This is a genomic window from Streptomyces sp. NPDC051364, from assembly GCF_040682115.1.
Lineage (GTDB): Bacteria > Actinomycetota > Actinomycetes > Streptomycetales > Streptomycetaceae > Streptomyces.
Genome location: NZ_JBFBAH010000007.1, coordinates 167,649 through 222,692, shown reverse-complemented (window position 1 = coordinate 222,692; position 55,044 = coordinate 167,649). Strand labels below are relative to the sequence as shown.

Sequence of the window (55,044 nt, the reverse complement as noted above, 5' to 3'; positions counted from 1 at the left end):
CTTCGAGGACCAGTTCCAGGCGGGTCAGCTCGCGGGCGGCGGCCAGGACCTTGGTCGAGTCGGTGCGCTGCCGGCCGCGCTCGGTGACCAGCCCGGCGGCCCGTATCCGTTCCAGGGCCAGGGAGAGAAGCTCATCGGCACGGTCGTCCTCACACAGGCGGTCGCGGAAGTCCGTCAGCACGCTGTGGTGGAAGCCGGGGTCGTCCAGCTCCATGGCCAAGGCGTACTTGAAGTCGATGCGGCAACGCACCGCTTCGGCGGCCTGCCGGTCGGAAAGGTTGAGCAGAAACTGCAGCACGCACACGGTGGCCAGCTGAGCGGGCGAGAGACCGGGACGGCCATTACGGGGGTACCAGGAGGCGAAGTCCTCATCACGCCATAGCCCGTCGAGGTGGTCGCGGACCCACATCGCCGTGGTGCCACGCGGGTTGCTGGAACGGGCCATACGCACGGTGAGCTCCGGGACCTCAGCACCAGGTCGAGGACGTACGGACAATGACCACCTCGGGAGAGAGAAGCGGGACGAGCCCAACTCCCACAGTGTCCCGAGCGATCGATGGCGGTGTCCCTCGAACCCCAAGATCCCCGACAGAGTCGCTCAATGTGTCCTTCTCGGCGAAGCAGGGCGTTCGGCTTCTGATTCGCCCACGGCAGACTTGGAACTGGCCCAAAAGACTGGAACATTCTGCCAGTGGATGTCAATCTACAACACCCGCCAAGAGATCGGCGATTCCGGGCGGTCTGGGAGCCTAGCTCCGGCCACTCTCTGCCTCTTATGTCCACCTTTGGAGTCTCAGCTGTCTAGCTTTGTTCACTTTGCATTTCGCCTAACGGCTCCAGCCCTGTTCGTCATCGGTGCGGGCTGTGCCGTATCTGGGAGTCTCTGCGATGAGTATGCGGTCGTTGCTCTATCGCTTTGTCTCTGCGTGTGCGCGGCCGCACTGTTTGCCGAGGGCCATATTCGGGAGGCGTACCGACGAGACCGAGCGCTCCTGATCTTCGTGGCGGCGCATCCCGGCTCTACCCCGTATCAGTCGGCCCAGGTTCTCGGGGGCGCAGTGCGGCGCGCGACTCAGGACTTCGGCCGGCTCTCCCGGGATGAACTGCTGGTTCCGGTCGTGGTGGGCGCGGACCCCGCTCATCGATCCTATCGGTTGGCGTCGTACGAGCAAGGCCGGGATGCCTGAGCGGCGGCAAACTGGCCACCCCTTCTCTACATAGCAGACGATCCCCGGTCAGCCAAACCGGGGATTCTCCAGATCATTGAAGGAGCTCGCACCGACTACTTGGCGGTGGGTGGTGTGGGCGTGTCAGCAACCTTCTCGATGTTCGTACGCGACTGCGCTTGGCGGTGGGGTTATGGCGAACGGGGTTGCGCGCGACCCGCACGCCCTTGCAGCCCCTGCAGAGAGAACTCCATGTCCATACCCACTCCTACGCATTCGCTACATTCAGCATTGGCTGCATCGGCCTCGGCAGGCGCAGTAGATGCATCATTCCTGAACGTAAGGGCCGCCGCTGCATACCTCGGCCTCTCGCCGCACACACTTTATGTCTGGCGCCACCGAAGGCACGGTCCGCCTAGTTTCCGTATGGGGCCCCGTGGGCGCGTCATGTACCGGCGGCAATCTCTGGACGCTTGGATCAATGAGCAGGAATGCGCGGACTCCCGTTCCAACCCTGCTCTGGACCCGTTGAACTCGCAGCCGCAGCGACGCGCTGGCTCCAGGGCGTGACGACTCGGACTGTTCGACACCCACATCTCAATTGAAAGAGGGCTGGATTGGCCGGCTATATCGAGGACCGTTGGATCAGGAAGACGAAGGATCCCGTCACTGGAAGGCGGGAAAAGACCGCACGCTATGGCAAGGGCAAGCGCTACAAGGTCGCTGGCATACCGGGGGTGCGGGACCGTTCCTTCGATGTGCTTGAGGACGCAAAGGCGTGGCTCCGGCGTACAGCCACAGACGAGGAGCGCGGCGAGTTCGTAGATCCGCGTGACGGGTCCATCACGCTGGCCGACTACATTGCGACGCATTGGGCGCCGGGGCGAGGTGGTGCTCCGAAGACCCAGGACGGCCAAGAGCGTAGAACTCGTCTCCATATCGTCCCGCACCTGGGCCAGATCCCGCTCCGGAACATCGCCGCAACGGATCTACGGGCGTTCATAACCACGCTGGGGTCTACAGTCTCGTCGATCGACTACCAGCGTGGCATCCTTTCGGAGCTTTCCTCCATTCTGGAGGCAGCTGTCGACGACAAGCGTCTCGTGCGCAACCCTATGCGCGCGAAATCTGTCCGGTGGCCCAAGTCGCCACGGGAGCGACGCGACGCGTGGCCGATGGCTACGGCACTTCGAGTCCGCGATGCCATCAACTCGCGGAACAGGATCGCCGTCGTAGTCGGCCTGGGTTGCGGCCTTCGCCAGGGCGAGGTGTTCGGACTGAGCCCGGAGGATATCGACTATGAACGCGGGGTTCTCCACGTTCGGCGGCAGGTACAGGCCATTCATGGAAGGCTGTACCTCGCCCTGCCGAAGGGGAAGAAGGTCCGCAGCGTCGACATGCCCCGTGCTGTCGCCGAGGAGTTGAAGCGTCACATGGAGGCGTGTCCGCCAGTCGTCGTGGAGCTTCCGTGGGGGAAGCCGGATGGGGCGAGGAGGAAGATCTCCTTGCTGCTTACTACGCGCTTTGGGAATGCCGTCGCGGTGAACACCTGGAACACCTATACCTGGAAGCCTGCTTTGGCCAAGGCTGGCGTCATCCCGCCACGTGCCGAGGGGGCGAAATCCTGGCAGTGGGCGGCGGCCCCGAAGGACGGTTTCCACGTGCTTCGGCACACCTACGCTTCGATCATGTTGGAAGCGGGGGAGTCCGTCGTGACCCTGGCTCGGTGGCTCGGACACTCCTCGCCGGCGATCACCCTCGGTTACTATGCTCACTTCATGCCGGAAGCGGGCAGTAAGGGCCGAGGCACGCTCGACGGGCTCCTTGGGGAGCGGGGAGACCGGCCCGCCAGCCGAAACTCCCCAGATTCTCCCCAGCCCCGTTGACTGGTGATTCCTGCCCACGCGCTCCAGAGATGTAGTCCGTTGATTGCAAGGCTGAAAAGATGGGTGGCCTGGGAAAGTGTTGGAAGAGGTCCTAGCAACCCGCTATGTCACGCCCCTGCGTGAAGGCGGCTCGCTACCGGGGATCGTCGAGGCCGACGATCTCGGTACCTACGTCATGAAATTCACCGGAGCCGGCCAGGGCCGCAAGACCCTGGTTGCCGAAGTCGTCTGCGGGCGCCTGGCGCAGCGGCTGGGCCTGCGCGTCCCGCGGCTGGTGCAGATGCAGCTCGACCCCGTGATCGGGCTCGGCGAACCCGACCAGGAGGTCCAGGAGCTGCTGAAGGCCAGCGGCGGACTCAACCTCGGGATGGACTACCTGCCCGGGTCGATCGGCTTCGACCCGCTCGCATACCAGGTGGACCCCGCCGAGGCGGGGCGCATGGTCTGGTTCGACGCGCTGATCAACAACGTCGACCGGTCCTGGCGCAACCCGAACATGCTGGTCTGGCACGGGGACCTGTGGCTCATCGACCACGGCGCCACCATGATCTGGCACCACAACTGGCCCACCGCCGAGAGCGCCGCCGCCAAGCCGTACAACGCCTCCGACCACGTCCTGGCCCCCGTCGGCCCGGACATCGCGGCGGCCGCCGCCGCGCTCGCGCCCCTGGTGACCCGGGACCTGCTCGAGGAGGTCGTCGCCGACGTGCCCGACGAGTGGCTGGTCGACGAGCCGGGCTTCGACTCCACCGACGCGGTGCGCCGCGCCTACGTGGAGGTGCTGCTGCCGCGCGCGGCCACGATCCACGAGAGGATCTCGATGGAGGCCGAGGTGAAGGCCCCCTCCAAGCCGCCCGGGTGGCTGACCGACCATCTGACCGAATGGCCCCACAAGACCAAGAAGAAGAGCGACAGCGAGTGACCAAGCGGGACGTGTTCGAGTACGCGCTGGTGCGCGTGGTGCCCCGGATGGAGCGCGGCGAGTGCTTCAACGCCGGCGTGATCGTCTACTGCCGGGCGCGCTCGTACGTGGCCGCGCGCACCCACCTGGACGAGGCCAAGCTCCTCGTCCTGGACCCGGAGGCCGACGTGGCCGGCGTACGCGCCGCCCTGCACGGGGTCGAGGGCGTGTGCGCCGGCGGCGAGTGGGCCGGCCAGGCGGCGGGCGACGACGCGGGCCGCCGGTTCCGCTGGCTGATCGCCCCGCGCAGCACGGTGGTGCAGCCCGGGCCGGTGCACACCGGTCTGACGACCGACCCGGAGGCCGAGGTGGAACGGCTCCTGGATCTGTTGGTGCGCTGATCCGCGAGGCGGCCGTACGACGATCCGTGCGGCGGTCTTCGTGACGTGAGGAGCCCTGGGGCCGGGTGCCGTTGACACCGGGTGCCAGGGCTCCTAGCGTCTCCTCAACTGAAGCTACTAAGCGGTTGCTCACCAGCGAGGAGCCGCTGCTGAGGATTCCGAGCGCGAGGAGATCCACCATGTCCACCACCGAGCAGCGCGTCGCGATCGTGACCGGGGCGGCCCGGGGCATCGGCGCGGCCACCGCCGTGCGTCTGGCCGCCGAAGGCCGGGCGGTCGCCGTGCTCGATCTCGACGAGGCGGCCTGCAAGGACACCGTCGAGGCGATCACCGCGGCCGGCGGCAAGGCCCTGGCGGTCGGCTGCGACGTCTCCGACGCGGCCCAGGTGGAGGCGGCCGTCGCGCGCGTCGCGGGCGCCCTGGGCGCCCCGACCATCCTGGTCAACAACGCGGGTGTGCTGCGCGACAACCTGCTCTTCAAGATGAGCGAGAACGACTGGGACACCGTCATGAACGTCCACCTGCGCGGTGCGTTCCTGATGTCGAAGGCCTGTCAGAAGTACATGGTGGAGGCCAAGTTCGGCCGCATCGTCAACCTCTCCAGCAGCTCGGCGCTGGGCAACCGGGGCCAGGTCAACTACTCCGCGGCCAAGGCCGGCCTGCAGGGCTTCACCAAGACCCTGGCCATCGAGCTCGGCAAGTTCGGCGTCACCGCCAACGCCGTCGCCCCCGGTTTCATCGTCACGGAGATGACCGCCCAGACGGCCGCGCGCATGGGCGTGGGCTTCGAGGACTTCCAGGCCGGCGCGGCCTCGCAGATCCCGGTCCAGCGCGTCGGCCGCCCGGACGACATCGCCAACGCGATCGCCTTCTTCACGGGCGAGGCCGCCGGCTTCGTCTCCGGCCAGGTCATGTACGTGGCCGGCGGCCCGCTCAACTGACGAGAGGCAGGGTGCAGGATCATGACGAACAGCAGCACGAACGCAGCGGACAGCGGCAAGGTCGCACTGATCACCGGTGCGAGCCGGGGCATCGGCTACGGCATCGCCGAGGCACTCGTCGCCCGCGGCGACCGGGTGTGCATCACCGGGCGCAACGAGGACGCCCTCAAGGAGGCCGTCGAGGCGCTCGGTGCGGACCGGGTGATCGGGGTCGCCGGCAAGGCGCACGACGAGGCCCACCAGGCCGTCGCGGTCGAGCGGACGATGGAGGCCTTCGGGCGGGTCGACTTCCTGATCAACAACGCGGGCACCAACCCGGTCTTCGGTCCGATCGCGGACCTGGACCTCGGCGTCGCGCGCAAGGTCTTCGAGACCAATGTGATCTCGGCGCTCGGCTTCGCCCAGCGGACCTGGCACGCCTGGCAGAAGGACAACGGCGGTGCGATCGTGAACATCGCCTCCATCGCCGGCGTCTCCGCCTCGCCCTTCATCGGCGCGTACGGGATGAGCAAGGCCGCCATGGTCAACCTCACCCTCCAGCTCGCCCACGAGATGGCGCCCGGGGTCCGCGTGAACGCGATCGCCCCCGCGGTGGTCAAGACGAAGTTCGCCCAGGCGCTGTACGAGGGCCGGGAGCAGGAGGCCGCGGCGGCCTACCCGCTCGGCCGGCTCGGGCTCCCCGAGGACATCGGCGGGGCTGCGGCTTTTCTTACATCTGCACAAGCGGAATGGATCACGGGCCAAACTCTCGTCGTTGACGGAGGAATGTTCCTCAATGCCGGAGTCCACTGATCGATAATCGGACGCATTTGCCTCCCCAGGGGAGGTAAATGCGTACCTAATATGCACGAAATCGGTCAAGTGTCACATGAAACCTGCCCATTGGATTTGTGAGGCACTGCGGTAGGGTCTGCCGCACCCCTGGCTGATCGAGGAGCGTGCACGTGTTCATCCGGACCAGATGCCTGCAGATCACTGCGGCCCTTGCGTCCATATCCCTGCTCGCCGGATGCGGTCTGCTTTCGGACGACAGCAGTGACGCCGCGAAGAGAATCGTCGTCGGCACGACGAGCTCCCCGAGCACCCTCGATCCCGCCGCCGCCTGGGACGGCTCCTGGGAGCTGTACCGGAACGTCTACCAGACCCTGCTGGCGTTCCCCACGGGCTCCACCAAGCCCCAGCCCGACGCCGCCCAGAACTGCGAGTTCACCGACGCGGCGAACGAGTCGTACCGGTGCACCCTGAAGAAGGGCCTGAAGTTCTCCGATGGCGAGGCGCTCGATGCCAAGGCCGTCAAGCACTCGCTCGACCGGATCCGGACGATCAACTCCCAGACCGGTCCGCAGGGCCTGTTCGGCAGCCTGGACAAGATCGAGACCCCGGACGCGCTGACGGTCGTCTTCCACCTGAAGACCCCGGACGCCACCTTCCCCTTCGTCCTCGGCTCGCCGGCCGCCTCGCTGGTCGCCCCCAAGGACTACCCGGCCGACAAGGTGCGGGAGGACGGCAAGGTCACCGGCTCCGGCCCGTTCGTGCTCGACTCGTACAAGGAAGGCAGCGAGGCGGTCCTCGGCAAGAACGGGACCTACAACGGCTTCGCGAACCGGCGTAACGACGGGGTGACCATCCGCTACTTCGCGGACTCCACCAAGATGGTCGCCGCGCTCAAGGACAAGGAGATCGACGCCACCTACCGCGGTCTGTCGGCCCCGGAGATCAAGGACCTGCAGACCCCCGCGTCGCACGGGCTGGGCGTCCAGGTCGTCGAGAACGTCGGCGCCGAGATCCGCTACCTGGTCTTCAACCCCAAGGACCCGCAGGTCGCCAAGCCGGCGGTGCGCCAGGCCATCGCCCAGCTCATCGACCGCGGCGCGATCGTCTCCAAGGTGTACCAGGGCACCGCCGAGCCGCTGTACTCGATGGTCCCCAAGGGGGTCGTGGGCCACAAGACGCCCTTCTACGACAAGTACGGCCAAGGGGACGTCAAGAAGGCCCAGAAGATCCTCAAGGACGCCGGGATCACCCAGCCGGTGGAGCTGACCTTCTGGTACACCACCGACCGCTACGGCGCCTCCACGGCCGACGAGTTCACCGAGCTCAAGCGCCAGCTGGACGAGAGCAACCTCTTCAAGGTCACCCTGCGGGGCCAGCCCTGGAAGGTGTTCCAGGTCGGCTACAAGAACGGCGAGTACCCGGTCTTCGGCCGCGGCTGGTTCCCCGACTTCCCGGACCCGGACAACTTCATCGCGCCGTTCGTCGGCAAGGAGAACGCGGTCGGCACCCCGTACGAGCCCGCCGAGATCCTCACCGACCTGCTGCCCAAGTCCCGCCGCGAGAGCGACCGCGCGGCCGGCGTCCGCGAGTTCGAGCAGGCCCAGCAGATCTTCGCCGAGGACGTCCGGCTGCTGCCGCTGTGGCAGGGCAAGCTGTACGTCGCCGCCCGTGAGGACATCGCCGGCGCCGAGCGGGCGCTCGACCCGCAGACCGTCTTCCAGATGTGGGAGCTGTACCGCAAGACCAGCTGGTAGCCCCTGCCGCGGGCGCCCTCGGGCGCCCGCGGATGAGGCGTTGTCAGTGGCCCCCGGTAGGTTCTGAGCTGTTGCACCACGCAGTTGCGAGAACTTGTACCGGAGGTTGTAGACGTGACCCAGATGCTGCCCGAGTCCTGGCTCCCCGTCCTCGGCGACGAGCTGGACCAGCCCTACTTCAAAGAGCTCACCGAGTTCGTCGAGAAGGAGCGGGCGAACGGGCCGGTCTACCCGCCCCGGGAGCAGGTCTTCGCGGCCCTGGAGGCCACTCCCTTCGACAAGGTGAAGGTCCTCGTCCTCGGCCAGGACCCCTACCACGGCGCCGGCCAGGGCCACGGCCTGTGCTTCTCCGTGCAGCCCGGGGTCAAGACCCCGCCCTCGCTGCGCAACATCTACAAGGAGATGCACGCGGAGCTGGGCACGCCCGTCCCGGACAACGGGTACCTGATGCCGTGGGCCGAGCAGGGCGTCCTGCTGCTCAACGCGGTGCTCACCGTCCGTGAGGCCGATCCCAACTCCCACAAGGGCAAGGGCTGGGAGAAGTTCACCGACGCGGTGATCCGCGCAGTGGCCGACCGCCCCGACCCGGCCGTCTTCGTGCTGTGGGGCGCCTACGCCCAGAAGAAGCTCCCGCTCATCGACGAGGAGCGGCACGCGGTCGTCAAGGGCGCCCACCCCTCCCCGCTGTCGGCCAAGAAGTTCTTCGGCTCCCGGCCCTTCACGCAGATCAACGAGGCCGTCGCCGCGCAGGGCCATGAGCCGATCGACTGGCGGATCCCGGACCTGGGCTGACGCCCCACCGCGCCTCGGCGCCATTGCCGGTGCCTGCCGTTAGCGTCGTGACGAACCAGGCCGGAGCAGGTCTGGCAGAGCAAGACGGAGGCCGCCGTGACGGAGCAGCAGGAGGCGTCGGAGGACGCCGTCATGACCAGGATCGGCCAGGCCGTCATCCTGCTGCACGCCGGTGACCGCGAGGAGGCCCGCAACCGGCTCGGCGAGATCTGGAACGAGATCGGCGAGGACGGCGACTGCCTCCACCGGTGCACGCTCGCGCACTACATGGCCGACGCCCAGGACGACCCCGCCGACGAACTGGCCTGGGACCTGCGGGCCCTGACCGCCGCCGACGGGCTGGGGCGGGGGCTGCGGGAGGGGCTGCCCGCGCACCAGGAGCCGCATCCCGCCGTGCGCGTGTTCTACCCGTCGCTGCACCTGAGCCTGGCCGCCGACTACGTCAAGCTCCGGCGGCCGGAGGCGGCACGGGTGCACCTGGCCCGGGCCCGGGCCGCCACCGGGGCCCTGGCCGACGACGGGTACGGGAACGGCGTACGGGCCGCCATCGCCCGGCTGGAGCGGCGACTGGCCGCGGAACCGGGCAGGGGGCCCCGGCCGTTCCCGGAGCAGCACCCGTAGCGAGCCGCAGGGCTGGCCGCTCAGCCGCCGTGGACACCCGCGCAGATACGGGCCTCCGGGCTGTCCGGGTGCCAGCGGCCGTGCCGGCGGCCCAGCGCGCACACGTCGGCGGGCCGGACCGGCAGCTCCTTCACCAGCTCGCGCGGCACGTGCGCGTCCGGCCCCGACGGGTCCGTACGGCCCCCCATGCCCGCTGAGCGGCGTGCGGCGGGCCGGTGCGGCTCCGGGATGTCCGGCACCGGCGGGACGGCCTGTGAGGGCGCCTCGGGCCCCTCGTGCCCCGCGCCCGCCGTGCCTGCCGGAACCGCCGCGCTGCGGGGCGCGGCCTGTCGGCTCGCGGCGGAGGCCGCCGGCTGCGCGGACTGCCCCGGTACGGTCTTCAGCGCCTCCAGGGCGGGTGCCTGGACCGCCACCGGCGCGGCCCCCGGTCCGCCGCGCGGCTCGTACTGCGGTGACGTCCCCGTGGTGCCGCGGGCGCCCGCCGGCTGCATCGGGGCGGGGGTCACATGCACGCAGCCGGAGACGGCCGAGACGGCACAGGCGACTCCGAGCAGCAGCTTTGTCGTGGTTCGCGTTGGATGCACTCGCGCAACTCTGCTGTGCGAGGACCCCGTTGTGAAAACCCGGAGCCTATATTGACCCCGCACGGGTGACGGACTTCCGCCGGACACCGGCCCGGCAGCCGCTCGGCCCCGGGGGCCTCAGTCGCCCGTGGCGCCGTCGATCTGTTCGCGCAGCAGGTCCGCGTGCCCGTTGTGGCGCGCGTACTCCTCGATCATGTGCGTGTAGACCCAGCGCAGGCTGAACGTCTCGCCGCGGTGGTGGCTCCCGGGATCCGACAGCAGGTCCAGCGAACGGCCCGCCGCGGCCTGGCGTGCCAGCTCGACCTCCGTCTGCCAGGTCTGCTCGGCCTCGGACCAGGTGTCGTTCGCGCCGAAGTGGAAGTCCCCGTCCGGGTCCTCGCGCGTGCAGTACAGCTCCGGGAGGTCCTCGCCCAGCATGATCTCCCGGAACCAGTACCGCTCCACCTCCGCCATGTGCCGTACGAGGCCCAGCAGGCTCAGTTCGGAGGGAGCGAGCACGGCACGGCGCAGCTGCTCGTCCCCGAGCCCCTCGCACTTCCAGGCGAGGGTGGAGCGGTGGTAGTCGAGCCAGCCGTCCAGCATCTCCCGCTCGTTCGCGGTGGTGGAGGGCTCGGTCCGGTGGGATCCGGTGGTGGTGGTCATGGTCGACATCCTCGGCGAACGCGGGCCCCGCCACCAGCGATTAAGCTGCGGAAGTCCAGCATGGATCAACCTGGAGGTTCCCGGTGAAGGTCGGCGTCATCGGACTCGGCGACATCGCGCAGAAGGCGTACCTGCCCGTCCTCACCGCCCGCCCGGGCGTCGAGCTGCACCTGCAGACCCGTACTCCGGCCACGCTGGAGCGGATCGGGGAGATGCACCACATCCCGGCCGGACGCCGGCACACCGACCTCGACGGACTGCTGGCCGAAGGCCTCGATGCGGCATTCGTGCACGCCCCGACGGCCGTTCACCCCGAGATCGTGACACGGCTGCTCGAAGCGGACGTGCCGACGTACGTGGACAAGCCGCTCGCCTACGAGCTCGTGGAATCGCGGCGGCTGGTGGAACTGGCCGAGGAGCGCGGGGTGTCACTCGCCGTCGGCTTCAACCGCCGCCACGCGCCCGGCTACGTGCAGTGCGCCGACCACCCGCGCGACCTCATCGTCATGCAGAAGAACCGGATCGGGCTGCCCGAGGACCCCCGGACCTTCGTGCTCGACGACTTCATCCACGTCGTCGACACCCTGCGCTTCCTGCTGCCCGGCGAGACCGACCACATCGACGTCCGGGCCCAGGTGCGCGACGGGCTGATGCACCAGGTCGTCCTTCAGCTGTCGGGCGCCGGCTTCACCGCGCTCGGCATCATGAACCGGCTGTCCGGCTCCACCGAGGAGATCCTCGAGGTGTCCGGGCAGGAGACCAAGCGGCAGGTCGTCAACCTTGCCGAGATCATCGACCACCGGGGCCAGCCGACCGTGCGGCGCCGCGGGGACTGGGTGCCGGTCGCCCGCCAGCGCGGCATCGAGCAGGCCGTGGACGCGTTCCTGGAGTCCGTCGCGGCGGGCAGGACGGTCGGCGCCCGCGACGCGCTGCTCACCCACGAGCTGTGCGAGCAGGTGGTGTCGTCGGCTCTGGAGCAGGCTTCCTGAGCCCGAGCGACCGGGCGCCCTCGAGCGTGCAGTACGCCGCCAGCAGCGCGAGGGCGGCCCCCACGGGCCAGTCCCCGAAGCGGACGTAGAACGTCGTGCCGCCGACGAGCGGGACCTCGTACACCTGCGCTGCACGCGCGGAGGTCGCCAGCGCCGGGCCGATCCGCTCGCCCGAGGGGCCGTGCACCTCGCTGATCCCGGTGAGGGTGGCGTGCACCACGGGGCGGCCGTTCTCGGCGGCGCGCACGGCGGCGAGCGAGGCGTGCTGCGCCGGCGCCCAGCTGTGCTGGAAGCTCGAGGTGGCCGACTGGGCGATCAGCAGGGCGGCCCCGTCGCGCGTCAGGCGGCGGCTCATGTCGGGGAAGGCCGACTCGAAGCAGACCAGCGGGCCGAACCGCACTCCGGGCCGCCCCGGCAGGCTCATCAGCACCGGGGTCTCGCCGTGCCGGCGGTCCTCGCCTGCGGCCTTGCCGACCGAGGTGGCCCAGCCGAGCAGGGACCGGGCCGGTATGTACTCGCCGAAGGGGACCAGGCGCATCTTGTCGTACCGGTCGCCGGTCGGCCCGCGGGGGCCGACGAGGACGGAGCTCTTGTAGATGCCGCCGTCGGGCAGCGCAGCCGCCGTGGCGACCGGCGCCGCGGCCGGGCCCGGCGGGCGCCGGGCGTCGACGTTGACCAGCAGCGGGGCGCCGACCTGGGCGGAGAGCGATGCGAGGCGCCGGGCCAGGTCCGGGCGCGCCGCCAGGTCTGCCCCGACGCTGCTCTCGCCCCACACCACCAGGTCCACCGGCTGCCCGGCCAGCGTCCGCGTGAGCCGCTCCCCGGCGGCGAACCGGAGGTCGGCGCTGTCCGGGCCGTCCGCCACCAGGCCCGGCTGTACGACGGCCACGCGGAGCGTGCCCGACACCTCGGGCCGCGGCACCCACAGCCACACCACCCCGGTCAGCACCGCGCACCCCGTCATCCCGGCCACCGCCGGGACCCGGGCGCCCGGCATCGCGATGAGCAGCACCAGCCCGCAGTTCACCGCCACCACCAGCAGGCTCACCAGCCACACCCCGCCCACCGAGGCGAGCCGCAGTGCGGGCGCCACCTGCCACTGGCTCGCCCCCAGCAGCCCCCACGGCCCGCCCAGCCCCTGCCAGGACCGGGCCAGCTCCGACAGCAGCCAGCCCGCCGGTACGAGGAACAGCGCGGCCGCAGCCCGGCCCGGATCCGGGACCCCGCCGAGGAACTCCCGCACCAGCAGGGCCCAGGGGATCCAGAGCAGCCCCAGCAGGGCCGCCAGCGGCAGCAGGAACACGTGCAGGCTGGGCAGCAGCCAGTGGTGGACGGCCACGATGAACCCGGCGCCGCCGAGCCAGCCCTCCAGGGCGGCGCGCCGCCCGGTCGGCGCCGACCTCAGCAGCAGCATCCAGGGCACGAGGGCGACGTACGCGAACCACCAGAGCGCGGGAGCGGGGAACTCGAGGCAGGCCAGCGCCCCGGCGGCGGCCGCGGCCGCCGCACGCCAGCACCGGGCCCGCTTCGAGAGCATGACGCGCCTCCGCTTCCAGTGTGGAACAGGGCCGCCCGGGCGGCCGTTCGAGCAGGGTCCGGAGACGGTCTATGCGGACATGTGCCGCCATTTCTCGTGCACGGTGACGCGGGTGAGGCGCCAGCCGTCGCGGGCGGTGCGGGCGAGACCGAAGGTGTAGCGGCCGGCGGCGACGAAGTTCGGCACGGTCACCGACCCGTCGAACTCCTCGCCGGCCAGCCGCATCGGGTTGAGGAAGTCGGCGCGCACCTCGGCACGGTCGCCGGGGGAGCCGCCGAGGTCCTCCAGCCGGATCAGCCGGTTGACGATGAGGTGCTGGCGCACCGGGAACAGCTTCATGGTCTCCGCGAGCCAGTCCGCAACCTCGGCGGCCGGGCCCTCGATCCCGCCCGCCGAGCTGTAGTCGGCCCGTCCGGCGGGGGCGAACAGCGCGCGGTACGCCGCCCAGTCGCCATCGTCCACGGCCACCGCGTACCCCGTGACCACCTCGTCGATCGCCAGCCGGTCCATGACCGTGGCGAGGTCCACACGCTGCGTCATCGGGTCAGTGTGGGGGTGCGGGGCGGCGAGGCCAAGGGGCGTGCGCGCACCGGATCTCCGCGCGGGCGATCAGTGACCGAAATGCGCCTCCCGCTGCCGGACCACGACGAGGAACGCGTCGGTGGCCAGGTCCATCACCACTTCGGCCGGCACGCCCTCGCGCATCCGCTCGGCGGCGTACTCCTCGGCGGGCCAGCTTCCCCTCGGACTTCCGGCCGGAAACCGCTCCAGCACCACTCGACCCATGGGACACCCCCTGCTGCTTGCCTTCCGGTCTCTTCAGGTCTCTTCAGGCACAACGACGCGCAGGCCGCCCGGGAACGTTCCCGAGCGGCCTGCGGTTCACGCGAAGCGGTGAGCGGCAGCGGTGTCAGCCGGCCGACTCGGCGGCGAAGGGGCTGAGCACACCCATGCCGATCAGTACGAACAGCGCGATGCCCAGGGCGATCCGGTAGACCACGAAGGGCATGAAGCTCTTGCTGGAGATGAACTTCATGAACCATGCGATGACGACGTATCCCACGAAGAACGCGATGACCGTGGCGAAGATCGTCGGTCCCCAGGTGATGTGACCCGGGCTCTCGATCACATCCTTGATCTCGAACGCGCCCGAGGCCAGTACGGCCGGAATGGCGAGCAGGAACGAGTAGCGGGCGGCCGCCTCACGCGTGAAGCCCAGCAGCAGACCGCCGGAGATCGTCGCACCGGAGCGGGAGACGCCCGGGATCAGGGCCATCGCCTGGCAGAGACCGAAGATCAGGCCGTCCTTGACGCCCAGTTCCTTGAGCGTCTTGCGCTCGCGGATGGCGCGGTGCCGGCCCCCCTCCTCGTCGCGGGCGGCCAGCCGGTCCGCGATGCCGAGTACGACGCCCATCACGATCAGGGTGGTGGCGGTCAGCCGAAGATCACGGGCCGGGCCCGTGATCTGGTCCTTGAACGCGATGCCGAGGACACCGATCGGGATCGACCCGATGATCACCAGCCACCCCATCTTGGCGTCCTGCTCCCTGCGCAGCGCCTTCGTGAACAGCGAGCGGAACCAGGTGGAGATGATCCGCGCGATGTCCTTGCGGAAGTAGATCAGTACGGCGGCCTCGGTGCCGATCTGCGTGATCGCGGTGAAGGCCGCGCCCGGGTCCTGCCAGCCGGCGAATGCCGCGGTCAGCCGGAGGTGGGCGCTGGAGGAGATCGGGAGGAACTCCGTAAGCCCCTGGACGAGACCGAGGATTAGGGATTCGAACCAGCTCATGTCGGGGTGCGCTCGTCCTTGTGATCGTCGGGCAGTTCGGGTCCGATGCTAGGGCCCGTGCGGAGCGGCACCGACCACAGGGGGGTGCTGGGGGGCATGATCGTACGTTTCACACACCGGTACGGGCGCCAACCGGTGCCGCTTGCGCCACCCGACGACCGCCGCCGCCACCGCGGAGGCGGCGATGAAGCCGAAGGAGGCGAGGAAGGCGGGGGAGTCCGGCGAGGAGGCGCTCGCGCCCGCGACCACGTACGCGGCGGTGTTCGGGACGACGCCGATCGCCGTCGCGAGGAGGAAGGGCAGCCAGCCGCAGCGGGACACGGCGGCGCAGTAGTTGGCGACCGCGAAGGGCAGGCCCGGGAAGATGCGGACCGCCAGCATCGAGCGGAAGCCGTGCCGGGCCAGCTGGTCGTCGGCCGCCTGGAGCCAGCGGCCGCGCAGCAGCGGCCGTACGGCGTCCCGGCCCATCATCCGGCCCAGCCCGAAGGAGATCCCGGCGCCGATGACGGAGCCGCCGACCGCCGCGACCAGGCCGAACGGGATGCCGAAGACGGCCCCCGCCGCCAGGTTGAGCAGCGGTCGCGGCACCAGGGCCGCCGTGGCCACCCCGTACGCGGCCGCGAACAGCAGGACCGCCGCCCCCACCGGCAGACCCGGGGGCCAGCCCTCCGACAGGATGCGCTGGGGCTCGTACAGCACGACGCACACGCCGGCCGCCAGCAGCAGCACGACGAGCAGCGACAGCCGGGTCCACGGCGCGAGGAGGAGGGACATCCCGGGAGACTAGCCGACCAATGCGGCGTCGCGCCGTAATCTGGGCCTCATGCGGCCGAACGACCAGCGACCCCCGAAGGTCCCGCGCAGCGCCCTCGCGGACACCCTCCTCGACCGCCTCGCCACGACGTACGGGGCGGCCGCCGACCCGGCGCAGGCCCGGTCCATGGCCGCGTACATGAAGGACGTCGCGCCCTTCCTCGGCATCCGCACCCCGCTGCGGCGCGAGCTGTCGAAAGCCGTGACCGCGCAGACCCCGAAGCCGGCGGAGGCGGACGTGGCGGCGCTCGTGCTGCGGTGCTGGGAGCTCCCGGAGCGCGAGTACCACTACTTCGCGGTGGACTATCTGCGCCGGCACGCCGGGGTGTGCTCCTCCGGCTTCCTGCCGGTGGTCCGGCAGCTGATCGTCACCGTCCCGTCGTGGGACACCGTCGACCACCTCGCGGCCCATGCGGTCGGCCCGCTCGTGGCCGCCGACCGGGCGCTCACGGCCGTGACGGACGAGTGGATCGGGGACGAGGAACTCTGGCTCGCCCGCACCTCCCTCCTCCACCAGCTGCGCTACAAGTCCGCGACGGACACCGAGCGACTCTTCGGCTACTGCCGCCGCCAGTGCGGCCACCCGGACTTCTTCATTCGCAAGGCGATCGGCTGGGCGCTGCGCGAGTACGCGAAGACCGACCCGGAGGCCGTCCGCGCCTTCGTCGAGAGGGAACGGGACTCGCTCTCCCCGCTGTCCGTGCGCGAAGCGCTCAAGAACCTCTAGTGCCGCGTCAGGCAGCGTTTGCCCGTCAAGGAGCGGGGTCCGGTGCGTGCACTCGGCGTGCCGGCCGCAAGCGCTCGTAATTCATTCGACGCGGCACGGCCGGTCCGGCAGGATCAGCGGCATGTCCCGGTACGCCTTCCCCGCAGCGCCGTCCGCAGTCGCGGACGCGCCGAAGGCTGCCGCTTTCCTCTTCGAGGCATTCGAAACTTTCGAGGCAACTGCCTTCGCCGCATTCGACGGCGCACGAAGCTGACCCTTCCCGGACAGTCCGGCGGACCCCGCAGGGGGAGGGTCGGCTCGGCTTCCGGGGTCCCGTCGCAGTTTCGGATCATCGAATCAACGGGAAAAGACATCATGGCCAAGACGGCCTTCGTGCGCACCAAGCCGCACCTCAACATCGGCACCATGGGTCACGTCGACCACGGCAAGACCACCCTCACCGCCGCCATCACCAAGGTCCTGGCCGAGCGCGGCGGCGCCTCCTTCGTGCCGTTCGACCGGATCGACCGGGCCCCGGAGGAGGCGCGGCGCGGCATCACCATCAACCTCACGCACGTCGAGTACGAGACCGACACCCGGCACTACGCCCACGTGGACATGCCCGGGCACGCCGACTACGTCAAGAACATGGTCACCGGCGCCGCGCAGCTCGACGGGGCGATCCTCGTCGTCTCCGCGCTCGACGGGGTCATGCCACAGACCGCCGAGCACGTGCTCCTCGCCCGGCAGGTCGGCGTCGACCACATCGTCGTCGCGCTCAACAAGGCCGACGCCGGGGACCCCGAGCTCACCGACCTCGTCGAGCTCGAGGTCCGCGAGCTGCTCACCGCCAACGGATACGGCGGGGACAGCGCGCCGGTCGTACGGGTCTCCGGACTCGGCGCGCTGGAGGGCGACCCGCGCTGGACCGGGGCGATCGAGGCGCTGCTCGACGCCGTGGACACGTACGTGCCGATGCCGGTGCGCTACACGGACGCACCGTTCCTGCTGCCGGTGGAGAACGTCCTGACCATCACCGGACGCGGGACGGTCGTGACCGGCGCCGTCGAGCGCGGCAGCGTCCGCATGGGCGACCACGTGAGCGTCCTCGGCGGCGACGGCGAGCCCGCCCTGACCGTGGTGACCGGCCTGGAGACCTTCGGCAAGCCGATGGAGTCGGCCGAGGCCGGGGACAACGTCGCGCTGCTGCTGCGCGGGGTGCCGCGGGACGGAGTGCGCCGCGGCCAGGTGGTCGCCGCGCCCGGGAGCGTCGTGCCCAGGCGCCGCTTCACCGCGCAGGTGTACGTGCTGTCCGCGCGGGAGGGCGGCCGTACGACAGCAGTGACGTCCGGGTACCGGCCGCAGTTCTACATCCGCACCGCCGACGTGGTGGGGGACGTGGACCTGGGCGAGGCGGGGGTGGCCCGGCCGGGCGAGACGGTCGCGATGACCGTCGAGCTGGGACGGGATATGCCGCTGGAGGCGGGGCTCGGCTTCGCGATCCGTGAGGGCGGGCGGACCGTCGGCGCGGGGACGGTCACGGCCGTGCTCGACTGAATCGCCGCCCGTATCCGCGTTGATGTCCTGACACCCTGCCGTGGTGGCGGCGGTCCGGTTGCGCCAGACTGCCGTCACCACGGGCGTTCGAAGAAGGGGTGGGCCGGGATGGGCGGCGGCGGTACGGCACTGGTGCTGGGCGGCGGAGGACTCACCGGCATCGGCTGGGAGTCCGGGATCCTGTACGGGCTCGCGCAGGCGGGCGTGGACCTGACCGCCGCCGACCTCGTAGTCGGCACCTCGGCGGGCTCGGTGGTGGGCGCCCAGCTCACCTCCGGGCTGCTCACCCCGCAGGAGCTGTACGAACGCCAGCTCGGCGACCCCGCCGGCGAGGCCGTCGCCCGGCTCGGGGCGGGGCTCGTCGCCCGGTACGCCGTCGCGATGGTGCGCTCGCGGGACCCGGAGAGCTACCGCAGGCGGGTCGGCGCCCTCGCACTGGCCGCCGACACCGGCGGGGAGGCGGAGCGGCGCAAGGTGCTGGAGGACCGGCTCGTCTCGCACGAGTGGCCCGAGCGCAGGCTCGTCGTCACCGCCGTCGACGCGCTCACCGGCGAGCTCGCGGCCTTCGACCGGGAGAGCGGGGCCGGGCTGGTCGACGCGGTCTCGGCGAGCTGCGCGGTGCCCGGGGTGTGGCCGCCGGTCACCGTGGGCGGACGCCGGTTCATCGACGGCGGGATCCGGTCGGCCACCAACGCCGACCTCGCCTCCGGCTGTGCGCGGGTGGTGATCCTCGCGCCGCTGGCGCTCGGATCCGGGCTCGTCCCCTCACCGGCCGCCCAGGCGGCGCGGCTGCGGGCGGCGGGGGCGCAGGTGCTGCTGATCACCCCGTCCGCGCAGGCCCGCAAGGCCTTCGGGCGCAACGTCCTGGACCCGGCGCGGCGGGACCCGGCGGCGCGCGCCGGGCTCGCGCAGGCGGCGGAGCACGCGGCCGAGACGACCGCCGTCTGGGCGGCCTGACGTACTGCTTGCCGGACAATGGTGCGGTGAGCGACGAAGAGATCCCGGTCGTCCGGGACGTGGGCCAGGGCACCGCCAAGCTGATGCCGGACGTGGACCGGGAGCGGGCCTGGCTGCTGACCGTCGACGGCGCACCGCAGTCGTACGTGGACCTCGACGATCCCGAGTACCTGGAGTTCGAGTACGTACGCCGGCTCGCGCACGTCCTGGACTGCGTGGCGCAGCCGGGGACCGCGCTGGACGTGCTGCACCTCGGCGGCGGCGCGCTGACGCTGCCCCGGTACGCGGCGGCGACCCGGCCGGGCTCCCGGCAGGCGGTGGTGGAGTTCGACGCCGCTCTGGTGGAGCTGGTCGCGGAGCACCTGCCGCTGCCGGCCGGGTCGGGTGTCACGGTGCACGCCGCCGATGCGCGGGCCTGGCTGGAGGGCGCGGCCGCCGACAGCGAGGACGTACTGGTCGCCGACGTGTTCGGCGGCTCGCGGGTGCCGGCGCAGCTGACCTCCGTGGAGTACGCGCGGGAGGCGGCCCGGGTGCTGCGGCCGGGCGGGGTCTACGCGGCGAATCTGGCCGACGGCGCGCCGTTCGGCTTCCTGCGGGCCCAGCTCGCCAATTTCGGGGCCGTGTTCGGGGAGCTCGCGCTCGTCGCGGAGCCGGGTGTGCTGCGCGGGCGGCGGTTCGGGAACGCGGTGCTGCTCGCCTCGGACGCGGAGCTGCCGGTGGCAGCGCTGACACGGCTGTGCGCGGCGGACGCGTTTCCCGCACGGGTCGAGGAGGGGGCGGCCCTGGCCCGGTTCATGAAGGGGGCGGTGCCGGTCGGGGATGCGGATGCCGTTGCCTCGCCGGAGCCGCCGGAAGGCGCGTTCAGCCTGGGCTGACCCCGGTGGACGCGGCCACCGCGTCGGGAGCGGCGGCGGCCGGGGTCGAGGAGGCCTTCGGGGGCGGGGGCTTGCGGGTCAGCCGGCGCACGTCCGGGACGAAGAGGACCGCCGCGGTGCCCAGCACGACCAGCGTGGCGCAGCCCCACAGGGCGGAGGTGCGGCCGAAGGCCGACTCGACCGGGCCGGCCACGGCGGTGGCCAGCGGGAGCATCGACACCGAGCCGAACCAGTCGTACGCGGCGACCCGGGAGAACTTCTCCTCCGGGATCTCCTGGTGCATGGTCGTCATCCAGTTCACGCCGAACACCTCGATGGCCGTGCCGCTGACGAACATCACCGCACAGAGGCCCCACACCGGCAGCGGGACCGCCAGACCCGCCGACGGCAGCGCCAGCGGGAACACGCACAGGGTGCCGACCAGCAGCAGCCGGCGCGGTTTCCACACCATCATCACGACGGCCCCGGCGATGGTGCCGATGCCGAAGAAGCCCAGTGCCAGCCCCCAGGGGGCGGCCCCGCCCAGCTGGTCGCGGGCGACGAGCGGACCGTAGACCGCCTCGGCCGCGCCGACGACGGCGACGACCACGGAGAACTGGAGCACGATGCTCCACAGCCAGGGCCGGGTCCGGAACTCCACCCAGCCCTCGCGCAGGTCCGCCAGCAGGCCGCCCCCGGCAGCCCGTTCGGGGATGTGGCCGACGTCCAGGAAGGCGCGGAGGGCTCCGGCCAGCGCGAACGCGGCGGCGTCCACGGCGAGGACCCAGCCGGGACCGATCGCGGCGATCATGGCCCCGCCGAGGGCCGCCCCGCCGATGCCGGCGCCGTTCATGGCCATCCGGAAGAGCGCGAAGGCGCGGTTGGCGTGCTCGCCGGAGACGCTGGAGAGCAGCATGCCCTCGGCGGCCGGGTTGAAGAAGGCGGTACCGGTACCGCAGAGCGCGGTGAGCAGCATCATCTGCCACAGCTGCGGATGCCCGGTCAGGACGAGCACGGCGAAGGCTGCCTGCGAGACGCAGTTGAGGGCGTTGGCCGCGACCATCACCCGGTGGCGTGGCAGCCGGTCGGCGAGGGCGCCGCCGATGAGCAGGAAGAGGACGAGCGGGAGCGTACGGGCCGCCGCCACGAGGCCGACGTCCCCGCCGGACCCGCCCGCCTCCAGGACGGCGAAGGCCGACGCGATGAGCGCTCCGTGGCTGCCGAGGTTCGTCACGACCGCGGCACCCGTCAGCAGGGTGTAGTTGCGGCCGGCCCAGGCGGGCCGGCGGCGCTGTGCGGTCGTACGGGGAGGGGCGGTGGGGGGAGAGCTCACCCCCGGACTATCCACGCCCCGGGCCGAGAATCCAAACGGATTACGGCCCGGGGCGCGGGGTCGAACGGATGGTGCGAAAAGGCGGACGTGTGACGTGTGACCTGTGCGTCAGCTGTTGCTGACGGTGCCGTTCAGGCGCACCGAGCTGAGGATCTTGTCCATCGTCTCCTGGGGGACCTCGCCCTGGACGCCCGAGGCGGCGAAGAGGACCCAGCTGGAGAAGTCACCGTTCGCGGTCTTGAAGCTGAACGCGATCGACTTGCCGTCCGAGGAGCACTTGTTCTCCTTGGGCACGCCGGTGGCCGTGGCGGTCGCCATATGGCCCTTGAGGCCGGAGGAGGTGGTGTACTCCTTGGGCTCCGAGACCTTGACGGTGCCCTTCGGCGCCTTCTGTGCGAACGCCGCGAACGCCCAGTTGCCGGCCTCGTTCTTCACGGCCTCGGCGGTGTCCTTGGCGCCCTGGCCGCCCTTGGTGCCGGTGCCGGCGAGCTCGGTCGACTCCTCACGGCCGTCCTTGTTGGAGTCGACCTTGCACCAGTCCTCCTTGAGGAAGGCCGGCGCGGAGAAGCTGACGACCGGCTTGCCGTCGTTCTTGGTCGCGTCCTCGAAGCCGGCGATGACGCCCGCGCTCGAGACGTTCCACTCCGGCGGGACGTCGAAGGCGGTGCCGTACTTCGGGTTGACGACGACCTTCCAGCCCGCGATCACCGGCTTGACGTCGCCGCCGGCGCGCGGGTTGGCGCCGGGCGAGGCCGGGGCCTCGGAGGTGGCCGGGGCCGAGGAGGCGGCGGCGGGCTTGTTGTCGGCCTCGTCGTTCTTCTTGTCGTCCCGGGTCAGGACGAACGCGCCGGTGGCCGCCGCCACCACGACGACGGCGGCCGCCGCGACGATGGCCACGGTCTTGGTCGCGTACGGGCTCCCGCCGCCGCCCTGCGGCGGCACGGCCTGCTGGGGCTGGCCCCACGGCTGGACCGGCGGGGGCGTCTGGTAGCCCGCCTGCGGGTATCCGTAGCCGGGCTGCTGCTGGTACGGGTTCGGCTGCTGCCCCGGCGGTCCCGGCTGCTGCTGGTACGGGTTCTGATGCGCGTCCTGGGGGTTCTGTTCTCCCCCGGGCGGCTGCTGCTGTCCTGGCCACATGGCCGGTAACGATAGTGGGAGTGGCTGCAAGGAGCCACGGCCGCCCCCGGGAGAGGTCTGGCCAAGCGCATCTACTCACGGGTAACATCGCGTTCCATGAGCGCAGATCAGATGAACGTGGGCGAACTGCTCGCCGCGACGGTGCCGATGGCCCGGACCCTGAACCTCCAGTTCCTGGAGACCACCCCCGAGCGCGCGGTCGTCCGGCTGCCGGACCAGCCCGACTACCACAACCACGTGGGCGGCCCGCACGCCGGAGCCATGTTCACCCTCGCCGAGTCCGCGAGCGGCGCGATCGTCCTGGCCGCCTTCGGCGACCAGCTCTCGCGCGCCGTGCCCCTCGCCGTCAAGGCCGAGATCGGCTACAAGAAGCTCGCCAAGGGCGTCGTGACGGCCACCGCCACCCTCGGCCGCCCAGCCGCCGAGGTCGTCGCCGAACTCGACGCGGGCGGCCGCCCGGAGTTCCCCGTCACCATCGCCATCCAGCGCGAGGACGAGGCCGTGACGGGCGAGATGACCGTGGTCTGGACGCTGCGCCCGAACGCGTAGCCGACGCCGCCGCCGGTCGAGGACCCGCCCGAGGACGCGAAAACCCGCGTCCCGGGCGGGTTCCGTGTTTTCGGGCCCAAGGGCGCGGGGAGGGCTTGCGGGTGGGCCGGAGTCCCCCGGGCGACGATCAGGAGGTGGCCGTGGCCAAGGTCGACATCAGACTCGACGCCGAGCTCGTGGTGGAGGTGATGGTCCTCGCCGGGATCGGCTCGCCCCAGGACGCGGTGGAGGCCGTCGTACGGGACTACATCGCGCGCGGGCACCGCACCGAGGCACGCGTCCAGGCACAGGACGGGCCGCGCCGCCATGCCGACGCGCTGGAGCCGCCGCCGCAGGGCTGAACCTCGGCGCAGCGGTGGCGCGTCTGAGCGGATCCGGACGGGCCGGCGGCGCACAGTGGGCGCGGGAGCGGTCCGGCGCGGGCCGCTCCCGCCGACCGGAGCCGCAGGGAGCGCCATGAGCGAGGCCGTGTCCAGACGCTGCGCGATGCGGCTGCTCGGGGGGATGGGGGTCGCCCTGGGAACGGGCGGCTGCGTGGCCGCGGTGCCGCCCGGCGCCGTCTCCCGTACGGCCCCGGCGGCCGCAGCAGCCACCCCGGCCGAGGCCCGGCCCGGCAGCACCGCCCGGATCGACGCCCTCCTCGGGCGGCTCACCCTCGAGGAGAAGACCGGCCTGCTGCACGGCGGCCGGGACCCGGCCCCGCTCGGCCAGGCCGGGTACCTGCCCGGCGTACCGCGCCTCGGCATCCCGGCGCTGCGGCTCGCCGACGGGCCCGCCGGGGTACGGGTCGCCAAACCGGCCACCGCGCTGCCCGCGCCCGTGATGCTGGCCTCCGCCTTCGACCCGGCGCTGGCCCGCGAGTACGGCCGGGTCATCGGCCGCGAGGGCCGGGCGCTCGGCCAGGACGTGCAGCTGTCCCCGATGGCCAACCTGATCCGCACCCCCTACGCCGGGCGGAACTTCGAGACCTTCGCCGAGGACCCGCGGCTCACGGCGGACCTCGTCGCGGAGATGGTCCGCGGCATCCAGGACGAAGGGCTCATCGCCACCGTCAAGCACTTCGCCCTCAACAACCAGGAGCAGGGCCGCGACACCGTCGACGTCGTGGCCGCCGAACAGACCCTGTACGAGACGGAGCTGCGCGGCTTCGAGGCCGCCGTCGCCGCCGGCGCGGGCGCGGTGATGGGCGCGTACAACAAGGTCAACGGCACGTACGCCTGCGAGAACAAGCCGCTGCTCGACGAAGTGCTGCGCGGGCGCTGGGGGTTCGGCGGCTGGGTGATGTCCGACTGGGACGCGGCCCACAGCACCGTCGCCGCCATCGGCGCCGGCCTCGACATGGAGATGCCCGGCGGCACCCACTTCGGCGGCCCGCTCCAGGAGGCCGTGCGCGGCGGCTCGGTCCGCGAGGACGCCGTGGACCTCGCGGTACGCCGGATCCTGGCGACCATGGACCGATTCGGCCTGCTGGCGGCGCACCCGCCGGCCCGGCCCGCCCGTGACGCCGCCGCCGGGGCCCGGGTCGCCCGCCGGGTCGCCACCGCGGGTGCGGTGCTGCTGCACAACGAGCACGCCACCCTGCCGCTGACCGGCGCCGCCGCCCGCTCGGTCGCCGTGATCGGACCCACCGGGCAGGTGCCCTTCGTCGGCGGCGGGGGCAGCGCGCACGTGGTCCCCGACAAGGCGCTCTCCCCGCTCGACGCGATCCGGCAGCGCGCCGGGAACGGCAGTACGGTGCGCCACGCCCTCGGCGAGGACCTGTACGGCCGACCGCTCCCGGCGAAACTGCTCACCCCGGCCGCCGACCTCGCCGACCGGGGGGTGGAGGCCGGGCGGAGCTGGAGCCACGAGGGCGAGTTCATGCTCGCCGCTGACGACGAGTGGACGCTGCTCGTCCACTACACCGGGAAGCGGCCGAGCGTGCGCCTCGACGGCGAGGAGATGTTCCCCGTCCGGCAGGGCGTGGCCGAGCACTTCGCCGGCGGACTCCTCGGCAGGGCGCCCGACGGGCTCGCCGTCCGCCGGCGCACCCTCGCCCTGACGGCGGGTACCCACCGGCTCGCCGTCTTCGCCGAGGGCGGGGACAAGGGCCAGCGGTTCCGGCTGCGGCACACCACGAAGGCGACCCGGGCCGCCGATCTCGCCGATGCCGTGAAGGCCGCCGCGGAGGCGCGCAGCGTCGTACTGTTCGCCTACGAGGACGCCACCGAGGGCCGCGACCGGACCTCGCTGGCCCTGCCGGGCGGGCAGGCTCGGCTGATCGAGGCGGTCGCCGCCGCGAACCCCCGCACCACGGTCGTGCTCAACACCTCCTCCGGTACGACCATGCCGTGGCTCTCCCGTACCGGAGCGGTCTCCAGATGTACTACCCGGGCCAGGAGGGGGCCGCAGCCACCGCCGACATCCTCTTCGGCGACGTGGACCCGGGCGGCCGGCTCACCCAGACCTTCCCGGCCGAGGAGCACGCGACCCCGGTCGCCGGCGACCCGCTGCGCTACCCGGGGGTGGGCGGCCGGCAGGAGTACACCGAGGGCATCCACGTCGGGCACCGCTGGTACGACGCGCAGCAGGTGGCCCCGCTGTTCCCGTTCGGGCACGGGCTCTCGTACACGACGTGGGAGTACGAGAAGCTGAGTGTCCGCCCGGAGCGCGGCGGGCTGCGCGTGGAATTCACGGTCCGCAACACCGGGCGCCGCAAGGGCACCGAGGTGGCCCAGGTGTACGTCGGCCCCTCCGCGGAGCTGAAGCTCGACCAGCCCGTGCGCGCGCTGGCCGGATACCGGCGGCTCACCCTGGAGCCGGGCGAGGCGCAGCAGGTGGTCCTCGACGTCGACGCCCGCGCGCTGTCCTCCTGGGACCCCGAACGGCACGCCTGGGTGCTGGGTTCAGGCCGTCGTGAAGTGTTCGCGGGCCGTTCCTCCCGCGAACTCCACCTGACGGCAAAGGCTGTGGTCAACAGCAGATAGGCTGCCCGTTCGGCGTGTCACAGGGGACGCGCCGCGGCAATACGGGAGGACGTACCGGTGCACATCCAGGAATGGCTGGAGACGATTCCGGCGGTCAGCATCTATCTCCTGGTGGGTCTGGTCATCGGGCTGGAGAGCCTCGGCATCCCGCTGCCTGGGGAGATCATCCTGGTCAGCTCGGCGCTGCTGGCCTCGCAGCACGGCGACATCGACCCCGTGGTCCTGGGGATCTGCGCGTCCACCGGGGCGATCGTCGGCGACTCGATCGGCTACGCGATCGGACGCAGGGGCGGCAAGCCGCTGCTGGACCGGCTCGGCCGGCGCTTCCCCAAGCACTTCGGGCCGGAGCACGTGGCCCAGGCGGAGCGCGCCTTCGACAGGTGGGGCATGTGGGCCGTCTTCTTCGGGCGGTTCGTGGCGCTGCTGCGGATCTTCGCCGGTCCGCTGGCCGGCGTGCTGCACATGCCGTACTGGCGGTTCCTGGTCGCGAACATCCTCGGCGGCATCCTCTGGGCGGGCGGCACCACCGCCGTCATCTACTCGATCGGCATCGTCGCGGAGCCGTGGCTGAAGGGCTTCTCCTGGGTGGCGCTGGTGTTGGCGCTGCTGATCGGCCTCACCGTGACGCTGGTGCTCCGCAGCCGCATGAAGAAGGCGGCTGCCGCGGCGGGGCCGGCCGCGGCGGAGACGACCGCAGCCGAGTAGCGGACCGCCGCGCGGCCGGATGCCCTCCGGCCGCGGGCGTACGTACGACTACTGCGGGGGCTGGACGGCGGCCCGGTGCTGCTTGGCCAGGTCCGCGTACATCAGGGCGTTGACCTTGATGCCCTCGCGCTCCTCGTCGGTCAGCTCGCGCCGCACCTTGGCCGGCACGCCCGCGACCAGCGAACCGGGCGGGACCACCATCCCCTGCGGGACCAGCGCCTGCGCGGCCACCAGCGAACCGGCACCGATCACGGCACCGTTCAGGACCGTGGCGCCCATGCCGATGAGGCAGTCGTCCTCGACGGTGCAGCCGTGCACCACGGCGTTGTGGCCGATGGACACGCGCTCGCCGATCGAGACCGGGAACCCGGGGTCGACGTGGAGCGTGCAGTTGTCCTGAAGTCTAGTTTCCAAATGCTAGGATGCCTCGAAAGGTGCTGATCAGACCTGCCGTGCGGCGGTCAATCGGACACGCTGAAAGGTAGGTTTTGGCATGGCTAGACCGGTTACGCCAAAAGTCAGTATCGCTGCGCGGGAGTACGTAGACCACCGAACGGCACAGTCGAAGTCGACGCGTCCGCCGTACTACCTCCGAAGCCTCTACCGGCGGTTCGAGGCCCGCGTGGGCGACTGTCACGTAAGCAGCCTCAGAAGCCAGCACATCGAAGACTTCTTCTATGGGCCGGGTGGCCTGGCGGACACGGCCGGCAGTACCACCCTGGCGAGCTACCGCGTGAACATGCGCAGCTTCCTGCGGTTCTGTGAGCGGCGAGAGTGGACCCTTCGCACCGTGGACCAGCTCACCGAAGGACTGCGTGAGAAGTCCACGCAGAGCAACCGGAACCGCTACAGGATGACCCGTGACGAGATTCGGCGACTCCTTGACGCGGCGGCCTTCCCCCGTGACCGGGCCTTGATCGCCTTCATTGCAAACACCGGGCTTCGCATCTCCGAGGCCCTTCGGATGCGGGTCCGTGACGTGGCGTTCCAGAAGGAAGAGCTATACGTCTATCTGCCCAAGACGGACGAAGAGGTGACGGTGCCGCTCTCGCTCGATCTCGAACGGGAGCTTCGGGTTTGGCTCACGCACTACACGGAAGCGGTGGGGCCGCTGAAGCGGTCGCACTACCTGTTTCCGGTCTGCCTCCGACCCATGTTCATGCCTGGGCATGCCCAGGTGCGCAACCCTGAACGGGTGCTCAATCCGGAAGCGATGATCAGTCATCCGCATGTGATCATCAAAGACGTTGCGGAAGCCGCGGGCATCGAGCTTGACCCGGGCGACGCATGGCACACCTTGCGCCGCTCCTTCGCTCGCATCCTCTATGAAGACGCCAGGGAGCACGGACACGACAACTCGCTTCGGATCGTGCAAGCCGCCTTGAACCACAAGGAAGTGAGCACGACGGAGCGATACCTAGGCTTGGACATCGAGCGCCAGAGGTACGCGCACATGCTGAAGGGGAAGCCGTTCCTGACGGCCGATCTCGATCCCGGTAAGATCGTTGATCTGAGCGAGAGAAGGGCGGCGGGCCGTGGCTAAGGAACTGATTTCCCGATGTGACGAGTGCGGCACGTCGGAAGGCGTGGAAGAGTTCACGATCACCTACGGGGACGAAACGAAGGATGTAGACGTGTGCCCGAAGCACGCCGAGCCCCTTCTCAAGCTCTTCGAGCTTGGGACTGCCAGGGCGACGGCCCCGGCGCCCCGTAAGGGCGGCCGGTCGGCTCACGCCGTGGTACCGGTCGAAGACCTGGGCATCGAGCCGTAGCAGCAGCGCAGAGAACCCCCGACCCGGAAGGGTGCGGGGGTTTCTTGCTACCAAAGGCCGTCCGGCCCGATGTTCTCGGCGTGAACGTCCCTGTCGATCGGCATGATCACACCCCTGAAGGTGGGGCCGATTTTGATCAGGATCGGTTCCTTGGAGTTGAAGACGCACATGTCTAGGCACCGGTCGAGGTTCGCGTCATGGTTCTTGACCTTCGGGGCCTTCACCTTCGAGAACCGGGCCAGTAGGGCAGCGTCGAACGCGACCAGCTCGGGAAGGGCAGGCTTCCGCCCTTCGAGGCGTGTAAACAGGCTGTCGAGCATGGCCCATAGGTTGTCGTCGGCCTGGCCGCTCACGTCCTGGCCGGCCGTGGGGGTGTCGTTGTTGCCAGGGCGGAAGATCAGCCCATCACCGGGCCGTACTTCGAGCCGACCGAAGCCTTTCTTGTCCTTCCTACCGGCCGTGTCCAGCTCCGCCAGAACCGTACGGTCGACGTGCACGGTGAAGCCCCCAGGGGGGCCGCTGTAGTCGTCCACGGGGGCCGAGTCCTGGCCGATGGCGTACCCGTCCGTTCCGGTGGCCCGTAGGCCCTCGGGGGACAGCTCTAGGCGTGCGGTCTTCACCATGGATCGGGCCGGAAGGAAGGCCAGGGCGTTATAGGCGACCCTGGCCATTTCCTCACTCGGCACTTCAGCCGCAGCGAGCAAGCTCATTTCTCCTTTCCAGCTCTCCCAGGCAGTGAGCGAAGGCCGCGAAGGCTTGCTGTGGAACAACCCCGTCGCCAATGGCCTTCAACTGTTGGCCTCGGTCGAGGCCGTCAACCTTCGTGATCCATCCCGGCACGATCCCCATGAGCCACTCGCCGAATCGAGGGGCCAGGCGCAAGCCGCCGCGCGGCCCGTACTCGACTGGAACGGGGGCAGGTTGCGCGGTGAGCACTTCCCAACGTCGAACGGCAGGGGCGAAGTCGCCCCACCACTCCGAGGGGCTGAAGTCGCCCCCGTAGTCGCTCCCAGGCTCGACGTTCAGCAGGAAGCACACTTCGTCTTCGAGGGTCGGCCCGTGGCCGCCCTGCTTGCGCTTGTCGGGGTGCTGGGGGGCACCGTTCCGGGAAAGGTTCGCGGTAGGGGTCTTCAGTAGCTTCTCGGTCTTGTCTCTGGGCCACAGTCGAGCCATGGCGGTTACGAGATCGTCGCCACCGGCCCCGGGGCGGGCCGCCTTCGCGTAATCCGGTCCTCGGCGGCCGTCAGCGGCCGTGGGAGTCGGCAGGAGCTGCGACGAGAAACCACCTATCGCGGTGGTGGGGGGCACCAGCGGCGGAAGCTCGATAGCACGTCCAGACAGCGTCATACCCGCACGCGGCCAGGTCCCCGAGTACGCGGGAGAGTCCTCGGCTTCGGATCGCGGAGACGTTTTCCAGGAAGACGAGCTTCGGTCGAAGAACGCGAACAGCTTCCGCGACGTTCGCCCAGATTCCCGATCGGGACCCTTCGATACCAACCCGCTTCCCCGCATTCGAAATGTCTTGGCACGGAAAACCGGCCGTAAGGATGTCTACGCCCTGATCGTGGAGGGTCGACCAGTCGATTTGAGTGATGTCCCCCAGGTTGGCAATCCCCGGGAAGCGTCGATCAAGGATTTTCGTTTTGTTCGGGTCGTTGTCCGCTAGCCACGTAACCCGCCCCCCAGTGAGAGCCTCTACGGCCATACCGAGTCCGCCGTAACCGGCGCACAGCTCTAGGATCCGGGGGGCCGCAGAAGGCCCGTTACTCACAATCGTTCTCGCCCTCGGCGAAGAGATCGTTCAGGATGCGCTCGCGCTCTTCTCCGTCGAGCTTGTCGAGTTCTACGGCCTCAAAGGTCACCGGTGCTTCCCCTTGCCTCTCCACGATCTCCAAAGGTCTTCAAGGCCCAGGCTGACGAAGAACACCAGGGTTAGAAGGCCCGCAAAGTAGGTTCCGTAAATCGCGATATCCCAGAAGAGCAGACTCACGCGATATCGGCCTTTCCGTAATTGACCGCGTACTGATAGGCGGCAAAGGCGTTGCGGATGCGGTAGGCCGCTCCGTGAAGCTCGCGCTTTCCCTTACCGCTGGCTACGTAAAGTTGCGCAACCGCAGTGTCGTAGTAGGGAAGGCCCTCGAAGGGGCCGATCATCTGAAGGGCCTTGACCAGAGTCACCGCTGTACGCCTTTCCCGATTCCCAATACTAGTTTCCGGCCGCAGAAATCGCCTTCATGGCGCTACGGGCGACATCCCGACGAAACTCAGCTTCGAGCGTCGGGGCCGAGGTGGACGAATAGCGGAGAGTCGACCCGTTCACGGAAGGGCCGGCATCGACCTTAAAGGACGGATCGCGGCCCTCGGGGCCGTTCTCGACGTAGCGGTTCGTACTGGCAACGAGCTTCGGCGGAAGGAACACAGGGGCCTCTTTCCTAGGCTGAATCGGCCCCTCTCGGGCCGTTCCTGCTGATGTTCCAAAACCTAGCTTCGATGCCCTGGCGGTTGCAAGGAACCCCAGATCAGGGGCCGTGCCGTGAGGCTTCGGCCAGGGCAACAGGTCTACAGCCACCGAAGGGGGTAAGGGGGTCGGCCTGAGGGAGCGGAGCGAGCGAGGGCCGGGGGGATCGGGGGATCACAGCAACCGCCTAGGCGGTTGAGAGTGCGAGCGAATAGCGAGCACTAGAAGGGGCGCCCCTCAGGGCGCCCTATAGGAAGGTAGTTATAGAGCCATGGCTTACCGGCCATGGCTTCTAACAGGTCTATAGCTACTGAGAAGGGCGCCCACCCGGCGCCCAAATATAAGAGGGTACCCCCCTCTGAAAGGGGGTACCCCATGCCATACAGCATGTGCCCCCGCCATAAGCGATTGCACCCCCTCGGGGTGCCCTGCGCTCTATGTGCCACCACTACCAATACCCCAGGTGGTACAGGCAGGGGTAAGCGTAAGCACCCCAGTAAGAACACCCGTACACCTGGACGCTATGACTACCAGTGGCAGAAGGTAAGGGCAGAAGCCATAAGGCTTCAGCCTTACTGTTCCTTCTGCGGTACAGGCAATGACCTAACAGGCGACCACATAGTTCCACTCAAACAAGGTGGAACGAACACACTCGATAACGTTCGTGTTCTATGTCGTCAATGCAACACACGAAGAGAGAACGACTACCGTAAAGGTCGTCGCTACTAGTGCCCTTCCAAAAGGGTGCACCCCCCTCCCAGCATTCACCACCAGGCCGTGAACCGTCGAGCCGCAAAGCTCGGCCGGCACGCCACCCCCACAGTCCCAGACTGCACGGCTCACTAGATCAAGCCTTGACAAGCCGCTAGATCAGCCGTCCGGATCTGTCTGACAGGGGGAAGGGGGGTCCGAAAGGATCTGGGACGCCTTCTCCGCACCCGCCGCCTTCCTGCTCTGTGAGCGCGCGGGGGTTCGCCCGGGTTCGTGGGAATGCCTGTCTCTCCGGATAACGGAGCATCTAACCGCCGAGGCCAAGAATTAGCGCGGATCATTCCGCGTGATGAACAGAATGTTTCCCAGAAAGGGGAATCCCGAACCGAAAGAGGTTGCCGTAATGCCTGGTCCTCCGCCTACCCCTTCGAGGCTGGTCGAGCTGAAGGGGAACCCTTCGAAGAAGAAGCTCACCGGCAGTGAACCGGCGCCTAGCAGGGGCGCCCCCCGGCCGCCCGCAGACCTGAAGGGCGAGGCTCTCGCCGAGTGGGGCCGCATCGTCCCCGAGCTTGACCGCCTGGGCCTTCTGACGAAGGTCGACAGGGGCTATCTCGTCGTCTACTGCGAGGCGTGGGCAACCTTCGATCAGGCTCGGGCTGCCATGGCGGAGTACGGCGCCCTAGTGGCCGGCAGGGACGGCGGACTGGTCAAGAACCCGGCGGCCCAGGTGATGAGAGACGCGGCTGACCTGATGATCAAGTTCGGCTCTCGCTTTGGCTTGTCTCCCTCGGACCGCACGCGCCTTTCTGTGGCGCCGGAATCCGAGGACGGCCCCGACGCTCAGGTTCTCTCTCTCCTGAGCTGACAGGGGCACACGGCCCCCTCTCGGGGGCTTCAGGGTTGAGCACTCACGTTGATCGCGAAGGGCGGTCGCGGTCCGTGAGTGCTCCCCATAGTCGTGGGGTAGCTCCCCTGATTCTGAAACTCGCCCTGATCAGGTGACGGAGGAATCGCGCGTTTCGTCTAGCGGCTAGGACCCTCCCTTCCCGGAGATAACGCGGGTTCGAATCCCGCAACGCGCCCAATACGTTTACACGCCTTCTCCGAACGGGGTTCGTCTTGTCTCAGGTAACAGCCGCAGCGCGGTCTTACACATTCGCCTTCGCCGAGGACATTCCGAGTGAGACGTTCCTTTTCTCCGAGGGTGTTGCCCGCACGACCGAGCTGGACGACGTGGCCAAGGCTTACATGAACGCGAAGGTCGCGCTTTACGCGGCCCTGAATCCTGGCCGCATCCTGAACTCTCGGACTCTCGACTACGCGGGAACTGTCGTGGTCAGTGAGACCACGGCCGAAAGCGCGAGGCTTTTCCCGACTGACATTTAGCAGGAGTAACCCCGATGGGCACCATTTCCGGCGATGAGCCGTGCGCGGTTCATGAGAACCACGACCCGATCCCTTACGACACTGAGCTTCACCATGTGTGGCCGAAGGGGATGGGCGGGCCGGACGTACCCGAGAACCTCGTTCCGGTGTGCGGTACGGGGCACAACAACATTCACGCGATCCTCCGCTATCTCGTCCGGCGGAACGGGAAGCCTTCCGCGGCCTACCTGGGCCGCTTCCATGCGGGAGAGGTCAGGTACGCCACCCTCGGCTTTGAGCGGTCCGTGAGGGGTTCCCTGTGACCGTGAAGAAGCGTCGTCGGCGTAGGCCGGCAGGCTGGTTGTCTCGTCGCGAGTTCGCGGTGAAGCGCCGGTGTGATGAGTGGGGCGTCCCGTACGAGAAGGTGAGTCGCGCGAAGGTCTTCAACCGCGACGGGTGGGTGTGCCAGCTTTGCGGCGCCCCCATCGACAGGGTGATTCGGTTCCCTAAGCCGCTCAGTAAGTCACTCGACCACATTGTTCCCCTCTCACACGGCCCCGGTACTCCGGGGCACGTCGAAAGCAATTGCCAGGCCGCACACCTTGGCTGCAATTCCTCGAAGGGCAATCGCGTGTGAGCGATCCCCCTCTGTAACCGGTCTATACGGAATGTAAAGACCGGAGCCGAGGGGGTAAGCATGAGCGAGATTATCCGCTCCCCCTTCGGGCCCATCGATCCGCGTGAAGGATTCTTCCACTACGACGAAGCGCGCGCGGCGCACGCGATCAACTTCATAGAAAAGCTGATCGTGCACACGAAGGGGCGCCATGCGGGCGCCCCCTTCATTCTTGATGACTGGCAGAAGAACGAGATTGTTCGGCCTCTCTTCGGCACGATGATGTTTGACGACCAGTACGAGGAGTACGTTCGTCAGTACCGCATTGCGTGGATGGAGATGGCGCGCAAGAACGGGAAGAGCGAACTTCTTTCCGCGTTCGCGCTTCTGGGCCTGGTCGGAGACGGCGAGGAATCAGCCGAGGTCTATTCGGTGGCCGTTGACCGCGACCAAGCGGGCCTGGTTTATAACACGGCTAAGCGCATGGTCGAGTTGAACCCGATCCTTAACAAGCGGCTCGAAATCATCGACTCGAAGAAGCGCATCATCGACCGTAAGACCAACAGCTTCTATCAGGTACTCCCTGGCGATGCTGCGGGCGCCCTCGGAACCAACCCCTCGATGGTTCTGTTCGATGAGGTTCTTACGCAGAAGGACCGGCACCTTTGGGACTCGATGCGCCAGGGCTTCGGTACCCGTAAGCAGCCCATCATGATTGCCGCGACCACCGCGGCCTACCGCACTGCGGCTTTCGCTCTCGAAGAGCACGAACACTCTCTTCGCGTTCGCGAGGATCAGAACCTAGACCCTGCCCGCTTCGTGTTCGCACGGAACGTTCCGGATGACTGGGACTGGAAAGACGAAGGCTCCCCGCCCTCGGCCGAGAAGCCGAAGGGAACGGGTTGGTATCTCGCGAATCCCGCTCTCGGCTCGTTCCTGAATATCAACAACTTGCGGGCCGAAGCCATGGAAGCGGCCGAGAAGCCTACGGCTCAGAACAGCTTCCGAGTGTTCCGCCTGAATCAGTGGGTGTCGCAGGCTAACCGTTGGTTGGACATGCATCTTTGGGACGAGAACGGTTCGCTGAAGGTGGACCGGGACCGGCTGAAGGGCCGTACCTGCTATGCGGGTATCGACCTGGCCGCTACGGGCGACTTCAACGCCTGGGTGTTGCTCTTCCCTGGTACGCCGACCGACCCGGACGCCGAAGGCTGGACCGTGGTTCCGCATTTCTGGGTGCCTCGGCCGGCGGTCGAGAAGCGGTCGAACATGAAGTCATCGTTCGAAGTCTGGGAGCGTGAAGGCTTCCTTACGGTGACCGAGGGACCGACCACGGACTTTAAGGCAATCTTCCGGTGCATAGCCCGGGACGCTGAAGACTTCCGCATCAAGTTCTTTGGCTATGACCCGTGGAACGCGACTCAGCTTGTGAACGAGCTGGAGGAGCACGGCCTTACGGCCGTCAAAGTTCCGCAGAGTGCCGCTCGACTCAATGACCCGTGCAAGGCCATAGAGAGCGCCCTAGCGGGCCGCGCCTTGCACCACGGCGGGCATGCGGTCCTTCGTTGGATGGCGGATAACGTCGAGCTTGACGTTACGGGCGATGGCCTGGTGAAGCCTTCTAAGGCGAAGTCTGGAGAAAAGATCGACGGCATAGCCGCATTGGCTAACGCCTTCTTCCTGACGGCCCTTCCTTCCGAGGAAGAGGCACACGTTACGTTCTTCAACTTCAACGAGAAGTATTCGGAAGCCGAGCTAGAGGCTTTGCTTACTCCTGTCTCTCGGCAGGAGCAACGGGAAGCGTTCTTCTTCCCCGACGACGATTAGGAGATTCATGGACCGGCCCAACCTGGGCCGCTCCCTCCGTAACGTCGCGTCTTCCTTTGTCCCGAACGTCTTTCAGGTTGGCAGTCTCGCATTCGGTGCGATGGCCGCCTATGACGTTGCGCGCCCCCTCGGGCATTTCGCTATGGCCGTGTGCCTCGGGCTGGTCGGCTACGCGACGGACGGGGGTAAGCGGCTGTGAGCCTGTTTACACGCATCGGTGAGCTTCGGGCCGCCGTGTCCGGTATGGCGGGCAACTGGGAACGCGATGTCGAGGGAGTGAGCGTCCGTACGGCTTCCGGCCGGAAGGTAACCCGCCGGAACAGTCTTCAGATGGTCGCGGTGTACGCCTGTCAGTCGCTCATTGGCGATGCGGTCGCGTCGCTTCCTGTCGACCATTACACGAAGATCGGCGGGCGGAAGGAATCCTTCGACCCCATCCGGTCGCCCAGGTGGATTCGTCAGCCGAACCCTTTCCAGACTTCCTATGACTTCTGGTTCCGGGTGATCATCAGCCTTCTGACGGACGGTAACGCCTTCCTGTACACGCTCCGGAATGACCGGGGCGAAGTGGCGGCCCTGTACTGCATTCACCCGCAGTACGTGAACATCCTGGACGGTCCCCTAGGGGACAACCGCTATGAGGTATCGGACGACCAGGGCGTTATTCAGGGCGTCTACGACCGTACCGAGGTACTGCACATACCCGCGTTCACGATTCCGGGGTCCAGCCGTGGCCTGTCGCCTATCGACATGGCCGCAGAGGCTATCGGCCTGGGGCTCACCGCCGAGGAATTCGGCTCCCGCTTCTTTGAGCAGGGAACCACGATGGCAGGCGTCATCGAACACCCGGGAACCCCTCGGCCGGATGAAGCTCGACTTCTCCGGGACATGTTCCGCAAGACGCATGCCGGCGTGAAGAACTCCCACAGCGTGGGCGTCCTTACGGGTGGCGCCCAGTTCAAGCCGATCACGCTTTCCCCGGAACAGGCACAGTTCCTCGAAACACGGAAGTTCCAGAAGGCCGAGATTGCGCTTCTGTATCGCGTTCCCGCGTACCTAGTCGACAGCTCGATTAGCTCGACGTGGGGAACCGGCATTGAAGAACAGAACAAGTTCTTCGTGGACCAGACGCTTATGCCGTGGATCGTGCGCATCGAGCAAGCCGTTTCAACGTTCCTGCTGCCTGGCCTTCAGTACATCCGATTCAACGTCGACGCTCGACTTCGAGCGAAGACAAAGGACCGGTACGAGTCTTACCAGACGGCCCTAAATAACGGCTTCCTGAGCGCTAACGAGATCCGGGCAATGGAAGACCTCGGCCCCCTCCCGAAGAAGCTCGGAGAGCGGTATTACCGGCCGCTGAACCTGGCTGTCGTCGGTGACGAGGATAAGGCCGAGAAGGAACAGAAGCCCGAGGCCGGCACGGCGCCCCCGGCGCCCCCGATTCCTCCCGCTGATCCCGCTGCGGAATCGAATGCACAACAGGACCCGAACGCAACGGATCAGGGGAAGAGCAATGGAGATGGAACGTAGGGCAGTCCCTACAGAGTTCGAGGTACGGAGCGACGGCGGGAAGTTCAACTTCTACGGCTACGCCCTGAAGTGGGACGCACGGTCTCAGAACCTCGGCGGCTTCCGTGAGCGTGTCGCCCAGGGCGCCACGTCGGACACCATCGGGCGGGATGACATTCGCGCCCTTTTCAATCATGACCCGAACCTGATTCTCGGCCGGAACCGCAGCGGAACGCTGCGACTGTCCGAGGATTCAGACGGCCTTCACTACGAAGTCGACATGCCGGACACGACTTATGCGCGTGACCTGGCAACGGCTATGGAGCGGGGCGACGTTTCGCAATCGTCCTTCGGCTTCAAGACCGCTGGCCCCGAGGGCGATTCCTGGGCCGAGGACGACGACGGTTTCCCTCTGCGGACCCTTCAGAAGATCGCTCTCTTTGATGTTTCGCCGGTTACATACCCGGCGTACGCCGATTCCACTTCCGGTGTCGGCTCCCGTGCGCTTCAGCTCCTGGCAGAGCGGCGCGGGCTTTCTGTGGCGCGGCTGGATTCGCCCGAGGCGATCCGGGCCGCTATCCGGGACGGCGAGGTTTCGGCGCTAAGTGAAGCGCGAACCGCCTTCCCCCGGTACGGGCTCCCCACTGATCCAGTGGCGGCCCTGGCGGCCCTGTCGCCTCTTTTTTTGCCCCGAACCTAGTATTTGGAGTTCCCAATATGGATTTCGCCGCTGCGGCAAAGGCTGCGCTGGAGAAGCGTGCCGGCCTGATCAATGAGCTTCGTTCCGTCGAGGCCGACACTTCCCTGTCTGACGCCGAGAAGCGAGAGCGTGTCGAGCGCATCGACGTAGACGTTCGCGCTCTGGAGGGCGAGGCCCGAGAGGCTGTCGAGCGCGGGGAGCGCGAGGCCGAGGTTCGTTCCCTGGCCGTGCGCGCGGGCGGCCTGGTGCTGCCTGGTGCCCCGGACTTCCGTTCCGAGCGAGACGAAGCGGCCGAGCTTCGCGCCCTGGCGCGCGGTGAGCTTCCGGGCGTCGACTTCGACCTTCGTACCGCTACTACCGGCGCGGCCGGCAATGCGGGCAACACGAAGCAGGTTACGTTCGTCGCCCAGGTCATTGAGGCCATGCGGGAGCGCTCGCCGTTCCTGAACCGCACTCGTCTTCTGACCACTGGCGGTGGCGAGACGATGGAGTGGCCGGTCAAGAACGGCCGCCCGACTGCGGCACAGGTCGCGGAGAACACGGCCTACGGCAAGTCTGACGAGTCCTGGACGAAGACCAACATCGGCGCCTACAAGTACGGCGTGATCGTCGAGGCCACTCAGGAAATCGTGGATGACTCGGCGCTCGACATCCTCGGCATTCTCGCCCAGGACGCGGGCGAGGCGGTCGCCGACAAGGTGGTTGCTGATCTTCTCATCGGTGACGGTTCCTCGAAGCCGTGGGGTTGGATCACGCGTGCGGCGGCTGGCAAGACGGTTGCGAACACTGCTGCTCTGACCGGTGACGCGGTGATCGACCTTCAGCACTCGCTTCTGTCCCCGTACCGCCGGAACGCGGTCTTCATGATGAACGACACCACTCTGGCCGTGGTCCGGAAGCTGAAGGACACCACGGGCAACTACCTGTGGCAGCCCAGCGTTCAGGCCGGTGCTCCGGACATGCTTCTGGGCACCCCGGTTCTGACCGATCCGAACGTTGCGGTCATCGGCGCGGGTGCTAAGGCGATCGCCTATGGCGACCCGAGCAAGTACCTGACCCGTCAGGTGAAGAACCTCCGCGTCGTGCGTTCGGACGAGTACGGCTTCGACCGTGACGTCGTGGCCTTCAAGGTCACTTGGCGTGGTTCCGGTGACCTGTTCGACACGGCTTCCGTGAAGACGCTCGTCACCACCGCCGCGTAATAGCGGCTCGATCGGTCCGGCCCCTTCGGGGGCCGGACCGATCTGCTTCCCGAAGGATTTCAAATGATGGTTAAGGGTGTCCGGGCGAATTCCGGACTGATCAACGGGGTTCCCTTCCCGAAGGTTGGCGAGCTGGTCGAGCTGGACGCCGAAGCGGCTTCCGCTCTCCTCGCCGATGGGTGGGTTGAACCCGTGGCCGAGACGGCCACTGAGACGCGGGAGACGCGTGTGACTGCCACTCCTGAGAAGCGCGGCCCCGGTAGGCCGCGGAAGGCCGAGTAGGGGGCACTGTGCGGTTTCTGAGCGGTAGGGCCGTCAAGCTGACGCATACCTTTCTTGATGACGAGTCCGTGATGACCGTCCCTGCCGTGTCGGTGACCGTGCGGGACGCCACGGGCGCGACCGTTTACACGGGCGACGCGACCAGCTCGGGTGACGAGTGGACGACCAGCCTTCCGGCACAGCCCGAGGGCGTTTACACGGTGGAGTGGGTGGCCGGCACTACGGCCACGGACCGCGACCGCTTCGAGGTCGTCGGCCGGTTCCTCTTCTCCCTGCCCGAGGCCCGCGGATCCGACATGGACCTAGCGGACCCTGAGCGCTTCCCTACGGCCGAACTACGGCACTACCGCGAGGTAGTTGAAGACGAGTTCGAGCGGATCACGGGCCGAAGCTTCGTACCGCGTACTGCGCGCGTCGAGGTCGAGGCGGACGACACCCCGACTCTCTTCCTGGGGTACTTCGACGTGATCGCCCTGAAGGCCGTCAACGGCCCCTCTGGGCCCGTGGACGTGACCGGATGGACCGTGGACCCGTCCGGTTCCCTCCGGGCGCCGTACGAGCTTGCAGACGGCGACCGATACACGGTGACCTTCACCTACGGCTTCGCCCAGGTGCCCGAGGACGCGAAGCGCGCGGGACTGCTGCGGCTTCGCTCCGTCCTGACAGCTGAGCGGTCCGGCATCCCGGACCGGGCTACGGCCTTCGTCGCGGCCGAGGGCGGAAACTTCACGCTGGCCACCCCGGGACGGAACGGGTACGAGACAGGGATTCCCGAAGTCGACGCGACTCTCAGCCGGTACAAGTACCGCATTTTCTATGACGTGTTGGGGGCGTCGAGGTGAGCACTAACGCCTTTGCGTTCAAGGGCGCCCTTCGGGACATGATCAAGGCCCTTCCGGACCTGGCCGGCTACCAAGTCACCTGGGGCTACCCCATGCGGAACCCCGAACGCCGATGGGTGTTCGTGGGCGAAGTGCAATGGCCGGATTCCCAATGGGTGACCAACCGAAGCCGTGAAGAGGTCTTCGAAATCAGCGTGGTCGTGAACTGTCAGCTATCCGGCGCGACCTCGGAAGAGGTCGAGTCCGAGCTTCAGCGCATGGCCGCCGGTATCGAGAACGGCATGAAAGCTGCCCCCAATCTCGGCATTCAGTCCGTCGTCACGTCGGACTTCATCCCTAAGAAGCTCTCTAGCTTCCCGTCCGATCAGGTCTATGAAGGCCAGTTCGAGGCGGTTGTTCGTGTGAAGGCGAGGCTTTAGTGAAGACCGTTGCTTACAACGGCCCTTATTCGGCGGTAGAGGTTCCCTCGCTGGGTGTTACCGCCGAGAAGGGCGACCCGATCGAGGTCGCCGAGGACGTTGCCCAGGCGCTTCTTCGTCAGGGTTGGCAGGAAATCAAGGCGAAGAAGGAGACGGCTAAGTAATGCCCACCATTCACGATTCACACTTCGGTGTTGTTGACGAGACCACTTACGGCACGGCTGTGGCGCCTGCGAAGTTCTTCGAGTTCACCGACGAAGGCATTGAAGGCAAGTACGAGCGGATCGACTCCGAGGCCATCCGCGCAGGCACCCGCGTACTCCGAAGCGACCGCTTCGCGACGAACGCGAAGGGCGCCGAGGGTGACGTAAAGATGGAAGTCCTTTCCGGGGGCTTCGACTTCTGGCTTAAGCACATGATGGGCGGCCTTTCCTCGGGCGCCCCCACGGGCGGCTTCATCACTCACACTGCGACCCTGGGCGACCTTAACGGCAAGTCGTTCACTGCCCAGGTGGCGCGTGTGGACAACACCGGTACGAAGATTCCCTTCACGTACGAGGGTGGCAAGGTCAAGGAATGGGAGATTTCCAACGCGACTGACGAGCTTCTGAAGCTCTCTGTCGGCCTGGATTTCGCTAAGGAGACCATCGGGGCCGGCGCTGGCGCCTATGCCCTGGCGACCCCTTCCTACGTCGCGAACACGAAGCTTTTCAGCTTCGGCGGTGGCACTGTCACTGTGGGCGGGTCCGCCTTCGACATCTCTGACTTTTCCCTGAAGGCCAGTAACGGCCTGAAGGATGACCGGTACTTCATCCGGACGAGCGGTAAGAAGGCCGAACCGCTGGAGTCCGAGCTTCGCAAGTACGAGTGGAGCCTGAAGGGCGAGTTCGGCGGGACGACTCAGGTCAACCGAGTCGCTGCGGCTATCGCAAGTGGCGCGGTCGCGAACATCACGGTTCTTTGGGATGGGCCGGACGGTTCTCAGTTCAAGGTTGAGATGCCGTTCTCTCGCTTCGATGAAGGCCCGGTCAACGTGGGCGGCCTCGAAGTGGTCGAGCACGACCTTTCTGGTCTCGCGCTCACGGACGGTACCGCTTCCCCGGTCACCATCACGTACAAGGCTCTTCAGTAAGCCTCTTTTTTTGCCCGATACCTAGTATTGGGAATCTAGCAATTGGGGTGACTGGGCTATGCCTACTGAAGGCATTTACGGAAATGTCGAGGGCCTAGCCCAGTTCACCCGCGCTCTCGCGCGTGCCGGTGCTGACGGTGTGCGCGATGAAGTGAAGCAGGCGAACTTTGATGTCGCCGAGAAGCTGAAGGATGCGGCCCAATCGAAGGCCGCGGGCCTGTCTCGTCAACAGAGATCAGCGGCCCAATCTCTTCGGGCTACGAAGACGCAGAACTATTCGGCTATCCGAATGGGCAGCGCGCGTAAGCCTTACGCCCTGGGCGCCGAGTTCGGCGCTAAGAAGCTGACTCGAAAGGGCGCTATCGCCCGAGGGTTCCGCCCGTGGCGAGGAAATGAGTTCGACGGTTGGGCCGGCGGCCCCGGTTACTTCCTTCACCCGTCGATCCGGGAGAAGGGCCCTCAGCTTATCCAAGAGTACATGGACAAAATCGACCGCCTAATGTCGGAGGCATTCCCAGAATGAGCACCACTAACGAAACCATTTCCCTTCGTGTCGACCCCGACGTTCTGACGATCGGTGATCTCGAAGACTTCGAAGAGGTTGTGGGCGCCGCCATCTACGACGTTCTTTCTCCTCGACCGGTCATCGGCCCGGACGGAAAGAAGGTCCTGGACGAAAAGGGCCGCCCCGAGCTTGAGACCAAGATTCCCACGAAGGCCCTGAAGGCTCTTATCTGGATCACTCAGCGCGCCGAGAAGCCGGGCTTCTCCCTGGACGACGCGCGAAACGTGCGGGTGTCCGCGCTTGAGCTGGTCGGCGCCGAGGACGGCCCGGGAAACGACGAAAAGCAGAACGCCTAAGAGATCGAGCCGCGTTCTGCCGGTTTTACCGCATGACTCCCGGCGAAGTTCGGCGCATGACTGCGGCCGAGTATCGCGCCTTCTGCGACTACATGAACGAATTCAACGCTAACCGGGAGTCTTACTAATGGCGGATTCGAGGACTCTTCGCGTTGTCATCACCGGCAACGCTTCCTCGGCCGAGGACGCGATATCCGGCCTCGCCGAGACTTCCCAGGACGCGGGCGGCCAGTTCGACGCCATGGGCGGAAAGATGGGCAAGTTCAAGGGCGCCATGGCCGGCATGGGGGCGGCGGTCCTGGCCGCCCTTCCCCTGGCGGGTCTCCTGGCGTTCTCGAAGGGCCTGGACGAGATCCACAACCGGGCCAAGCTCGCCGCTTCAATGGGCCTCTCGGGCAAGGATGCGGCCCAGGCCGGCAAGCTCGCTGGTGACCTTTACGTGAGCGGGTGGGGCGAGTCGACGGCCGAGACTGGCGAGATCGTTCGTCGCGTCTCGCAAGACCTGAACATGGGCGTCAACGCCGTTGACTTCAAGCCTGTTGCTAACAAGGTCGCGGCTATCTCCAACGTGATGGATCAGGAGATAGGCGGCACGACTAAGGCCGTGTCCAACCTGATGCGTAACGGCCTGGCTAAGAGTGCTGATGAAGCGCTCGACGTTGTCGCCGCGGGTTTCACGAATGGCGTTGACAAGGGTGAAGACTTCCTTGACACCCTGAACGAGTATGGCGCCCCTCTCGCACGTCTTGGCCTTGACGGCCCGAAGGCCGTTGGCCTCCTCTCTCAGGGCCTTAGGGCCGGTGCTAGGGATGCCGACTTTGTGGCGGATGCTCTGAAGGAATTCAGTATCCGCGCTATCGACGGTTCGACTGTTGCGGCGGCGGGATACAAGGAACTCGGCCTTAACGCCGAGGAGATGACCGCGAAGATTGCCAAGGGCGGCGCCAATGCGGAGCAGGGTCTCGGGCTTGTGCTTGAGAAGCTCCGGAATGTAGAGGACCCGGTAAAGCGCAATGCTGCGGCTGTCGCGCTCTTCGGCACGAAGGCCGAGGATCTCGGAGATTCACTCTTCGCCCTCAATACGACCACGGCCGTTCAGTCTCTCGGCAACGTCAAGGGCGCGGCCCAGCAGATGGCCGACACCATGCACAACAATGCGGCGGCGAAGGTCGAAGGGTTTAAACGCAAGCTCGAAATGGGCTTCACGAACGCTGCGGCCTCGGCGATCAACTCGTTCGAGGGCCTCGGCCAGAAGCTCGCCCCCGCCTTTCAGGCGATCGGGACCGTGATCGGCCCGTTTGTGCAGGGCCTGCAAATCGTCGGACAGAAGATCAGGGCGAGCTTCGAAACCGGCGCGGCCCGTACCGCGCTCGACCAGCTTACGGCGAAGCTCTCAGGTATTTGGGCCGTGGTCGGCCCGGCCCTTCAGCAGTTCGTGTTGTTCTTCAGGACAACGCTAATGCCGATCTTCCAAGAGCTTTGGCTGAAGGCGCAACCTGTTCTCGTTCAGCTCTGGCAAACCTTCATGACGTATCTCGACTTTATCAAGGTCGCGATACAGACCTTCGTAACCGTAGTGCAGTTCCTTTGGCAGACCTTCGGCGCCACGATTCTCAGCTACGTTAAGGGCGCCTGGGATGCGATTTGGCAAGTCATATCCGGCGTGCTCTCGGTAATCCAGGGTCTCTACAACGTCTTCATCGGCATCTTCACCGGAAACTGGTCGAGAGCCTGGACGGGCGTAAAGCAAGTCTTTTCCGGTGTCTGGGACGTCATCGCCGGAATCTTCAGCGCCGTAATGAATACGATCAAGTTCATTCTTAAGGCAGCCCTTGACGCCTTCGTGGGTCTTTGGCGGCTGCAATGGAACTTGATCAAGTCGGTCTTCAACTCCGTTGTGAACGGCATCATCGGCTTCTTCTCCGGCGCCATGGGGAACCTTCGCTCTGCGGCTTCATCGGGCGTTAGTGCGGTGAAGAACTTCTTCGTTTCCGGGTTCCAGTCGCTCTATTCGTCGGTGGCCGACAAGGTCAGTTCCGTCGTCGGTGTCGTGCGGGAGATCCCCGGAAAGGTGTCGGGCGCCCTGTCGGGTCTGGCCGGCACGCTTACGAGCATCGGCCGGAACATCATTCAGGGTCTCGTCAACGGTATCCGTGGCAGCCTCGGGGCGGTCATGAGTGCGGCCCGCTCCATTATCGACCAGATCCCCGGCCCGATTAAGAAGGCCCTGGGCATTCACTCGCCTTCGAGGGTCATGGCCGAGATCGGAAAGTGGATTCCCGCCGGTCTCGTCAAGGGAATGCTTGGCGGCTCGAAGAGCGTCGCGGAAACGTCGAAGAAGCTTCATGAGCTGGTCACCAAAGCCTTCAAGGCCAAGGAGATGACGAAGGGTGCGGCCGACGCGCTGCACGCTTACATTTCGCGGCAGAACGCAAAGCTGATGTTTCTCGCGAAAGCACGCGAGGGGATTCAGAAGCGGCTTGCCGCGGCTTCTGAGAAGCTGGCCAATCTGAAGAAGGCAAAGGCCGATATGGCGTCGTCTGTCGCTGACAAGGCGAACAGCTTCGGTTCCTTCATGGGAGCTCTCGACACCGGGGAGTACGGGGACAACTCTGCGAGTGCACTCCTCTCGCGCCTTAAGGGCAAGCTGAAGGTGATCACCGGCTTCCGAAAGAATCTTCAGACGCTCGCGAAGCGTGGCCTCGGCGCGGGTCTCATTAGCGAGATCGCGCAGGCCGGCCCCGAAGAGGGCGGCCGGATGGCGCAGGCGCTTCTTAACGCTGGTGCCGGGCAGATCAAGGAACTGAACTCGACTCAGTCGGCGATCGGTAGCCAGGCGAAGACCCTGGGCAAGTTCGTTTCCGGCAACTTCTATGACGCTGGAATTGAAGCGGCTACCAGTGTCGTCAACGGCCTGAAGGCCCAGGAGAAGACTCTAACTACGGCAATCAAGACCATGGCTCAGACCATGGCAAGCGAGCTGGACAAGGCCGTAAAGATCATCAGCTCCGGCAGGTACTTCACGATCCTTGGCCGAATCATCGGGTTCGGAGCGTACAGGGGTGTCTTCAACGGCGGTGGCAATAGCGGCTGGTGGGGCGTAGGCCGCCCGGGTCCTGGCCTGGCTAACAGGTCTATAGCTAATGCAAGGCCGCTTCCGGGCGCTTCCGCCCCGATCGTGCAAGTGACCGTGCAAGGCAACGTGACGGCCGAGAAGGCTCTAGCGAAGGCCATTGCTACCACCATTCGAGACGAGATCGTTCGCAACGGAAAGCGTAACGGGGGAAGGACGGGACTCTAAGCATGGCGACGATTCCCACGGTTACTGTCGAGGTTGCCTTTGACGGTGGCCCCTTCTCCGATTCCTATTCGTGGACGGACGTTAGCGACTACGTGAAGGGGTTCCAGGTTAAGCGCGGTCGTAACGCCGAGTTGGACCGTATCGAGGCTGGAACCCTTTCGCTGTCGCTCGACAACTCGGACGGGCGTTTCACACCCGGCAAGCAGAAGGCCGGCGGGAACATTCTCAGCGGCTCTTCTGCTCTGGTTACGTTCGATATGACCGACCGCAACAACAACACTGTGATGTCTCAGATTTTCCTTGGGAACATTGACGACGACCAGAAGCCGCGGGTTATGAGCCGCACCGTTTACACGAACGGTAAGCCGGTGTCCTGCTACTTCTCCGTTAAGTGGCTGGACGCTGCGGGGGCAACCCTCCGCTTCAACACCGGCACGCGCTTCGTCGCGGACACCTCTCCGGCCGTTTACACGCACGAAGAGGCGCCTCCGGCCGGCACGGTTACAGCGTGGCTGTACATCTATGCCGACACTTACCCCGAGGGCAAGGGGACCGGTCCGCTACTGGTGTACGCGGAGAAGGCCGAGTGGTACAAGACTCAGCCTTACTACCCGAACGTTGTTCCTCGGCGGCGGGTTCGAGTGCGTACGTCGAACCTGTACCCGAAGGACGTTTCAACGGGCGGCGACATTAGCCGTACTTCAGTGCTGTTCGGGACTTCGCACGCCACCGGGGCCAGTGATGATTGGTCTTCCGTGGTGGCGAAGAGTGGTGCTGGGTCTGTCCGTGTGAACTGCGGCAGCAACGGCACGGCCGATATGGCCAGTTCCGTTCGATGCGGCTACCCTTCCGGCGGTAAGTCGATGGGTATGGCGCGCGTGAGTCCGGGCGTGACGTACACGGCTTCCGGGGCCGTCCGTCTGGCGGGCACGTCTCGGGACCTGAATGCGATTACCCGGTTCCGCTGGTACGACATTGCGGGAACCCTGCTTTCCTACAGTGCGTCGAGCGCTCCCGTAGCGCTGAAGTCAGACCGTGGAAACCTCGCACTGAATCCGGGCCTTGAAGCTGACCTAACGAACACGCAGCTTTACGGGTCCTCGTCGAACTTGACCCGTGCGCGGGTGACCACTGACTTCTATGCGGGTACGGCCTGCGTCGAGCACACGCACATTACCGAGGGCGGGTCGGCCGGCACTACGTGGACCATTGAGCCTGCCACGGCTGGACAGACTGTCTCGTTCGGGGTGTGGGTGAAGATTCCCGCGTCGGGAATCACGGGTGGTCAGCTCGCTTGGCGAAGCGGCACAACGACACTCAAAATCAACACGATTAGCCCACTGCCTACCCCGAACACTTGGGTTCGCCTTACTGGCTCCTATACGGCTACGGCTGGACAGACCATTGACCGGGTGGGCCTATCGTTCATCGGCGCCAACGGAACGAAGTGGTATGCAGACGCGTGTCACGCGGTCATCGGTGATTCGGTGCCCGGTTACCAGGATGGCTCTTCAAGTGGTTGGCGGTGGACCGGTGCGGCTAACGCCTCGGCTTCTTCCCTGATCGTTGACGACAGCCTTCCGGGGGCGTGGACCGCGCTTACTCCCATTACCGCTGCGGCACCCGCTGGCGCGGCTTGGGGGATCCTGGAAATAGGGTCGCAGGGCGGAGACTATGGAGCCTCGTTCTATCTCGATGAAGTCCAGTTCGAGGAAGGCCCCACTCTTTCCCCTTGGAGCCCTGGCGGCTCGATCTTCCACGGGTACATAGAGAAGTGGCCGGTTACATCCGAGGGCCTTACATCCACGGTCGAGGTTTCGGCCGTGGACGGCTTCTCTGTCCTGTCGAACACCGATCTACGGGCCCCTATGCAGGCTCAAATTCTCAGTTCGAGCCCTCTCGGGTATTGGCCCCTGGGTGATCCGGTGGGGTCGTCCAGGCTTGAGAATCTGGCCAACGATCAGCAACCGGCGAAGCTCGTTCCGTCGAAGTATGGTGGCGGCACTGCGCTCCTCGGGGCGGACTCGATTGTCCGCAACGACGCGACGACGTGTTACAGCCTGGCGGACGTTGCCAGCAATCAAGGCACGGTCGTTGATATTTGCGACAGTGGCGCGCGGAGCTATCCGCTCGGAACCGATTTCACGGTTGCCTTTTGGACGCTGCCTGTTCGGCCGAGTTCGGGTCTGTACGTGACTCTTTTCGCGGGCTGGTCGGATACTGGGGAAGAGTTCATGACGGTCCGGCTGGACTCGGCCGGGAAGCTTACGATCCGGACCACGTACGCCGATGGAACGCTAACTACACTTTCGAGTGCAACCATTTTGAGTACGTCGGTCGCTTCGCACATCGCGGTTTCGGTAGAGCAGGGCATTACCCGCCTCTACATAAACAGCGATTTCAAGCTTCAGGACTCCGGTCCGACTCCCGCGAACACCGACATTCGTGACCTTCGCTGGGCCACCCTCGGGGGCCGGCAGGCTGGTTCGCTGTATGCCGAGTACAGCAATGGGCGGCACGCGCATATAGCTATCTGGGATAAGCGGATGTGGCAGGTGGACCTCGAACCGATATGGCGCCTGGGCGACAACGGCGGGGCCGATTTCCCCGAGAGCGAGACGGCCCGCATTACCCGTCTTGCCGATATGGCCAACTATGCGGGCGAGACTGTCTACGACCCCGGTAAGAGCACCCTTCAGGCGCCTGGGTGGTCCTCGGGCGCAAGCGCGCTCGAAGAGCTACAGACGGCCGCGGAGGACGCTTCGGGGTACCTCTTCATGGATGGCGACGGCCGGCTTACCTATCACAACCGTGATCGGCGGCAAGGCGCCGTAGTGCGGTACGTGCTGAGCGACAGTCTCGGCCTTCCGTACGAGCCTGGGCTTCAGTTCGAGATGGACGATGACCGCATTATCAATGAGGTCACGTACAAGCGGACGAACGGCATTGAAGGAGTCCTGAAGGATCGCGCTTCGGTGACTTCCTATGGCCGGAAGTCCAAGAGCATCGAGCTTCGAGTGACTTCGGATAGTGCAGTTCAAGACGCTGCATACACCCTTCTGAATCACTACTCCGCTCCTGTGGTGCGGTGTGATTCCGTGACGTTGAACGCTACGGCTTCCCCGGGTCTCTTCGCGTTGGCCCTGGGCGCCGAGATCGGCGACCGAATCACGCTGTCCGATCTCCCGTCCTCGGCCCCGGATTCGAGCCTTGACTTCTACATCGAGGCCATTGCCACGGATGTTTCCGTGAACGGCGCAACGCTGGAATGGGTGACAACGCTTTCCCTGTCTCCTGCTGAGAACTCCGACGTCTGGATTCTCGAAGATCCCACGCTAGGCCGGCTCGACCGAACTTCGATCCTGGCCTACTAGTCCACAACGACACCGAAGGGCGCCCCCGAGGGGCGCCCTTTTGGTGCGCCTAACCCCATTGGAGATGGCCGGCATGGGTGCGGTTCCCGCCACTCAAAGCTTTCTCGCGGGCGAGAAGGTCACGGCTTCGAAGCTGACCGCCGCGACTAAAACACCGCTTGACTTCCTGATGAATCCTCCACGTTGCGCCGTCTATACGGCGGCGGCTATTCCCTGCGCTACTGGCGTTTCAACACTGGTGTCTCTCGACACCGAAAGTTGGGACACCGATTCGATGCACTCGTCAACCAATGACAGCCGAGTCACGATCAATACTCCCGGGCAGTACCTCGTCACGTTTTACGGGCGATTCCCCTCGAACGCTACCGGCTATCGACAGCTGAACTTCAGGAAGAACTCGGGTGGAAACGCGGCGGGCGGTAGCACCATGAGCACTATTGCTCTGGCGGCGGCGAACGGTACGGCCACCTTCATCACTCGAACCTTCGAGCTGAACTGTATTGCCGGTGATTACTTCGAGCTGTTCGCCCTTCAGAACAGTGGCGTCTCTCTGTCACTCGACAGCGGGCAGCGCGTTTCGGGCATGGAATTTCGCTGGATTGGCAATTGATCTACTAAGGAAACACCCTTGAACCTTCTCGGCATTGCCGGTTGGGCCCTCGGTGCTCTCGCCACACTCGGCGCCCTCGGGGCGGCCTATGTTCGCGTGCGGTCCGATGCGGACAACGCGACGGCGGAGATTTGGAAGGGCGAAGCGGAAGCGCAGAAGGCCCGAGCTGATCGGCTCGAAGCACAGCTTGACGAGCTAAGCGGCCGTGTTGCTCGCCTCGAAGCCGAGAATCGGCACCTTTCCGAGCTTGTCACCGGACAGGCCGCTATTGCTGAGCTGAAGGCCGTTGTGACGGCCCAGCATCATGAACTTATTTCCCTTATTCGAACCGCCCCGGAAGGCAGCTAAATGGATTTCGTACAGGCTAAGTGGTACGGCCCTGGCCGTACCGTCCCTATTCGTGTGGTCGTCATTCACGACATGGAGGCCCCCGAGGGGCCGATGACTGCCGAGAACGTCGCGCACTGGTTCTCGACCATGGACGCGTCGAGTAAGGCGAGTGCTCACGTCTGCGTCGACAACGACTCGGCCGTTCGCTGCGTGGCCGATGGTGACCGGGCCTGGCATGCGCCCGGCGCGAACTCTGACGGCCTGGGTATCGAGCTTGCCGGGTACGCCCGACAGTCCCGGGAAGAGTGGCTTGACCAGTATTCGAAGGGCGTGCTGGAGCAGGCCGCGCGGGTCGTTGCCGGGTGGTGCCAGAAGCACAACATCCCGGCGGTGAAGCTCACTGCGGCCGAGCTGAAGGCCGGCAAGCGGGGCATCGTCGGTCACCGGGACGTGTCGGCCGCGTACGGCCAGACCGACCACACCGACCCCGGCCCCAACTTCCCGTGGGACTACTTCCTGGCCCGTGTAAACGCGCTCATGGCCGGAGACTCGAAGCCGGACACTCCGGCGCCCCCGAACCCTGGCAAGTACGTCCCTCCGGCGTTCCCGAAGGGTCTCAAGCCGAACAGTGCGACCCCCTCGGCGAAGGGCCTTCAGCGCGCCCTGAAGGCCGCTGGCTTCATGAACAAGGGCATCGCCGAGTCGGACAACTACGGGCCGAAGACTCAGGAAGGCGTCGGCGTCTTCCACCGGAAGTTCCCGCAGTACGCGGCCAAGGGCTCTACCTGGGATGTGGCCATTGGCCCGAAGGGTTGGGCTGCTCTCTTCAATCGTGCCTACGGCAACTAAGGAAACGTATGAACTTCGTTAAGACCAATCCCGCGCGCCTGTACGCGCTCGCGGTGGCTGTCCTCGGCCTGGTGGCCGCCCTCGGCGTCCACGTACCCGAGGGGCAGGTTCTCGGTGTCGTCGCGGCTGTCCTCGGCCTGGTCGGCGGTGAAGCCGTTCAGCGCGTCGAGGACGCGAAGACCCGTGACGCCCTTCTCACTCCGTCCCCGGTTCACTCCGGTCTCGCGGACGAAGGTTAGCCCGTAGGGCGGTGGCCGGCATGCCTCCGACCGGTCCACTCAGCACGCCCCACCGGGCATCACGAAACCCCCAACCCTCCCCGGGTTGGGGGTCTTTCGTCGTTCTGCAGGACGTTTACACGGGGCCGCGGGCGGTCCTCGATGGAGCCGCAGGGGCCTTCCCCTCTCATGGCTGAAAGCGCACCCTTGACGCGATCCCTACTCGTCGTGAGGGTCGATCCGTAGAAGTCTGTGGAACTCGTTTGCCCCGGGAGGGCGTCATGTCGCTACGGTTCATCGCGAAAGATCCGAACACCGACGGGGCGAACTGTCCCACGGTGTGGGTGGACGAAGAGAAGCAAGAAGTCGTGTTGCAGGGGTGGGACCCGGACGAAGCCACGCTTGCGGAGTGCTTGAAGTCCGGCCCCATCCCGGAGGGTGAAAACGTCGTTCGGCTACCCCTGCGTATGGCCGACTCAATCAGGAAGGCTCTCGATGCCGCAGACGGCACCACCGTTCAGTGAGCTGCTGGCAAACTGCCAGCGTTCTGCCGTGCATCTTGAGATGCGCGACAGCTATGACGACCCCGACGAAGCTCCGCGCGTAGCCGCGTGGAAGGCCGGCCATCGGCACGACCCGAACGATCGGGCGTCCTGGTGGCGCCCGTGGCTCGACATGGTGGGGGAATCCGTCGCCCGGGGGGTCGTCATCCGCCGTGCGCGGATCGTCTCGGAGCCTGTCAGCGAGTACACGCGCTACCTCTATGACGGCACGTTCACGAACGTGGCCGCTGGTGAGCAGATCCGTTGGCTTCCCCGCCGGAACGCGTCTGACATCGCCTTGCCCGGAAACGACTTCTGGGTCTTTGACGACCAGGTGGTGAGGTTCGGCTACTTCTCCGGCGAGGGTGTCTACCTCGGGGATGAGGTGGACGGGCGGCCCGAGGTGGCCAAGCTGTGTACGACGGCCTTTGAGGCCGTCTGGGATCGGGCGATCCCGCACGACCAGTACACGATCTGAGGCACGACAGCACCGATGGCCCAATCCCCATCGTCCAGTGTCCAGGCGGCCCGTGAGGCACTCGCAGCACGTCTCAAGGACATCCGCCTGGACTCAGGGCTGAAGGCGCGGGAGGTGGCGGACCGTGCCGGCTGGTACCCCTCGAAGGCGTCTCGGCTCGAGAACGCAACCACGCCGCCATCCGATGCCGACATCCGCGTGTGGTGCACCATCTGTGGCGTACCGGACGAAGCGCCCGACCTGATCGCCGCCTCTCGCTCCGCTCAGAACGCCTACGTCGAATGGAAACGCCTACAGCGCACAGGTCTGCGACGACTCCAAGAGTCGTACGTGCCTCTCTTCGAGCGCACGCGATCCTTCCGCGTCTACTGCTCCAACGTCGTGCCGGGGTTGCTCCAAACCCCCGGATACGCAACGGCGTTGCTGTCAAAGATCACGGCCTTCCGGCAGGCGCCGAACGACGTTGCGGAAGCGGTGGCGGCCCGCGTGGACCGGGCACGCGTGCTGCGTCAAGGGGACCACCGCTTCGCGATCCTGGTTGAGGAATCCGTCTTACGGCATCGCCTGGGCGACGCTGAAGCGATGGCCGGACAGCTCGGACACCTGCTGTCGGTCATGTCGCTTCCCGCGGTCTCCCTGGGGGTCGTGCCGTTCACGGTCGAGCGCGACATGTGGCCACTGGAGACGTTCTCTATCTACGACACGGAACAGGCTCAGGTCGAGCTACTGACTGCCGCTGTCAACGTCACCGCGCCGTCAGAGATTGCGCAGTACGTCAAGGCGTTCGAGCGGCTGTCCGAGCAGGCCGTCTACGGCGGCACCGCACGCGCCCTGATCACGGACGCCATTGGCGCCCTCGGCTAACTCGCGTGGAATTCTGTAGAACTTCGTAGAGGTCAACGCCGTCTCGTTCGTAGCGTGTTGTTCACGGAGCGCAGCTACGAGGAGCGGGCGACCATGGCGAGTGGGGCAAGAGCGCGAGCGGCCGACAGCATCGCGGAAGACGACGTGACCGAGCTGGGCTCTGCGATAGACCGTCGCGACTTCCACCGCCTGCGCCCCGAGGTCGGAGGGGACACGTTTCCGTTCTGGGCAGACGTGCCCGACTGGGTTCCGCGCAGGGGGTACGCGCGGCCGACGCGTGACGTACTACGGGCGGTCGAAGCCGGGCTAAGGCGGAAGCCGTGAACACCCCTGCAACCGCCCGTGAGCACCCGTACGAGCCTGACCCTGGAACAGCCGTTGCCGACAAGGCCACGGGCCGTCTGGGGCGTGTATTGGGGCCGGTGCGAGGCGTTCTGTGGATTCGGCCGATCGGGGGCGGCGACAAATGGGAAGCGGACCCGAACTCCCTCAGGCCGGCCACAGCTCGGGAGGTGAGCGACGCATGGGCAATGAGAGGGCGGGCGTGAGCCCCCGCTCTTGCTGCCACTTCACCCCAGAGCAGCGGGCTGCACTGGACTCGGGATTCGCTCGCATCCTCGCTGCCAAGGAGGCTCGGGAGTGGGAAGCGGCCATACGAGAGGCCTTCCCGGTGCTTGTGCAGGCAGTAGCCGAAGCGGTCGAGAAACAGGAAGCCGGAACCCGTGACGCATGAAAAGCCGGACCTGACGACCATTCCGGCGGATGCCTACTGGCCCAAGGGGACCGAGTTGGAACAGCCTTCGTACTCCTCGCATGAGCGTCTTGTGACTCGCGCTGTTGATGACGTGGCAGAGAGCTGTCTTGAGAGCGTCGATGTTCCGGAACGTGTCAAGGACACCATCCGGCCGCTTCTCGATTCGGAGATTGACGAATTCCCCTGGGAGGCGCCAACCATTTGCGAACTCTGGGCGAACCATGCGGGAAAGCATGTCGGCCACTTCGCCCCGTCGCGCGACCACGAACAGGGGGAAGGGGCAGTGTGGGCGGTATGGGGCGGGGGCGCCCCTGTCGTACTCCGAGGAATGCCACGCTGTGGCCATAGCGAGTGCAGCCACCCTCGGGATTACTTTTGCTACGGGTGCCGATTGCCGCGCGGGCACGACGGCAGGCACACGGGGCGGGAGTGAGAATGCCCAGACCGAGCGCCGAAGAGGCGCGGGAGCAACGCAATTACATAGCAGCCCATGAGGACAAGATCAGGAAGCGTCTAAGGAACGGCGAGACGTACGTACAGATCGCTGCACAGCTCGGAGTCAGCCCGAGAGTCCTCAAACAGATGCTTGAAGTCGTGTTAGCGAGGGTCGGAGTACACAGGTGCCAGTCATGCTTAACCGCCACAACACGGAGCGCCCCGCACAGTGCGGCGCATGGGTGAAATTGCTGGGTCACCACGTAGGGGCAATCCGTCGCTTCCCGTTCGAAGCGCCCCGGTACGACGGATGGGTAAATGACTCGGCTACGTGCGGACGCGGATACGGGCATGACGGCTGGCACGAATCCGGTATGCGCCCCTTGGATGAGAAGTACGGCGGTACCGAGGTTGGCATCCGCTGGAAGCGGTACCACGGATATCTCAGCCCTGCGGGCTTCCAAGTCGTTGTTCTCGGGCCCCTCTCGGCGGCGCCGGCCTCTGCGACTGACTGAGCGAACGCAGAAGGGGCGCCCCGTGGGGCGCCCCTTCTGTTGTGTCTCTGACTAGCCGTTGATCAGCTCTCGGCACACGTCGCACACGCAGTGCGGGTCATGCATGACCGTGCAGGAGTCGCTAGCGGGCGAGTCCCCCAGGTCGAGGATCGTTCCGCAGAACCGGCAGAAGGTCACGCTCTCCTCGCAGAAGTAGACCCACCGGTGAATGCCCTTACGGAGAGATACGGCCATTGTTCTTCCCTTCATCCGGCCCCCTGTTGGGGGCCGTTTCTCGCTGACAAGGAAGACGGTAGCAGCGTTTAAACGAGATTCCAAATACTAGCTTCCGCGCAAGGGGAAACCCCCGCCGAAGCGGGGGTCTGGCCTGCCCATGTCCTTAGGTGGTGCGCTCGATCAGGGCGCGAGTCGCGGCCCATTCCATCGCGCGGAAGACGGCCTGCCCGATGCGGCCGGCCTGCTCGGCGGACAGGTCTTGCGCGGCCTCCCAGAAGTACCGCGAGAACTCTTCATCCATCCAGGGGAGTTCGAGAACTCCACGTTTCTCCAGCTCCACCCTCACGGCGGCGGCTAACTCGGGGTTCGGGGGCGCAGGCTCCATGGGTCCTCCCTGGTTGCGACTGTATGGCAGATGCTAGCGAAGGCCGCGGACCGCCGCCGGGCTACTCGCTCAATCCCCGAGCCTGCTCCCACTCGGTCACGTTCCACGCGTCCACGCGCA

Annotated in this window: 60 protein-coding genes, 1 tRNA gene and 4 pseudogenes (1 of these 65 cut by a window edge); 47 read left to right on the top strand and 18 right to left on the bottom strand. The window is 66.8% G+C overall.

The features are described from left to right. Positions 1-184 precede the first annotated feature (184 nt). Positions 185-409: pseudogene (locus tag AB0M76_RS18055) on the bottom strand (transposase); the annotation flags it as partial. A 916-nt stretch (positions 410-1,325) separates the two neighbouring features. Here AB0M76_RS18055 and AB0M76_RS18050 point away from each other — a divergent pair. From AB0M76_RS18050 to AB0M76_RS18010, 9 genes are all read left to right on the top strand, one after another. Then, entirely contained in the window at positions 1,326-1,736 is a 411-nt protein-coding gene (locus AB0M76_RS18050; protein ID WP_365953927.1) for a helix-turn-helix domain-containing protein, read from the top strand. 188 nt (positions 1,737-1,924) lie between these two features. Then, positions 1,925-3,052, top strand: a complete 1,128-nt coding sequence (locus AB0M76_RS18045) for a tyrosine-type recombinase/integrase (RefSeq protein WP_365953926.1) — start codon at positions 1,925-1,927, stop codon at positions 3,050-3,052. A 76-nt stretch (positions 3,053-3,128) separates the two neighbouring features. Further along, on the top strand, positions 3,129-3,974 hold the full coding sequence (locus AB0M76_RS18040; RefSeq protein ID WP_365953745.1) for a HipA family kinase: 846 nt from the start codon (positions 3,129-3,131) through the stop codon (positions 3,972-3,974). Further along, on the top strand, positions 3,971-4,354 hold the full coding sequence (locus AB0M76_RS18035; RefSeq protein WP_365953743.1) for a DUF3037 domain-containing protein: 384 nt from the start codon (positions 3,971-3,973) through the stop codon (positions 4,352-4,354). Before AB0M76_RS18040 ends, AB0M76_RS18035 begins: the two co-directional genes overlap by 4 nt. 179 nt (positions 4,355-4,533) lie before the next feature. Then, positions 4,534-5,295 (top strand): 3-oxoacyl-ACP reductase FabG, encoded by a 762-nt coding sequence (fabG, locus tag AB0M76_RS18030; RefSeq protein ID WP_365953742.1) that lies wholly within the window; start codon positions 4,534-4,536, stop codon positions 5,293-5,295. A 21-nt stretch (positions 5,296-5,316) separates the two neighbouring features. After that, the gene (locus AB0M76_RS18025) at positions 5,317-6,087 is read left to right on the top strand and encodes an SDR family oxidoreductase (RefSeq protein WP_267000725.1); all 771 of its coding nucleotides are present in this window, start codon (positions 5,317-5,319) and stop codon (positions 6,085-6,087) included. Positions 6,088-6,239: 152 nt separating this feature from the next. Further along, positions 6,240-7,823 (top strand): ABC transporter substrate-binding protein, encoded by a 1,584-nt coding sequence (locus AB0M76_RS18020; RefSeq protein ID WP_365953741.1) that lies wholly within the window; start codon positions 6,240-6,242, stop codon positions 7,821-7,823. Positions 7,824-7,946: 123 nt separating this feature from the next. Continuing rightward, on the top strand, positions 7,947-8,615 hold the full coding sequence (locus tag AB0M76_RS18015) for a uracil-DNA glycosylase (protein WP_365953925.1): 669 nt from the start codon (positions 7,947-7,949) through the stop codon (positions 8,613-8,615). Positions 8,616-8,711: 96 nt separating this feature from the next. Then, positions 8,712-9,236: a hypothetical protein gene (locus AB0M76_RS18010; RefSeq protein WP_365953740.1), complete on the top strand. Its 525-nt coding sequence runs from the start codon at positions 8,712-8,714 to the stop codon at positions 9,234-9,236. Between the two features lie 20 nt (positions 9,237-9,256). On the opposite strand, the gene AB0M76_RS18005 is transcribed toward AB0M76_RS18010, so the two are convergent. Further along, the gene (locus tag AB0M76_RS18005) at positions 9,257-9,820 is read right to left on the bottom strand and encodes a hypothetical protein (protein WP_365953739.1); all 564 of its coding nucleotides are present in this window, start codon (positions 9,818-9,820) and stop codon (positions 9,257-9,259) included. A gap of 117 nt (positions 9,821-9,937) precedes the next feature. Continuing rightward, the gene (locus AB0M76_RS18000) at positions 9,938-10,462 is read right to left on the bottom strand and encodes a DinB family protein (RefSeq protein ID WP_365953738.1); all 525 of its coding nucleotides are present in this window, start codon (positions 10,460-10,462) and stop codon (positions 9,938-9,940) included. 83 nt (positions 10,463-10,545) lie between these two features. Between AB0M76_RS18000 and AB0M76_RS17995 the strand changes: the two genes are divergently transcribed. Beyond that, positions 10,546-11,451 carry a Gfo/Idh/MocA family oxidoreductase gene (locus AB0M76_RS17995; RefSeq protein ID WP_365953737.1) on the top strand — a complete coding sequence of 302 codons (906 nt, stop codon included), beginning with the start codon at positions 10,546-10,548 and terminating at the stop codon, positions 11,449-11,451. Here the strand turns inward: AB0M76_RS17995 and lnt are convergent. The 5 genes from lnt to AB0M76_RS17970 all read right to left on the bottom strand — a co-directional run bounded on the left by lnt (position 11,396) and on the right by AB0M76_RS17970 (position 15,551). Next, entirely contained in the window at positions 11,396-12,988 is a 1,593-nt protein-coding gene (gene lnt, locus AB0M76_RS17990) for an apolipoprotein N-acyltransferase (protein ID WP_365953736.1), read from the bottom strand. The two genes, AB0M76_RS17995 and lnt, sit on opposite strands and share 56 nt — an antisense overlap. Positions 12,989-13,057: 69 nt before the next feature. Continuing rightward, positions 13,058-13,528 (bottom strand): nuclear transport factor 2 family protein, encoded by a 471-nt coding sequence (locus tag AB0M76_RS17985; protein ID WP_365953735.1) that lies wholly within the window; start codon positions 13,526-13,528, stop codon positions 13,058-13,060. Positions 13,529-13,597: 69 nt separating this feature from the next. Then, on the bottom strand, positions 13,598-13,774 hold the full coding sequence (locus AB0M76_RS17980) for a hypothetical protein (RefSeq protein ID WP_365953734.1): 177 nt from the start codon (positions 13,772-13,774) through the stop codon (positions 13,598-13,600). A 124-nt stretch (positions 13,775-13,898) separates the two neighbouring features. Next, complete coding sequence (locus tag AB0M76_RS17975; protein WP_365953733.1) at positions 13,899-14,777, bottom strand: undecaprenyl-diphosphate phosphatase; 879 nt, start codon at positions 14,775-14,777, stop codon at positions 13,899-13,901. 48 nt (positions 14,778-14,825) lie between these two features. Continuing rightward, positions 14,826-15,551, bottom strand: coding sequence for a VTT domain-containing protein (locus AB0M76_RS17970; RefSeq protein WP_365953732.1), 726 nt, complete (start codon positions 15,549-15,551; stop codon positions 14,826-14,828). A gap of 49 nt (positions 15,552-15,600) precedes the next feature. Between AB0M76_RS17970 and AB0M76_RS17965 the strand changes: the two genes are divergently transcribed. The 4 genes from AB0M76_RS17965 (at position 15,601) to AB0M76_RS17950 (ending at position 19,685) form a co-directional block, all read left to right on the top strand. Beyond that, positions 15,601-16,317: a DNA alkylation repair protein gene (locus tag AB0M76_RS17965; RefSeq protein ID WP_365953731.1), complete on the top strand. Its 717-nt coding sequence runs from the start codon at positions 15,601-15,603 to the stop codon at positions 16,315-16,317. 354 nt (positions 16,318-16,671) lie between these two features. Then, positions 16,672-17,853, top strand: a complete 1,182-nt coding sequence (gene tuf, locus AB0M76_RS17960) for an elongation factor Tu (RefSeq protein WP_365953730.1) — start codon at positions 16,672-16,674, stop codon at positions 17,851-17,853. Between the two features lie 108 nt (positions 17,854-17,961). Next, the gene (locus AB0M76_RS17955) at positions 17,962-18,810 is read left to right on the top strand and encodes a patatin-like phospholipase family protein (protein ID WP_365953729.1); all 849 of its coding nucleotides are present in this window, start codon (positions 17,962-17,964) and stop codon (positions 18,808-18,810) included. Between the two features lie 83 nt (positions 18,811-18,893). Beyond that, complete coding sequence (locus tag AB0M76_RS17950) at positions 18,894-19,685, top strand: fused MFS/spermidine synthase (protein ID WP_365953924.1); 792 nt, start codon at positions 18,894-18,896, stop codon at positions 19,683-19,685. Here AB0M76_RS17950 and AB0M76_RS17945 read toward each other — a convergent pair. Both AB0M76_RS17945 and AB0M76_RS17940 read right to left on the bottom strand, forming a co-directional pair. Further along, a complete protein-coding gene (locus AB0M76_RS17945) occupies positions 19,672-20,997 on the bottom strand; it encodes an MFS transporter (RefSeq protein ID WP_365953728.1) in 1,326 nt (441 codons plus the stop codon). The genes AB0M76_RS17950 and AB0M76_RS17945 overlap by 14 nt on opposite strands. A 108-nt stretch (positions 20,998-21,105) precedes the next feature. Then, positions 21,106-22,134 (bottom strand): hypothetical protein, encoded by a 1,029-nt coding sequence (locus AB0M76_RS17940; RefSeq protein ID WP_365953727.1) that lies wholly within the window; start codon positions 22,132-22,134, stop codon positions 21,106-21,108. Positions 22,135-22,230: 96 nt separating this feature from the next. Here AB0M76_RS17940 and AB0M76_RS17935 point away from each other — a divergent pair, with 96 nt between their 5' ends. From AB0M76_RS17935 to AB0M76_RS17910, 6 genes and pseudogenes are all read left to right on the top strand, one after another. Further along, positions 22,231-22,683, top strand: coding sequence for a DUF4442 domain-containing protein (locus AB0M76_RS17935; protein WP_189973593.1), 453 nt, complete (start codon positions 22,231-22,233; stop codon positions 22,681-22,683). A gap of 140 nt (positions 22,684-22,823) precedes the next feature. After that, positions 22,824-23,024, top strand: coding sequence for a DUF2191 domain-containing protein (locus AB0M76_RS17930; RefSeq protein WP_365953726.1), 201 nt, complete (start codon positions 22,824-22,826; stop codon positions 23,022-23,024). Then, positions 22,990-24,972: pseudogene (locus tag AB0M76_RS17925) on the top strand (glycoside hydrolase family 3 N-terminal domain-containing protein); the annotation flags it as partial. The gene AB0M76_RS17930 and the pseudogene AB0M76_RS17925, both read left to right, overlap by 35 nt. A 71-nt stretch (positions 24,973-25,043) precedes the next feature. Continuing rightward, a pseudogene (locus AB0M76_RS17920) lies at positions 25,044-25,232 on the top strand (glycoside hydrolase family 3 C-terminal domain-containing protein); the annotation flags it as partial. 21 nt (positions 25,233-25,253) lie between these two features. Next, complete coding sequence (locus tag AB0M76_RS17915; protein WP_365953923.1) at positions 25,254-25,649, top strand: fibronectin type III-like domain-contianing protein; 396 nt, start codon at positions 25,254-25,256, stop codon at positions 25,647-25,649. A gap of 57 nt (positions 25,650-25,706) precedes the next feature. Then, entirely contained in the window at positions 25,707-26,354 is a 648-nt protein-coding gene (locus tag AB0M76_RS17910) for a DedA family protein (RefSeq protein ID WP_365953725.1), read from the top strand. Between the two features lie 48 nt (positions 26,355-26,402). Here AB0M76_RS17910 and AB0M76_RS17905 read toward each other — a convergent pair. Continuing rightward, positions 26,403-26,765: pseudogene (locus AB0M76_RS17905) on the bottom strand (gamma carbonic anhydrase family protein); the annotation flags it as partial. 82 nt (positions 26,766-26,847) lie between these two features. On the opposite strand from AB0M76_RS17905, the gene AB0M76_RS17900 reads away from it, so the two are divergent. Beyond that, on the top strand, positions 26,848-27,897 hold the full coding sequence (locus AB0M76_RS17900) for a tyrosine-type recombinase/integrase (RefSeq protein WP_365953724.1): 1,050 nt from the start codon (positions 26,848-26,850) through the stop codon (positions 27,895-27,897). Beyond that, complete coding sequence (locus AB0M76_RS17895) at positions 27,890-28,126, top strand: hypothetical protein (RefSeq protein ID WP_365953723.1); 237 nt, start codon at positions 27,890-27,892, stop codon at positions 28,124-28,126. Before AB0M76_RS17900 ends, AB0M76_RS17895 begins: the two co-directional genes overlap by 8 nt. Before the next feature lie 47 nt (positions 28,127-28,173). On the opposite strand, the gene AB0M76_RS17890 is transcribed toward AB0M76_RS17895, so the two are convergent. The 4 genes from AB0M76_RS17890 to AB0M76_RS17875 all read right to left on the bottom strand — a co-directional run bounded on the left by AB0M76_RS17890 (position 28,174) and on the right by AB0M76_RS17875 (position 30,304). Beyond that, complete coding sequence (locus AB0M76_RS17890) at positions 28,174-28,836, bottom strand: hypothetical protein (protein ID WP_365953722.1); 663 nt, start codon at positions 28,834-28,836, stop codon at positions 28,174-28,176. After that, positions 28,814-29,473 (bottom strand): DNA (cytosine-5-)-methyltransferase, encoded by a 660-nt coding sequence (locus tag AB0M76_RS17885; protein WP_365953935.1) that lies wholly within the window; start codon positions 29,471-29,473, stop codon positions 28,814-28,816. Before AB0M76_RS17885 ends, AB0M76_RS17890 begins: the two co-directional genes overlap by 23 nt. Continuing rightward, positions 29,370-29,831 (bottom strand): DNA cytosine methyltransferase, encoded by a 462-nt coding sequence (locus AB0M76_RS17880; protein ID WP_365953721.1) that lies wholly within the window; start codon positions 29,829-29,831, stop codon positions 29,370-29,372. The genes AB0M76_RS17885 and AB0M76_RS17880 overlap by 104 nt, the downstream gene beginning before the upstream one ends. Positions 29,832-30,112: 281 nt before the next feature. Further along, positions 30,113-30,304 carry a hypothetical protein gene (locus tag AB0M76_RS17875; protein ID WP_365953719.1) on the bottom strand — a complete coding sequence of 64 codons (192 nt, stop codon included), beginning with the start codon at positions 30,302-30,304 and terminating at the stop codon, positions 30,113-30,115. A gap of 565 nt (positions 30,305-30,869) precedes the next feature. Between AB0M76_RS17875 and AB0M76_RS17870 the strand changes: the two genes are divergently transcribed. The 25 genes from AB0M76_RS17870 to AB0M76_RS17750 all read left to right on the top strand — a co-directional run bounded on the left by AB0M76_RS17870 (position 30,870) and on the right by AB0M76_RS17750 (position 52,619). Next, complete coding sequence (locus AB0M76_RS17870) at positions 30,870-31,313, top strand: HNH endonuclease signature motif containing protein (protein WP_365953718.1); 444 nt, start codon at positions 30,870-30,872, stop codon at positions 31,311-31,313. A 331-nt stretch (positions 31,314-31,644) separates the two neighbouring features. Then, positions 31,645-32,160: a phage terminase small subunit P27 family gene (locus AB0M76_RS17865; RefSeq protein WP_365953717.1), complete on the top strand. Its 516-nt coding sequence runs from the start codon at positions 31,645-31,647 to the stop codon at positions 32,158-32,160. A 147-nt stretch (positions 32,161-32,307) separates the two neighbouring features. Beyond that, positions 32,308-32,377: transfer RNA gene (locus AB0M76_RS17860), tRNA-OTHER, on the top strand. Positions 32,378-32,414: 37 nt separating this feature from the next. Next, on the top strand, positions 32,415-32,681 hold the full coding sequence (locus AB0M76_RS17855) for a hypothetical protein (RefSeq protein ID WP_365953716.1): 267 nt from the start codon (positions 32,415-32,417) through the stop codon (positions 32,679-32,681). 14 nt (positions 32,682-32,695) lie between these two features. Beyond that, on the top strand, positions 32,696-32,983 hold the full coding sequence (locus AB0M76_RS17850; protein ID WP_365953715.1) for an HNH endonuclease signature motif containing protein: 288 nt from the start codon (positions 32,696-32,698) through the stop codon (positions 32,981-32,983). Beyond that, entirely contained in the window at positions 32,980-33,297 is a 318-nt protein-coding gene (locus AB0M76_RS17845; protein WP_365953714.1) for an HNH endonuclease, read from the top strand. The genes AB0M76_RS17850 and AB0M76_RS17845 overlap by 4 nt, the downstream gene beginning before the upstream one ends. Before the next feature lie 60 nt (positions 33,298-33,357). Next, on the top strand, positions 33,358-35,103 hold the full coding sequence (locus tag AB0M76_RS17840; RefSeq protein ID WP_365953713.1) for a terminase TerL endonuclease subunit: 1,746 nt from the start codon (positions 33,358-33,360) through the stop codon (positions 35,101-35,103). Between the two features lie 195 nt (positions 35,104-35,298). After that, positions 35,299-36,636, top strand: a complete 1,338-nt coding sequence (locus tag AB0M76_RS17835) for a phage portal protein (RefSeq protein WP_365953712.1) — start codon at positions 35,299-35,301, stop codon at positions 36,634-36,636. Next, entirely contained in the window at positions 36,620-37,315 is a 696-nt protein-coding gene (locus tag AB0M76_RS17830; RefSeq protein ID WP_365953711.1) for an HK97 family phage prohead protease, read from the top strand. Before AB0M76_RS17835 ends, AB0M76_RS17830 begins: the two co-directional genes overlap by 17 nt. 17 nt (positions 37,316-37,332) lie before the next feature. Further along, a complete protein-coding gene (locus AB0M76_RS17825) occupies positions 37,333-38,517 on the top strand; it encodes a phage major capsid protein (protein ID WP_365953710.1) in 1,185 nt (394 codons plus the stop codon). 353 nt (positions 38,518-38,870) lie between these two features. Beyond that, complete coding sequence (locus tag AB0M76_RS17820; protein WP_365953709.1) at positions 38,871-39,641, top strand: hypothetical protein; 771 nt, start codon at positions 38,871-38,873, stop codon at positions 39,639-39,641. A 38-nt stretch (positions 39,642-39,679) separates the two neighbouring features. Further along, a complete protein-coding gene (locus tag AB0M76_RS17815; protein WP_365953708.1) occupies positions 39,680-40,060 on the top strand; it encodes a hypothetical protein in 381 nt (126 codons plus the stop codon). Next, positions 40,060-40,224, top strand: coding sequence for a hypothetical protein (locus AB0M76_RS17810; RefSeq protein ID WP_215143513.1), 165 nt, complete (start codon positions 40,060-40,062; stop codon positions 40,222-40,224). The genes AB0M76_RS17815 and AB0M76_RS17810 overlap by 1 nt, the downstream gene beginning before the upstream one ends. Beyond that, the gene (locus AB0M76_RS17805) at positions 40,224-41,192 is read left to right on the top strand and encodes a phage tail tube protein (protein ID WP_365953707.1); all 969 of its coding nucleotides are present in this window, start codon (positions 40,224-40,226) and stop codon (positions 41,190-41,192) included. The genes AB0M76_RS17810 and AB0M76_RS17805 overlap by 1 nt, the downstream gene beginning before the upstream one ends. A gap of 58 nt (positions 41,193-41,250) precedes the next feature. Then, positions 41,251-41,715 (top strand): hypothetical protein, encoded by a 465-nt coding sequence (locus AB0M76_RS17800; protein ID WP_365953706.1) that lies wholly within the window; start codon positions 41,251-41,253, stop codon positions 41,713-41,715. Next, positions 41,712-42,053 carry a hypothetical protein gene (locus tag AB0M76_RS17795; protein ID WP_365953705.1) on the top strand — a complete coding sequence of 114 codons (342 nt, stop codon included), beginning with the start codon at positions 41,712-41,714 and terminating at the stop codon, positions 42,051-42,053. The genes AB0M76_RS17800 and AB0M76_RS17795 overlap by 4 nt, the downstream gene beginning before the upstream one ends. Positions 42,054-42,180: 127 nt before the next feature. Then, the gene (locus AB0M76_RS17790; protein ID WP_365953704.1) at positions 42,181-45,354 is read left to right on the top strand and encodes a phage tail tape measure protein; all 3,174 of its coding nucleotides are present in this window, start codon (positions 42,181-42,183) and stop codon (positions 45,352-45,354) included. A 2-nt stretch (positions 45,355-45,356) separates the two neighbouring features. Next, the gene (locus AB0M76_RS17785; RefSeq protein ID WP_365953703.1) at positions 45,357-48,728 is read left to right on the top strand and encodes a LamG-like jellyroll fold domain-containing protein; all 3,372 of its coding nucleotides are present in this window, start codon (positions 45,357-45,359) and stop codon (positions 48,726-48,728) included. Positions 48,729-48,792: 64 nt separating this feature from the next. Next, on the top strand, positions 48,793-49,338 hold the full coding sequence (locus tag AB0M76_RS17780) for a hypothetical protein (protein ID WP_365953702.1): 546 nt from the start codon (positions 48,793-48,795) through the stop codon (positions 49,336-49,338). Between the two features lie 18 nt (positions 49,339-49,356). Next, the gene (locus AB0M76_RS17775) at positions 49,357-49,686 is read left to right on the top strand and encodes a hypothetical protein (protein WP_365953701.1); all 330 of its coding nucleotides are present in this window, start codon (positions 49,357-49,359) and stop codon (positions 49,684-49,686) included. After that, on the top strand, positions 49,687-50,517 hold the full coding sequence (locus AB0M76_RS17770; protein ID WP_365953700.1) for an N-acetylmuramoyl-L-alanine amidase: 831 nt from the start codon (positions 49,687-49,689) through the stop codon (positions 50,515-50,517). A gap of 8 nt (positions 50,518-50,525) precedes the next feature. Further along, the gene (locus AB0M76_RS17765; protein WP_215142314.1) at positions 50,526-50,756 is read left to right on the top strand and encodes a hypothetical protein; all 231 of its coding nucleotides are present in this window, start codon (positions 50,526-50,528) and stop codon (positions 50,754-50,756) included. 260 nt (positions 50,757-51,016) lie between these two features. Beyond that, positions 51,017-51,259 (top strand): hypothetical protein, encoded by a 243-nt coding sequence (locus AB0M76_RS17760; RefSeq protein ID WP_365953698.1) that lies wholly within the window; start codon positions 51,017-51,019, stop codon positions 51,257-51,259. Further along, positions 51,231-51,755, top strand: coding sequence for a DUF6879 family protein (locus AB0M76_RS17755; protein ID WP_365953697.1), 525 nt, complete (start codon positions 51,231-51,233; stop codon positions 51,753-51,755). Before AB0M76_RS17760 ends, AB0M76_RS17755 begins: the two co-directional genes overlap by 29 nt. Before the next feature lie 15 nt (positions 51,756-51,770). Further along, on the top strand, positions 51,771-52,619 hold the full coding sequence (locus AB0M76_RS17750) for a helix-turn-helix transcriptional regulator (protein ID WP_365953696.1): 849 nt from the start codon (positions 51,771-51,773) through the stop codon (positions 52,617-52,619). 1,755 nt (positions 52,620-54,374) lie between these two features. Here the strand turns inward: AB0M76_RS17750 and AB0M76_RS17745 are convergent. From AB0M76_RS17745 to AB0M76_RS17735, 3 genes are all read right to left on the bottom strand, one after another. Beyond that, complete coding sequence (locus tag AB0M76_RS17745; RefSeq protein WP_365953695.1) at positions 54,375-54,557, bottom strand: hypothetical protein; 183 nt, start codon at positions 54,555-54,557, stop codon at positions 54,375-54,377. Positions 54,558-54,702: 145 nt separating this feature from the next. Beyond that, the gene (locus AB0M76_RS17740; RefSeq protein WP_365953694.1) at positions 54,703-54,924 is read right to left on the bottom strand and encodes a hypothetical protein; all 222 of its coding nucleotides are present in this window, start codon (positions 54,922-54,924) and stop codon (positions 54,703-54,705) included. A 61-nt stretch (positions 54,925-54,985) separates the two neighbouring features. Then, positions 54,986-55,044, bottom strand: partial view of a hypothetical protein gene (locus AB0M76_RS17735; RefSeq protein WP_365953693.1) — the final stretch only. The gene runs 241 nt beyond the window's last position; only the last 59 of its 300 coding nucleotides appear in the window; the start codon falls outside the window, past its right edge; it ends in the stop codon at positions 54,986-54,988.

What these genes read in the sequence shown, in the direction of transcription:
- AB0M76_RS18050 (WP_365953927.1), top strand. Translation starts at nt 1,326, where the DNA reads ATGTTCGTACGCGACTGCGCTTGGCGGTGGGGTTATGGCGAACGGGGT.
- fabG (WP_365953742.1), top strand. Translation starts at nt 4,534, where the DNA reads ATGTCCACCACCGAGCAGCGCGTCGCGATCGTGACCGGGGCGGCCCGG.
- AB0M76_RS18025 (WP_267000725.1), top strand. Translation starts at nt 5,317, where the DNA reads ATGACGAACAGCAGCACGAACGCAGCGGACAGCGGCAAGGTCGCACTG.
- AB0M76_RS18015 (WP_365953925.1), top strand. Translation starts at nt 7,947, where the DNA reads ATGCTGCCCGAGTCCTGGCTCCCCGTCCTCGGCGACGAGCTGGACCAG.
- AB0M76_RS18000 (WP_365953738.1), bottom strand. Translation starts at nt 10,462, where the DNA reads ATGACCACCACCACCGGATCCCACCGGACCGAGCCCTCCACCACCGCG.
- lnt (WP_365953736.1), bottom strand. Translation starts at nt 12,988, where the DNA reads ATGCTCTCGAAGCGGGCCCGGTGCTGGCGTGCGGCGGCCGCGGCCGCC.
- AB0M76_RS17985 (WP_365953735.1), bottom strand. Translation starts at nt 13,528, where the DNA reads ATGACGCAGCGTGTGGACCTCGCCACGGTCATGGACCGGCTGGCGATC.
- AB0M76_RS17980 (WP_365953734.1), bottom strand. Translation starts at nt 13,774, where the DNA reads ATGGGTCGAGTGGTGCTGGAGCGGTTTCCGGCCGGAAGTCCGAGGGGA.
- AB0M76_RS17975 (WP_365953733.1), bottom strand. Translation starts at nt 14,777, where the DNA reads ATGAGCTGGTTCGAATCCCTAATCCTCGGTCTCGTCCAGGGGCTTACG.
- AB0M76_RS17970 (WP_365953732.1), bottom strand. Translation starts at nt 15,551, where the DNA reads ATGTCCCTCCTCCTCGCGCCGTGGACCCGGCTGTCGCTGCTCGTCGTG.
- AB0M76_RS17965 (WP_365953731.1), top strand. Translation starts at nt 15,601, where the DNA reads ATGCGGCCGAACGACCAGCGACCCCCGAAGGTCCCGCGCAGCGCCCTC.
- tuf (WP_365953730.1), top strand. Translation starts at nt 16,672, where the DNA reads ATGGCCAAGACGGCCTTCGTGCGCACCAAGCCGCACCTCAACATCGGC.
- AB0M76_RS17955 (WP_365953729.1), top strand. Translation starts at nt 17,962, where the DNA reads ATGGGCGGCGGCGGTACGGCACTGGTGCTGGGCGGCGGAGGACTCACC.
- AB0M76_RS17950 (WP_365953924.1), top strand. Translation starts at nt 18,894, where the DNA reads ATGCCGGACGTGGACCGGGAGCGGGCCTGGCTGCTGACCGTCGACGGC.
- AB0M76_RS17940 (WP_365953727.1), bottom strand. Translation starts at nt 22,134, where the DNA reads ATGTGGCCAGGACAGCAGCAGCCGCCCGGGGGAGAACAGAACCCCCAG.
- AB0M76_RS17935 (WP_189973593.1), top strand. Translation starts at nt 22,231, where the DNA reads ATGAGCGCAGATCAGATGAACGTGGGCGAACTGCTCGCCGCGACGGTG.
- AB0M76_RS17900 (WP_365953724.1), top strand. Translation starts at nt 26,848, where the DNA reads ATGGCTAGACCGGTTACGCCAAAAGTCAGTATCGCTGCGCGGGAGTAC.
- AB0M76_RS17890 (WP_365953722.1), bottom strand. Translation starts at nt 28,836, where the DNA reads ATGAGCTTGCTCGCTGCGGCTGAAGTGCCGAGTGAGGAAATGGCCAGG.
- AB0M76_RS17885 (WP_365953935.1), bottom strand. Translation starts at nt 29,473, where the DNA reads ATGACGCTGTCTGGACGTGCTATCGAGCTTCCGCCGCTGGTGCCCCCC.
- AB0M76_RS17880 (WP_365953721.1), bottom strand. Translation starts at nt 29,831, where the DNA reads ATGGCCGTAGAGGCTCTCACTGGGGGGCGGGTTACGTGGCTAGCGGAC.
- AB0M76_RS17870 (WP_365953718.1), top strand. Translation starts at nt 30,870, where the DNA reads ATGGCTTCTAACAGGTCTATAGCTACTGAGAAGGGCGCCCACCCGGCG.
- AB0M76_RS17865 (WP_365953717.1), top strand. Translation starts at nt 31,645, where the DNA reads ATGAACAGAATGTTTCCCAGAAAGGGGAATCCCGAACCGAAAGAGGTT.
- AB0M76_RS17850 (WP_365953715.1), top strand. Translation starts at nt 32,696, where the DNA reads ATGGGCACCATTTCCGGCGATGAGCCGTGCGCGGTTCATGAGAACCAC.
- AB0M76_RS17840 (WP_365953713.1), top strand. Translation starts at nt 33,358, where the DNA reads ATGAGCGAGATTATCCGCTCCCCCTTCGGGCCCATCGATCCGCGTGAA.
- AB0M76_RS17830 (WP_365953711.1), top strand. Translation starts at nt 36,620, where the DNA reads ATGGAGATGGAACGTAGGGCAGTCCCTACAGAGTTCGAGGTACGGAGC.
- AB0M76_RS17825 (WP_365953710.1), top strand. Translation starts at nt 37,333, where the DNA reads ATGGATTTCGCCGCTGCGGCAAAGGCTGCGCTGGAGAAGCGTGCCGGC.
- AB0M76_RS17820 (WP_365953709.1), top strand. Translation starts at nt 38,871, where the DNA reads ATGACCGTCCCTGCCGTGTCGGTGACCGTGCGGGACGCCACGGGCGCG.
- AB0M76_RS17815 (WP_365953708.1), top strand. Translation starts at nt 39,680, where the DNA reads ATGATCAAGGCCCTTCCGGACCTGGCCGGCTACCAAGTCACCTGGGGC.
- AB0M76_RS17805 (WP_365953707.1), top strand. Translation starts at nt 40,224, where the DNA reads ATGCCCACCATTCACGATTCACACTTCGGTGTTGTTGACGAGACCACT.
- AB0M76_RS17800 (WP_365953706.1), top strand. Translation starts at nt 41,251, where the DNA reads ATGCCTACTGAAGGCATTTACGGAAATGTCGAGGGCCTAGCCCAGTTC.
- AB0M76_RS17795 (WP_365953705.1), top strand. Translation starts at nt 41,712, where the DNA reads ATGAGCACCACTAACGAAACCATTTCCCTTCGTGTCGACCCCGACGTT.
- AB0M76_RS17790 (WP_365953704.1), top strand. Translation starts at nt 42,181, where the DNA reads ATGGCGGATTCGAGGACTCTTCGCGTTGTCATCACCGGCAACGCTTCC.
- AB0M76_RS17785 (WP_365953703.1), top strand. Translation starts at nt 45,357, where the DNA reads ATGGCGACGATTCCCACGGTTACTGTCGAGGTTGCCTTTGACGGTGGC.
- AB0M76_RS17780 (WP_365953702.1), top strand. Translation starts at nt 48,793, where the DNA reads ATGGCCGGCATGGGTGCGGTTCCCGCCACTCAAAGCTTTCTCGCGGGC.
- AB0M76_RS17770 (WP_365953700.1), top strand. Translation starts at nt 49,687, where the DNA reads ATGGATTTCGTACAGGCTAAGTGGTACGGCCCTGGCCGTACCGTCCCT.
- AB0M76_RS17765 (WP_215142314.1), top strand. Translation starts at nt 50,526, where the DNA reads ATGAACTTCGTTAAGACCAATCCCGCGCGCCTGTACGCGCTCGCGGTG.
- AB0M76_RS17760 (WP_365953698.1), top strand. Translation starts at nt 51,017, where the DNA reads ATGTCGCTACGGTTCATCGCGAAAGATCCGAACACCGACGGGGCGAAC.
- AB0M76_RS17755 (WP_365953697.1), top strand. Translation starts at nt 51,231, where the DNA reads ATGCCGCAGACGGCACCACCGTTCAGTGAGCTGCTGGCAAACTGCCAG.
- AB0M76_RS17750 (WP_365953696.1), top strand. Translation starts at nt 51,771, where the DNA reads ATGGCCCAATCCCCATCGTCCAGTGTCCAGGCGGCCCGTGAGGCACTC.
- AB0M76_RS17745 (WP_365953695.1), bottom strand. Translation starts at nt 54,557, where the DNA reads ATGGCCGTATCTCTCCGTAAGGGCATTCACCGGTGGGTCTACTTCTGC.
- AB0M76_RS17740 (WP_365953694.1), bottom strand. Translation starts at nt 54,924, where the DNA reads ATGGAGCCTGCGCCCCCGAACCCCGAGTTAGCCGCCGCCGTGAGGGTG.